The 51598-nt window shown below is 56.2% G+C and carries 34 protein-coding genes and 3 pseudogenes; 28 read left to right on the top strand and 9 right to left on the bottom strand.

Features of this window, described 5'->3' with window-relative positions; genetic code table 11:
- Positions 1-1148: pseudogene (locus tag CYQ09_RS01225) on the bottom strand (hypothetical protein); the annotation flags it as partial.
- A 297-nt stretch (positions 1149-1445) separates the two neighbouring features.
- On the opposite strand from CYQ09_RS01225, the gene CYQ09_RS01220 reads away from it, so the two are divergent.
- The 6 genes from CYQ09_RS01220 to CYQ09_RS01195 are packed head-to-tail and all read left to right on the top strand — an operon-like array spanning position 1446 to position 18997.
- Positions 1446-3488 carry a hypothetical protein gene (locus tag CYQ09_RS01220; protein ID WP_106743602.1) on the top strand — a complete coding sequence of 681 codons (2043 nt, stop codon included), beginning with the start codon at positions 1446-1448 and terminating at the stop codon, positions 3486-3488.
- 4 nt (positions 3489-3492) lie between these two features.
- A complete protein-coding gene (locus tag CYQ09_RS01215) occupies positions 3493-8616 on the top strand; it encodes a DUF6603 domain-containing protein (RefSeq protein WP_106743600.1) in 5124 nt (1707 codons plus the stop codon).
- A 49-nt stretch (positions 8617-8665) separates the two neighbouring features.
- Positions 8666-10390 (top strand): hypothetical protein, encoded by a 1725-nt coding sequence (locus tag CYQ09_RS01210; protein WP_106743599.1) that lies wholly within the window; start codon positions 8666-8668, stop codon positions 10388-10390.
- Complete coding sequence (locus CYQ09_RS01205) at positions 10383-11429, top strand: hypothetical protein (RefSeq protein WP_106743597.1); 1047 nt, start codon at positions 10383-10385, stop codon at positions 11427-11429. The genes CYQ09_RS01210 and CYQ09_RS01205 overlap by 8 nt, the downstream gene beginning before the upstream one ends.
- Positions 11426-16516: a hypothetical protein gene (locus CYQ09_RS01200; protein ID WP_106743595.1), complete on the top strand. Its 5091-nt coding sequence runs from the start codon at positions 11426-11428 to the stop codon at positions 16514-16516. Before CYQ09_RS01205 ends, CYQ09_RS01200 begins: the two co-directional genes overlap by 4 nt.
- A gap of 6 nt (positions 16517-16522) precedes the next feature.
- Positions 16523-18997 carry a hypothetical protein gene (locus CYQ09_RS01195; protein WP_106743594.1) on the top strand — a complete coding sequence of 825 codons (2475 nt, stop codon included), beginning with the start codon at positions 16523-16525 and terminating at the stop codon, positions 18995-18997.
- On the opposite strand, the gene CYQ09_RS01190 is transcribed toward CYQ09_RS01195, so the two are convergent.
- Positions 18994-19803 (bottom strand): phosphotransferase family protein, encoded by an 810-nt coding sequence (locus CYQ09_RS01190; RefSeq protein WP_162617525.1) that lies wholly within the window; start codon positions 19801-19803, stop codon positions 18994-18996. The genes CYQ09_RS01195 and CYQ09_RS01190 overlap by 4 nt on opposite strands.
- A gap of 153 nt (positions 19804-19956) precedes the next feature.
- On the opposite strand from CYQ09_RS01190, the gene CYQ09_RS18600 reads away from it, so the two are divergent.
- Entirely contained in the window at positions 19957-20193 is a 237-nt protein-coding gene (locus tag CYQ09_RS18600; protein ID WP_106743592.1) for a transposase, read from the top strand.
- Between the two features lie 471 nt (positions 20194-20664).
- Here the strand turns inward: CYQ09_RS18600 and CYQ09_RS01180 are convergent, their stop codons facing one another.
- On the bottom strand, positions 20665-21234 hold the full coding sequence (locus CYQ09_RS01180; protein WP_106743591.1) for a TetR/AcrR family transcriptional regulator: 570 nt from the start codon (positions 21232-21234) through the stop codon (positions 20665-20667).
- 163 nt (positions 21235-21397) lie between these two features.
- On the opposite strand from CYQ09_RS01180, the gene CYQ09_RS01175 reads away from it, so the two are divergent.
- From CYQ09_RS01175 to CYQ09_RS01165, 3 genes are read left to right on the top strand one after another with little or no spacing between them, the layout of a single operon-like run.
- Positions 21398-21583 (top strand): hypothetical protein, encoded by a 186-nt coding sequence (locus tag CYQ09_RS01175; protein WP_106743589.1) that lies wholly within the window; start codon positions 21398-21400, stop codon positions 21581-21583.
- Positions 21584-21592: 9 nt separating this feature from the next.
- Positions 21593-22549 (top strand): HlyD family secretion protein, encoded by a 957-nt coding sequence (locus CYQ09_RS01170; protein WP_162617524.1) that lies wholly within the window; start codon positions 21593-21595, stop codon positions 22547-22549.
- A 10-nt stretch (positions 22550-22559) separates the two neighbouring features.
- Positions 22560-23633, top strand: coding sequence for an FUSC family protein (locus CYQ09_RS01165; protein WP_162617523.1), 1074 nt, complete (start codon positions 22560-22562; stop codon positions 23631-23633).
- A 54-nt stretch (positions 23634-23687) separates the two neighbouring features.
- Here the strand turns inward: CYQ09_RS01165 and CYQ09_RS01160 are convergent, their stop codons facing one another.
- From CYQ09_RS01160 to CYQ09_RS01145, 4 genes are read right to left on the bottom strand one after another with little or no spacing between them, the layout of a single operon-like run.
- Positions 23688-24557 (bottom strand): hypothetical protein, encoded by an 870-nt coding sequence (locus CYQ09_RS01160; protein WP_106743585.1) that lies wholly within the window; start codon positions 24555-24557, stop codon positions 23688-23690.
- Positions 24554-25954, bottom strand: coding sequence for a putative toxin (locus tag CYQ09_RS01155; RefSeq protein WP_106743584.1), 1401 nt, complete (start codon positions 25952-25954; stop codon positions 24554-24556). The genes CYQ09_RS01160 and CYQ09_RS01155 overlap by 4 nt, the downstream gene beginning before the upstream one ends.
- A complete protein-coding gene (locus CYQ09_RS01150) occupies positions 25951-26535 on the bottom strand; it encodes a hypothetical protein (RefSeq protein WP_106743583.1) in 585 nt (194 codons plus the stop codon). The genes CYQ09_RS01155 and CYQ09_RS01150 overlap by 4 nt, the downstream gene beginning before the upstream one ends.
- The gene (locus tag CYQ09_RS01145; RefSeq protein ID WP_106743582.1) at positions 26535-27632 is read right to left on the bottom strand and encodes a DUF4123 domain-containing protein; all 1098 of its coding nucleotides are present in this window, start codon (positions 27630-27632) and stop codon (positions 26535-26537) included. The genes CYQ09_RS01150 and CYQ09_RS01145 overlap by 1 nt, the downstream gene beginning before the upstream one ends.
- 267 nt (positions 27633-27899) lie before the next feature.
- Here CYQ09_RS01145 and CYQ09_RS01140 point away from each other — a divergent pair, with 267 nt between their 5' ends.
- The 17 genes and pseudogenes from CYQ09_RS01140 to CYQ09_RS01055 form a co-directional block, all read left to right on the top strand.
- Positions 27900-28934 (top strand): LacI family DNA-binding transcriptional regulator, encoded by a 1035-nt coding sequence (locus CYQ09_RS01140; RefSeq protein WP_106743581.1) that lies wholly within the window; start codon positions 27900-27902, stop codon positions 28932-28934.
- A 368-nt stretch (positions 28935-29302) separates the two neighbouring features.
- Complete coding sequence (locus tag CYQ09_RS01135; protein ID WP_106743580.1) at positions 29303-30241, top strand: substrate-binding domain-containing protein; 939 nt, start codon at positions 29303-29305, stop codon at positions 30239-30241.
- Between the two features lie 108 nt (positions 30242-30349).
- Positions 30350-31420: an ABC transporter permease gene (locus tag CYQ09_RS01130; RefSeq protein WP_106743579.1), complete on the top strand. Its 1071-nt coding sequence runs from the start codon at positions 30350-30352 to the stop codon at positions 31418-31420.
- A 10-nt stretch (positions 31421-31430) separates the two neighbouring features.
- The gene (locus CYQ09_RS01125; RefSeq protein ID WP_106743578.1) at positions 31431-32219 is read left to right on the top strand and encodes an ATP-binding cassette domain-containing protein; all 789 of its coding nucleotides are present in this window, start codon (positions 31431-31433) and stop codon (positions 32217-32219) included.
- An 81-nt stretch (positions 32220-32300) separates the two neighbouring features.
- Positions 32301-33197, top strand: a complete 897-nt coding sequence (locus tag CYQ09_RS01120; RefSeq protein WP_106743577.1) for a sugar phosphate isomerase/epimerase family protein — start codon at positions 32301-32303, stop codon at positions 33195-33197.
- Between the two features lie 11 nt (positions 33198-33208).
- Positions 33209-34219: a Gfo/Idh/MocA family protein gene (locus CYQ09_RS01115; protein WP_106743576.1), complete on the top strand. Its 1011-nt coding sequence runs from the start codon at positions 33209-33211 to the stop codon at positions 34217-34219.
- A 9-nt stretch (positions 34220-34228) separates the two neighbouring features.
- Entirely contained in the window at positions 34229-35014 is a 786-nt protein-coding gene (locus CYQ09_RS01110) for a TIM barrel protein (RefSeq protein ID WP_106743604.1), read from the top strand.
- 76 nt (positions 35015-35090) lie between these two features.
- Positions 35091-37022, top strand: a complete 1932-nt coding sequence (locus CYQ09_RS01105) for a bifunctional 5-dehydro-2-deoxygluconokinase/5-dehydro-2-deoxyphosphogluconate aldolase (RefSeq protein ID WP_106743575.1) — start codon at positions 35091-35093, stop codon at positions 37020-37022.
- 10 nt (positions 37023-37032) lie between these two features.
- On the top strand, positions 37033-38889 hold the full coding sequence (gene iolD, locus CYQ09_RS01100) for a 3D-(3,5/4)-trihydroxycyclohexane-1,2-dione acylhydrolase (decyclizing) (protein ID WP_106743574.1): 1857 nt from the start codon (positions 37033-37035) through the stop codon (positions 38887-38889).
- A gap of 11 nt (positions 38890-38900) precedes the next feature.
- Positions 38901-39812, top strand: coding sequence for a myo-inosose-2 dehydratase (gene iolE / locus CYQ09_RS01095; protein ID WP_106743573.1), 912 nt, complete (start codon positions 38901-38903; stop codon positions 39810-39812).
- Positions 39813-39825: 13 nt separating this feature from the next.
- Positions 39826-40044 (top strand): hypothetical protein, encoded by a 219-nt coding sequence (locus CYQ09_RS01090; RefSeq protein ID WP_106743572.1) that lies wholly within the window; start codon positions 39826-39828, stop codon positions 40042-40044.
- Position 40045: 1 nt separating this feature from the next.
- Positions 40046-40840 (top strand): 5-deoxy-glucuronate isomerase, encoded by a 795-nt coding sequence (gene iolB, locus CYQ09_RS01085; RefSeq protein WP_106743571.1) that lies wholly within the window; start codon positions 40046-40048, stop codon positions 40838-40840.
- A 90-nt stretch (positions 40841-40930) separates the two neighbouring features.
- Positions 40931-41483, top strand: a pseudogene (locus CYQ09_RS01080) (IS3 family transposase); the annotation flags it as partial.
- Between the two features lie 484 nt (positions 41484-41967).
- Positions 41968-43410 (top strand): DUF4123 domain-containing protein, encoded by a 1443-nt coding sequence (locus CYQ09_RS01070; RefSeq protein WP_106743570.1) that lies wholly within the window; start codon positions 41968-41970, stop codon positions 43408-43410.
- A gap of 7 nt (positions 43411-43417) precedes the next feature.
- The gene (locus CYQ09_RS01065; RefSeq protein WP_106743569.1) at positions 43418-45097 is read left to right on the top strand and encodes a hypothetical protein; all 1680 of its coding nucleotides are present in this window, start codon (positions 43418-43420) and stop codon (positions 45095-45097) included.
- Between the two features lie 122 nt (positions 45098-45219).
- The gene (locus tag CYQ09_RS01060; protein ID WP_162617522.1) at positions 45220-45579 is read left to right on the top strand and encodes a hypothetical protein; all 360 of its coding nucleotides are present in this window, start codon (positions 45220-45222) and stop codon (positions 45577-45579) included.
- A gap of 97 nt (positions 45580-45676) precedes the next feature.
- Positions 45677-45919: pseudogene (locus CYQ09_RS01055) on the top strand (transposase); the annotation flags it as partial.
- 128 nt (positions 45920-46047) lie between these two features.
- Here CYQ09_RS01055 and CYQ09_RS18595 read toward each other — a convergent pair.
- Positions 46048-46458, bottom strand: coding sequence for a Tex-like N-terminal domain-containing protein (locus CYQ09_RS18595; protein WP_106743567.1), 411 nt, complete (start codon positions 46456-46458; stop codon positions 46048-46050).
- A 389-nt stretch (positions 46459-46847) separates the two neighbouring features.
- Between CYQ09_RS18595 and CYQ09_RS01040 the strand changes: the two genes are divergently transcribed.
- Entirely contained in the window at positions 46848-47075 is a 228-nt protein-coding gene (locus tag CYQ09_RS01040; RefSeq protein ID WP_106743565.1) for a GTP-binding protein, read from the top strand.
- A gap of 16 nt (positions 47076-47091) precedes the next feature.
- On the opposite strand, the gene CYQ09_RS01035 is transcribed toward CYQ09_RS01040, so the two are convergent.
- Positions 47092-51468: an RHS repeat-associated core domain-containing protein gene (locus CYQ09_RS01035; protein ID WP_204353889.1), complete on the bottom strand. Its 4377-nt coding sequence runs from the start codon at positions 51466-51468 to the stop codon at positions 47092-47094.
- Between the last annotated feature and the right edge of the window lie 130 nt (positions 51469-51598).

Raw genomic sequence — 51598 nt, 5'->3', positions numbered from 1 at the left:
GCGTCGTTGTATGCGATTTCGATGCTGCCTTGTCCGCTGTACGTATAAGGGCCGGGGGGCGCCGAGCCGCCCGGCCCCCCCGGCCCGCCAGGACCTCCGCGTCCGCCTTGACCCACTGGTCCTTGAGTTTTCGCTGTACAGCCTGTGGGCGCATCCCCGGGTTGGCCGCCCGGTCCGCCGGGCCCGCCAGGGCCTCCGGTACCGCCGGTCTGTCCGTTGCCGCCACCGTAATTGACTGTGACGACCCCTGTCACCGCTCCGAAGTTGAGTGGGAATGGCGGGTTGATACTCGTGCCTGCGCCGCCTTTTGCACCTACAATACCTGTGCCGCCCGGATTCCCTTTGGCGCCATCACCTGGCGCCTTATCGCAAACATAAGGGCAAGTTCCGGTTGTGGATTGGTGGCTTTTGCCATTGGCCGCCTTGGCGGGCTGGGTACCATTTGTCCCTGGATCGCCTGTTGCTGCAACAGGCAAATCCGGCGGCACGAAATTGATATTGGGATTAACATGCAGACCGGAAGATGTCAGCGTAAGCGCCCGGTCGTCCTGAGCCTGCACCACAGTGGATTGGGCGAAAAACATCATCTGGGTGTGGCTGGCAAAGCAACCGACCCCTTCGATTACAAGCTGCCCGATATTGACCAGCACCGGCATAGCTCCGGCAAAGCGCAAAAGCGCACCGTCGCGGATCACCACACGTGGTGTGACAAACAGGCTTGTGGCAGTGGGAAACAGAACCTGATCAGCGATTTCAAGCAAAGCGCCGCCGCGGCCTGCGCCGTCTGCTACCACATCGCAAAGCGCGCTGTGCAACAGCATGCGCTGATCCGAAGACAGCGCATGTAACCCCTGATCAGCCGCCGCTGCCAGTGCATCAATCTGCGCCGTGTCCGGAACGACGTAGGAAGATTTCGGAGTGTGACCCTTACCACGATAGGCCAGCGCTGCGATATCGGCAAAATGCGCCACGCTTTCCAAAGTGGTTTGCGGGAGTACAACATCGGATGTGTCATCCGATGTAAGCGTCTTTGTCTGGCCCTGCGCGATCTCAAACTCATCAGGAACGGTTGAGTCGCGTAATGACAAACCAACTTTTGAGTTGATTTCTTCAAATCGTGTAACAGCCTCTAAGTCTAAAAATTGCATCTGTCTCTCGAAACACCAAAGGCGTCAAAAAATACTAGCCATAATGGTTTTCAATTGTTAGCGTTCAATTATTAATTGTAAAGCGTTTGATGATTAAATTGTATTAATTTTATAAATAATGTAGTTAAAACAATTGGTTGAATTGTTTCCCTTGAGGGATTCGGCGCTGGATCTATGGTTGGCTACATCAGGGCAAAATCAGAGATACAGCTGCAACTCAAGGTGGAATGAATGGAGGCCTGATGATTGAAATAGGCTGTATCGGGAATAAAATTTTATCCACAGGATGTGGTGAACATGAACTATTCTGACATATCGGCTCGTTTGGCGGATTTAGCTGTTACGCCTCCGGATTTGCTAAGAGCGGCATTATATATCAGCTACCTGACCGAGGCGCAGACCGCGCTTGTCACTACATTTGCCCAACCCACCGATCAGGGCGGTTTAGGGGCAGAGGCGTATGGCTTCGCCAGCGCTGCGTTACAAGCGGAAGATGTTTTGTCGATGTTAGCTGGCCTGTTGGACCGGCTGGTGCAGCCTGCCGTTCAGGGCCAGATGGCGAAGGGCTCCGCTCCGGCGCCGGACGGGTATGATAGTTATTTCGCGGCCAACATCCTGCCGACATCCGCAACAGGGTCGATTACTTCGGCGCAGTATCAAACCAATCTGGACACGTTTTTCGCCGCACAGCCGATTGTGAAATCCGCGCTGGACCTTGCGTCGACGCAGGTAGTGGCCAACATAAAAACCGCATGCACCCGGTTCTATGTCGATCGGGCCGCATTGCAGGCATTGTACGCAGATCAGTTCGACAGCATGTTTCACCTGCTGGGGATCAAACAGATCGTGCCTATGGGCGATATATTTGGCCACACAGGCCAACAAAATCTTGAGGTTGAGCTGGTGGTATCTGGCGCTCCGTCGGCGGGGTCGATGTTTGACCCAAATCGCTTTGGCAACACAATCTGGGTGACCTATGAGCCACGGGACGTTGAGATCGATTGTTTGATCTGTGGTGTATCCGAGGCGGTCAACCGCGCGACCAAGACCAGCTTTCAGCAAAATTCGCTGGCCGAAATTTTCAACAAAGCGGTGGCGGCCAATACTGACAAGGCATTGGCTGCGCAGTTACAACCATTGCCCGTGCAACTGATTTTGCCGCGCAACCCGTCGTCTCAGACTACGCAGCCGGTGGCGACGTCCTATGGGTACCGTCAAAGCCTGACAGCGCCGCCATTGACCGCCCAGCAACGTCAGCAAACATCGAGCCTGACGGCCAACGTGTTGATCCAGCCGGATGCGAATGTGACCACGATCGGCAGCGCGTTTTACCTGACGATGGGCGCCATATGTGCGGTAAGCAGCACGTTTTCTATCACCGGATTGTCGAGCAGCGCTATCGTGGCCTCGGCCTTTGTTCCTCATACACCGGACACCAGCGCGGCGCTTATTGCGTCGGTCGCGGGGCTGGAAGATACAGGTCTATTTTCGGCGCTACCGGGGCAGGGGGGCGTGGACGGATCGTATCAACCCGCGCAGGTTACGACGCTGAATGCAAATGGGTCAGAGTTAGAGACCCAAACTGTCAATCTGCGGACACCCAACAGATTGTGGACAGCGGATGCCACCGGCAACGCCAGTGTGCTGGGCCTGCCGGAAATGGCCACGTTTTTGGTGCAGGGCTTTGCCGCGAGCATGACCTTGTGGGAGTCGATTTACACTGGGGCTGATAAAAGCTCTGTAGATGCCTTTGTAACCCGCACGGCCAATGTGGCGGTGGCGGTGCCTGCGATTTCGCCTGCGTTGCTGGCCACGATGTATCAGGAAATTTTCGAGGACTTGCCGCGCGCGGGGTCTTCTTTGACCCTAGCTAAGGCTTGCGACACCACGGTCAGCAGCCATTTATCGGCTGCAGCGACGGCTTACAAAACAGCTAGCGACACCAATGCTGACCCGGCCTTTATCGCGCTGTCGCCTTTGCTGGCAGGCAAAGCGCTACAGACATTGCAAGTGCCAGAGCTGTATCACCAGATCGGTGGACAGGATGTTTTGGGACCGGATGGAACAGTGATCCCGGTGCCTGCATCGATCACGCTGTACCTTGATCCCCAACATCCCGGCAGCACAACGGTTCTGGATGTCAAAGGGGCCGCGGGTTTTCCAAATCGCGCGACTTATTTCGCGGACACGCCCAGCAGCGACCGCGTGATCACCCCCCAGGTCAAAACTCTGGGCACCCCTGCGGGTACCACCCGCACCAATGCGTTGAAAACGGATCTGTCAAAGGCCTTGGGTCTTGGGTCGGATTTCGCGCCTGCTTCTGTCGTCACGCTAGGGTAAAGCCATGAGCACGTTTCAGACCATCATCACCGCATTCAAGAAGTTTCCGACCAGTGGCAGCGACATTACGCTGACCCCACAGACGTTCAACTTGGCGTTTGTGGACAACGTGTTCAACTTTTTGCTGCAATCAACTTCGGTCAAGTTCACCTCGACCACAGTCATCATCGGTCAGGACAGCGCCACGCTGCAAGGGACAGCGGATGTTTTTGACTATACCGGGATTGTGGTCACCCTAACGTTTAAGCTGGACGGGGCGTCAGTCACTGCGACGATTTCGTGTGATCTGGGCGCGGGGGCGGCGGTGCATTTGCCTTTGTTGACATGGATCACGCTGGAAGATGTGGCGTTCTGGGGGACGATTACGGAAACCAGAGCGGTGGCCAAATTCCATTTTGGGGCCTCTTTGAAACTAGACACCGGCACAGCGGTGCCAGTGACCCTAGATTATCAAGGCGGCGGCGTGTGGTCGATGACCGTGGCAAGCGGCACCAACGAAACCCTGACCAGTGCGCAGGTGGTCACGTTGTTAGGCGGCAGCGCGTTGAATGAACTGTTGCCGGCGAAATTGGAAACTGCGCTGACATCTTTTGCCATGACCGGTTTAGAGGCAACGTTCAACGCCAAAACCGATGATTTAAGCTATTTCAACACCGGTTTTTCAGTGTCTGACGCTTGGCCGATCGCGCCCGGTGTGACCTTAGAGCCTGGCCTGGGCTTGTCGTTTACGATGACCGAAAAGCAGCAGGCTGCAAAAGGTGTCAAAGCCGCTGCCGCGACATCCGAAAAACACACTGAAGCTCAGATCAAGGGCACTTTGAAACTGGGTGGGACAGAGTTGCCGCTTAGATTGGATGCAACGATTGATGACGCGGCCATTTGGCAATTTGGCCTGCAACCGGGAAAAACCGCGACAGTCAACACATTTGCCGATCTGTTGTCTTTAGCAGGCGATACGAGTTTTGCCTCTAGCTTGCCCGCGGCGATTGCGACCTTGCCCAGTATCGACATCGACCGGCTGAATGTGGTGTTCGATTCCACGGCGGATGTGATCAAAGAGGTCAGTTTCAAGGTTCAGACCGCCCATGCTTGGACAGTGTTGCCGAACTATTTTGTCGTTGAACAGGTCAAGCTGGATTTTGACATCACCGATGCCAATGTGCCTGCAGACCGCAAGGTGATCGGAGAGGTCTATGGTGCGTTCAACATAGCCACCGCGCCATTGTTTTGCCGGATCAAGAACACTGCCAAGGATCAGGATTGGGTGATCGAAGCCGGGTTGCTACCGGATCAAAAGCTGAACCTGACCTGGGTTGCCAGTCAGTTGTTTGATGGGGTGATCGAGGTGCCGGACACCGCGCCCCAAATCGTGTTTTCCAAGGCCAACCTTACAGTGAAACCTAAGGACAAGACGTTTGAGCTATCGGCGGCTTCGACGGACGAATGGGTGTTGATCGACAACCATCTGAGCATCAAGTCGCTGTCGTTTGACTTGTCTCGCACGCCCAAGACATCGACCGCTTTGGCGCAGTCGAGCGAGTTTGATTACAAAGGCAATTTCGAAGGCAAGCTGGAGATTGGCGGCGTCACCGTAACCTTGAGCGCCGCGCTGAATGCCAAGGCCGATTCCGGGGTGGATTTCAAAGGCACCACCGACACGCATCCGATCCACTTTGGCACGTGGATCAGTGATTTCGCCAATCTGTTCGGGCAAGTTGACCTGCCCGATTGGTTGACCGGCATCACACTAAGCAATCTGGCGGTGACGTATAATACAAAATCCAAGAATTATACGTTCACAGTCACGCTGAAGGACACAGCCGAGCCGGGGTTAGCTGTGGTGTTGACTATCGGGTTGACCCACGAGGCTGCCAATACTTGGACACAAGTTATCTCAGCCGTTTTGACATATAGTGAAGACGGGGTTGACCTGAAATTCTCACTTACTTTCACGAACAGCACCGTGAAAGGTGTCAGCACCAAAACGACGCGTGCGGTTTGGTCGGGGAAGAACCCTCCGGGCTTGTCTGATTTTCTGGTGCTGCTGGGTAAGAAGCTAGATGTGGCATCCCAATTCCCGCAGGCGCTGAATTGGGACGCCACACTGTCAAAAATGATCGTGGATGCGACAGAGGCAACCGGCAAACCGACCAAAGTACATGCTGCGGGTCAATTTGACCTAGATGTCGGCGGAAATACAGATTGGAGCCTGTATTTCGCCTACACCAACGACACCACCTTTGACGCTGAGAAAAAAGACAAAACGGCAGTTACGGTGGCTGTCTGCGACGATGAGGCGGTCGCTGCGGCGCCCAAAACGCCTCTGCCTTATGTCTTTGGGGTGGCTTTGGGCGGGCCGATGGACGTGAGCAATCTGCCATTGGTCGGGTCGATCCCGGGAATTGAGCAATACAACATCGATAAGCTAGGGTTTTATTACACCAACGCGACCTTCCCGACCAAAAGTTCAAAACTGACGTTTTCATTGCCCGATCTGGCCAAGATCGAAGAGAAAAAGTCCAATTTCACCAAAGCAAAACTAAATGGGCCAAAATTCAACCTTTTGGCACTGTTTGCCAAAGATGAGGACAAGAGTTCCACCGACAGCGCAGTGATCGAAGCGGCGGCATTGTCAGGGGAAAGCTTCGGCAGCGACGATAGCGATGGCAGCATGAGCTTGGGCGCACCGACAGCGGCGCCTGCGCAGGGCACGCAATCGTTTGCCGCCGACCAAACGACCACCAGTGCGCCGATTGCGTGGCTGGATTTGAACAAGACCATCGGCCCTGTGTCCTTGGAAAAGGTCGGGCTAAGCTATTCCACCCCGCCCAAAGGGGAGGGCGGCGAACTGGGCGTGTTTGGCGTCTATTTTAATGGTGGTTTTACCCTTGCAGGATTGGATTTGTATCTAGATGGGTTAGGCATCACCTTCCCGCTTCCGAAACCCGGCGGCACAGTGAAAGACCCGATTTCCCAGATACATTTCCATCTGAACGGGCTGTTTATGAGCCTCGAAAAACCCAACCTGACAATCGCCGGAGGGTTTTTGAATCTTCCCGGTGACAGCCTGGACATGCTGGGACAATTGTCGGTCACAGCCGGGCCTTATGGCTTGGACGCTTACGGGGCGTTTTCCGGCGACCTTTCTGACCCGTCACTGTTTCTGTTTGTGCATCTGACGGCGCCGATTGGCGGGCCGCCCAGCTTCTTTATCGATGGTGTGTCGGGTGGATTTGGTGTCAACCGCGATTTTGTTTTGCCGACGATCGACCAATTGGCGGATTATCCGTTGCTCCCGTCGGGTAACAGCATTCCGTCTATGACAGAGCTTAGCGGTATCAGTGCGGCGCAGAAGCTGGAGAAAATGCAGACGGCGCTGCAAAATCTGGCGACGTTCTTTCCGCAGCGTAAAGGCCAGTATTGGTTTGCGGCCGGTCTGGATGTGACCACCTATGAGATGATCAAGACAACGGCGATATTGTCGGTGTCGATTGGCAACGACCTGCAACTGGCGGTTATCGGCAGTTCGGGCATGACCTTACCTGTGGATGTGGGCGGCGATCCGTTGGCCTATATTCAGATCAATTTCCTTGTCTCCTATTCCTCGGCCAACGATCGCATTTCGATATTAGGGGAGATCACGCCGTCGTCGTTCATCCTAACCAAAGACATCCGATTGGGTGGCGGGTTTGCGTTCTATGTCTGGACGGGCGGGCCGCATGCGGGCGATTTTGTTCTGACCATCGGCGGCTACAGCCCGTTTTACCAAAAACCTGCCCTGTACCCTGATGTGCCGCGACTGTCGCTTAAGGCAAAGATCGACATACTCACAATTGAGGGCGAAGGCTATTTCGCGCTGGTGCCCACGGCTTTGATGGCCGGGATCGACATCAAAGCCACAGCCGATCTGGGCCCGATTACCGCGTGGTTCCACGCCAGTGCCGATTTCCTGATTGGGTGGAAACCGTTTACCTATCAGGCCCATGTCGGGATTGTGCTTGGTGCGACATTTGCGTTGGATATCGGGTTTGTCACGATCAAGATGACCATCCATGTCGGTGTGGGTCTGGACGTCTGGGGCCCGGATTTTGGCGGACGTGCGGTTGTTGATCTGTCGATCATTTCCTTTGCAATTGACTTTGGCAGTTCGAAACAGGACGCTCCGACCCTGAATTGGGAGGAATTTATCAACTTCCTGCCCAGCAAGACTGAGAGCCAGACACCTACCCCCGTGATGCGCGCTGCGCCGATCAAGGCCTTTGCCTTGATGGAACCGGTGGCATTGAAGAATGCTGCACCTTTGGCTTCGGCTTCTAACAAAACGCTGGTATCGGTCGAGGTGAATAAGGGCAAATTGCCCCGCGATCAGGCTGCGGCAACGGCTTCGGGCGTGGAATTTATCGTGGATGCCAATCATTTTGTGATCCGCACCCAGTGCAGCGCCCCGTCAAATGTCATTAGCTACAATGCCGCGGACCTGTCCACGGATGAAACCTATTACCTGCGGCCAGGCAATCTGCGACAGCAGTTCAGGGACAACCCCAAACTGGTTGATCACCACCCCTACATCATCGACCCGGCTCCTGCGGCGAATGACCCAAGCTGGTTTGACGTGGTCATCGGCAGCCCGCCACAAAAACTGGACAAGCTGACCAGTACGTTGATTACGACGTTAAAAGACGAACACGGCAACTATAAAGAGGTCATGATCCGGTTGATCAAATCGGGTGTTTCCCCCGCGCTATGGGGATCGGAAAGCAACCCGGTTCCGGACGGGTCCAACACAATGACCGGCACGGTGGTCGGGGTTGAGTTTCTACCCAACCTCTATTTCCCCAGCCATACGTCTTATATCCAGTATTACTATTTGGTGTTTACGACCAATAATGTGTTTTTGGAACAAGACACAGCTCCGGTACTGGATCAGACACCGTTTTCCAACCCAACGACGATCCTTGAAGACATGGCGGATGGCAGTGCCTTTGCCACGACCCAGGCTACGCGCAGCGCGGCGGTTGATGCATTAAATACCCTAGGGTTCGCCCAACTGAATTTGGAAAATTCCGCTAAACTGAGCACTCAGAACTACGTGCAACCGGCTGAGCTGGTTCACATGACCGCTGCCTGAATACAGGACCCCATACGCCCCGCACCAGAACCGAAAAGCGACCAGATAGATGACCACAAAACAGACCATTGTGACCACAAATGAATCGCCCCTGTTTCAGGTTAGTGCTTCGTTTGTTCAACACAGCTTGCCGGGGTTGAGCGCGGGCAAATATACTGTCACAGCCCAGCAAAAGATCGACGATGACAAGGGCGCGTCGGTGACCAACGGGGCGTTGCCTGTTGTGTCGCATTCCTTCGGGGTGGAGGGGGAAAAATACACCCTGCCCACAAGGTTCATCCACAGCATCTATCCCGCCGCAGGGGCACAGGGTGAATTTTCGACGGCGCTGCCTCAGATCGTTTTGAAAAATGCGGTCAAGCTGCCGTGGATCCGCACGCCCTATTATCATCAAGAGCCACAGATCCATACGCACGCCTATCCTGCGACCAATCCCACCGGTAAATATGATGACGACAAGGCGAGTTGGCTGTTTATCATGGTGCTGAGCGCGTCAGATTTCGATGGCACGATGCCGCGCCAGATGGTGCAAAAAGGCACGGTTGCAGATCTGATACCCGACACAATGACGGTGCGGTCTTTGGGTAAAGCCGCCCCCGGAAAGATGCCCGCGACGAAAGGTTATTCCTCGTTTTCCTATGTGTTTGAAAGTGGGGAGACCCAACCGGCGGGGACAGAACTTGACCCCGGTGTCGGCTATGACGGCACGGATCCCATCAGCTTTATCGATATTCCTGTCGGGCTGTTCGCGAAACTGGCCCCGACGATGCAAGATTTGCGGATGATGTCCCATGTTCGGTCGGTCAGGATGGATAACAAGGCACTGGCTGACAGTGATGTGATCGACCCGGAGGGCGAATATGCCGTAATGATGGCCAACCGGCTTCCACAGTCTTTGCCGACATCGGCACTGGACAATCCAACACCTGGTGAAAACCCCAAAGGTGCCAATGCCGCGATGGTGGTATCGTTGGAATATCTGGAATGCGCGTTGCGTGGCTATGCGGATGCGAGCTATTTTAAATCCACCATTCAGGCCAATCCCAAGGGTTTTGTGCGGCTTGTGGTGCTGACCCAGTGGGAATTTACCTCTTATCAGGACACCAGTTTTGAATTTGTGACCCTGCTTGAGCATTTGAATAAGCGAGTGCCGGACGAGGATGATCCAGAAAGCACGCCATTGGACGATCCCTTGATGCGGTTGCCCAATCCGCCCAGCTATTCGCAACCGACGCCGGCTGAAAATACGGTTCAAACCATGCTAAGCCTTGGGTATGTGCCGATGAACCATCTGACCCGCGTACCAGATGTGACCGCCAATGGGGCCGAGCCAATCCAGACCGTGTCGTGGTATCGCGGACCTTTGGCACCGTTTGTCGTGCCTGCGGACGCAGACGGGCCTTTGGGGGGCAGCGTTCAGAATAGCACTGTGGCGCATATGGTCTATTCGGGGGATGCTTTGCTGAAATTCGACCCCGATGTCGGGCTCTACGACACGTCTTATGCGGCGGCATGGCAATTGGGGCGGTTGATGGCGCTAAACGACCAGAGTTTTTCGACGGCCTATTACCAATGGCAGCGCAGTCGCGTCTACAGCCTGCGCGCAGCCTATGAAATGGATAGTGTGACGCAGCCTTTCGCGCCACAGCGCGAAGTCTCCTTTGCGATTCACGAACTGACCAGAACCCGCAGTGGCCCTCCGACCCATACGCTGCTTCAATCCGCCGTCAGCAGCCTTGTGGTGGCGGCTCAGAAAGGAGGCGACAATGAGTGAGCATTCCGCGCGTCTGGCCGAACTGGCGCAGGCTACAGCCGCCGATCCCATGCCCGACGATTTAGCGAACTGGCTGACACATCTGGAAAATTTGGTGGGTGTCCCATTCAATTACCTGCTGCCTGACAGTAAGATGTTACCGCCCGAAACGCTGCGCCAATTCCATATTGATCCCAATTGGATCAATGCTCTGATCGACGGCGCCATGAGTATTGGACGACATTTCGAAAGCCAGAACGCTTTGGGGCTGGCGCAGCAGGCTGAACATGCCAACCTGTTGTCCGCGCGGTCGCAGACGGCTGAGATGAAACAGATGCTCCGCCAGACCCAGTTATCGCAAATCCCCAAACGCGAACTTCCCGCGCGCGCCTATGCCAAAATGCAAAAGATGTGCAGTACCCAAGGCGTCGCAACGCCTGTTGCGTTGGCTCAGGCGCCGGTGATGACGGGGTTTTTGTTGCGCTCCAAAGTGGTCAGAGGCTGGCCCAGCATGGATGTGGCAGGCTATCCTTCGGGGGCGTCACCTTATGACAATAACCTCAACTCCAAGGTCAAAGTTGTGCCTTTGGACATCGTGCGGTTGGTACAATTATCCGATGACGTGTTGTTTGGCATCTTTAAGGGTGAGCTGTTCGAACTGGTGTTCCACCAGCCTGCCGAAGCGATTCATTGCGGGTTTGATCAGATTAATCCAACGGCGTCGCCGCCGAATGTTATCAAAGACTTGCGGTATCCCACTGCCGGGTGGCAACAAGAAAAATCGCCTTATAACTCGCTTAGCCAAAAGCAGATGGACAACGCGTTTCACGACCCGTCTGAGCGGGTTTTGAACATGGCCGCGATCAGCGAATGGATGGCCACGACTTTGAAAAAAGACGGCACGGCGCCGGGGTATTATCAGGCCGCAGGGGCGGGCAATACCCCCCCGCCCGAGCCATATATCGACCATCTCGTTTCGTCTGATTTTGGGATGGAGATGGTGCAGGGCGTCGGCCTTGTCTCTTTCATCAACAAACAAGCACCGGCGGCCAAGTCATGACCATCATTATTCCCATCCATGTCGAAGCCCTTAGGGTCACGTCCAACACCTCGCAAGAGGCGAAGACAGCGCTGTATAAGTTTGACGAACTGGGCAAAGTTGCCAGCTCTGCGGGCAGCGGGATGATCGCTGCGGAGAACTTTTCTTCGTCTGTGACTAATCTGGGCACCCAACCGGGCATCCATCTGCACTGGTCTTTGCCGCGGGCCTATACCAAGGGCACGCAAAATCGTGACACTGGCGCCATCAGCTTTCCGGTTCTGCCAAACCGGTGGCTGGTCATCCGTATGCTGAAAAACGCCAAACCGGGTGCGGGAAAACCTGCAACCGATACTCGGCTTTGGATGTTGGAAAGCGATGCGCACACTGTTGCGTCGGGGGCGGCACCGGTGGGCGGCTCGCTCGCGCCATGGATGGACAATTCCAGCGATATTCAAGGCCTTAAAGGCAACCTGCTGGGTCGCAAGCTGCACATCACCGACACCTGGAGCGAGCCCAACACCGGGATGCAGACCCTTGCGGCCCGCGCGGGCAGCCAAGATCCCGGGTATCTGGGATCGCAGTTCCAGGCGCCCTATGGATCAGGCGAGACGTTCACCGCTTATTTGCCGAGTTCAGGTAATATTCTAGGGCTGTACGATCCTTTGGATGATTACTTCACCAAACCCAATCAGCTGACCACAGATGCCGAATTCAGCGCGTCTTATTTCGTGGTGGGCTGGGTCAGCGACACGGCTTCGGACATTTGCAATATCACGCTGAAACAAGCGCTCGCAGATTACGGGCAATTGCCATCCCGCGACAAACCCAGCCTCGAGGCGTATATTGAACAGATCATGACGACCGAGCTGAAATGGTCGCTGAGCGATTACGGCGGACTGACTGCTTCGGCGATCCCGACAACACAGGCCGTGATGAGCGGGCTTGTGGCCGACATCACATGGAAGATGTCATCAGGATCGGTTCTGACCTATCCCACCGGCACTCCGACGCAGCAAGGCATCAAGGTGAGCATTGGGTCGAACACTGCGGATGCGTTGTCAGCCTATCTCAATGGCACAGTGCTAGATCCGTTCTTTAATCCCAACGCGCCAGAAGTGGATCAAAAAACGGAATGGCTTTTGAACGCGTTGCAATTTGACCAATTGCCCAAGCTGGATTCAGGGGCCGCCGGGGTGGGACAGTTACAAGAGTTCTTGCATTCCTCGGGGTTCTCAAGCGCACCCGGAGGTTATGTTTGGGCGGTGCAGCAGGATAGGGACAGCACTCAATCTCAAGGGCAGGGCAACAACAACGAAGTGCCGTTACCGCCCTATCTGGGAAAAGTTCTGGCCGATCTGAACACCGCGCAGCGTGCGTTTGATCAAACGCGCGACAAAATCGCCAGTCAGCGGCGGCAGTTATTCCTCGACTGGTCCTATCATGCAGGGCAACTTCAGAGCAACGTGTTCGGCGGATCGGGGCAAAGCCTGACCAATGATGTGACCGGGTCTTTTGTTGTGGATGGGATACTGCATTACTTTCCGATGCTTTATGCGGCGGGCAATTACACTGACCTGACCCAGCCAACATCGGCTTATGTGCCGACTGCGGACAGTTTCAACATAGCCTTACCTGCGGCGGCCCATAGCAGCCTGCCCAGCGACATCGCATCCTATTCCTTTCTTTCTGCCTTTAATCCAACCGCCGGAGGGTTTGCGTCGGAACTGGTGAATTTGGCGATCAATGCGGAAGCAACGGCCCAAGAATTGGTGCCTTTGGGTCTTTCGAGCCTGCGTGAAACGGTTGATTTGCTGGAACTGGCACAAATTGTGCCCGCTGCGGCGCCGTCGGCACAAAGCCAGATCAGCACGCTGATAGACAATGCGATTGAAACCCTGACGGACGCTAGCAAAGCGTTGAAAAAAGCGGCGGAGTTTGCCGCTGATCTGACCAATCAGACCACAGGCGTAGAGGCGCTGTCGGCAGAAGTCACGCGCGACGCGGCGTCGATCAAAGCGTTGGTGACGGCGTTCAAAGGGTACACAACCGTCACAACCGTACCGACCCCCTTACCATTGCCGCCCGCCACAGCTTTCAAAGACACACTGCAACCGTCTGACGCGCAGACGCTGGCGCAATTTGCCAGCGGGTCGGCGGGTTTTCCGGGCGTCAAAGAGTTGCTGGACACCTATGGCGGGGCCGGGGGAAAACCGGCGTTTGTTTCTGACACCAGCCTTGCCGGGTATTATCTGGCCTGCGCGCATATCTATGTGATCCAATCCAGTGATCCGTGGAACATCACTGGCGCCTATTACATGCAATATTGCTTGCAAACGCTCATGCAGGCAGAGGAAAACTCGACCCAAATCGCATCCGATCTGACCGCCGCAGCTGCGAAACTGACGGGGGTGGACGTTGCAGCGGCGCTGGCCGCGCTAGAGACAATCGCATCACAAACACTGGCCAGCGTGCAAGCGGACTTGTCGGCTACGCCTGCGAACATCAGCGGTGCTTTGGCTTCTTTGAATGCGATGTTGGGGCAGGGTGCCACGGACCTTCCAGCCATTGCCGCGACCTTGTTGGGGCAGGACTGGCGGGACATTGGCACCGACATGCAGTCCGCCACAAAGCAGGTGTTGGACAGGCTTCCCGGTGCGCAACAAGTTAGCATCTACAACACCGCTTTGTATGACCGCATCAAAAGCCAGTTCGAATTGGTTGCTACCCCGGCCAATTCGTTTTCCGCGCCAAACGAACCTGTCATCCTGATGGGTCAGGACGAGAGCGGAGAGACGATTTTGAAACCGTTCACCCGCAATGGCAAAGCCGATATCATCCCCTGTCGGATGCCGTCAGAAATCGTTAACGCCACCCATCCACCGGATTATCCTGCGCAGATCAATTCAATCGGAACCAAAATCAAGCCAACCCAACGGGGGTTAAGCGCGGTGTTCCAAAGCCTCGCTCAAGAGGCGGTTTTGCTGACCCCGGAATTAGGCTCTCCGGTCACAGAAAACGACCTTGCCGCAGCAGCAAAAAGCAATGAAACGATCAAATTCGATGCTAACAGTCACGTGGCGCTGAACCCCGCGCCCACAGGGCTGACCGGCAAATTGCCGTACTACGTGGCGTATAACTGGCGCACTGACAACGATCCGTTTTTGCCTTTGTTTATCTGGTGGAACGCGACTTACACGTTTTCTGACAAATTCGACCTTGCGGCAGAAAACCTGCCTGCAGACTTTATGAAGCAGTTCAAATTGGGGTCATATGAGGTGGAAAACCATCTTACGGCGGCGTCAAAGGGGAACTTTACCGGAGGCAGCAACGGCGCGTACAGCTTTGATCTGCGCGGTGTGATCGCCATGTCTTCGAATGCGACCTACAGCCTGTGCGAACAGATTTCGAAATATTGCATGACCTATCTGGATTACGATCCCAAGCTCCCGCCGGACAAGAGCGCCTCTGACTACGACACCAAGGCTTTGTTCCACGGCGCATATACCGCCTACAAAAGTAAACGTATTCTAAGTCAGGGTCTGTCTGGGTTTAACCCGGCTTTGGTGCAACGTGTGCAGGAAATGCAATTGCCGGTGAATATCCCCACCAAGTGGACGTCAGGCACGTTGTCTACGGCTGATTTTTGGCCGACACAGTTTCTGCACGCACAATCTGCGGATTGGCCCGCGAATTGGAACGATCTGGCACCCAACCCTTTAGCGTTACAAAGCAACGCCGAATTTGTCGATTTCAACCCTTTGCGGGCGGGCAAATTGTCGATGCAAGCAATCCAGCTTGTTGATGTGTTTGGGCGCTATGTCAGCTTGACAGCACCCGAACCCACTTATGTGGCCGAAAGCATGTCGGACACCTTGGCCCCCAATGACGTCTATTTGCCGCCGCGCATCGTTCAGCCCGCGCGGGTGAATTTTGACTGGATCGGGGCGCAAACGTCTTTGTCTGCCAGACCGTTTGCAGAACCGGGAAATGCCATTCCCGCCGTGTCGCCCGTTTGCGGTTGGCTCTGGCCGAACCATCTGGACAATTCCGTGTCGCTTTATGACCATAACGGCCAGCATTTGGGGTCTTTGGGATTGCAGGGTACTCCCAACCCCGCGGACGGACCTTTGGTGCACTGGTTCCCGGTGCCCGGGAAGACAACAAGCGTCACGATCAGCAATCGTCAGGCGATGATGGATTACCTTCAGGCAGCCGGCGCGAACTCGGTGTTCACCTCCGTTTTGACCCAGTTCCTGTTTGGCGATGCCACCAAAGCCACGGCTACCCAGTTCAACACGTTCCTTGCTGTCTTGGAAAAATCCCAAAGCTTTGTGATCACCAAGGCGCTGCAAAACTCTGCGGATCTGAGTTTGTTTGTCGGGCGACCTTTGGTGGTGACACAAGCCGAAATCGGGGTCGAACTCAAAGGCAACATCGACCGCGCGTCCGATTACAGCACCTATCCTAAATGGAACGAAAACGGGCCGCAGTTCACGCTGACCAGTTCAGAATACATTCCTTATCATTTGGACAACTTTAATGACGCGGGCTTGCCGGATGTCACACTGCCAACTCGGGTTGGTACCGCGATGGTGAAATTGCCGAACCAAGACCGCTTTCCCTATTTTGACGATGGGTTGTCGGGGTATTTTGTCGATGGGGATTTCACCAAATTCTACACCCCAGTTGAGTTGACATCATCGGCAGGCATTGTTTCGCTGTCTGAGGATGACGCCGATTTTCCAGTCAAAATCACGCCGAACGGCAGGCCGTCGGTGATGACCTTTATCATGGACCCGCGCGCGGCAGTGCATGCGACCACAGGCGTTTTGCCGGTGTCGTCGGTCAAAATCCCTGAAGAACAATTCAATCGTGTGTTACGTGATATCGAAATCACGTTCCTGACGGCTCCGGTTTTGACCCGCACACCAGTGCCGGAGTTACCTATCCCGCCTCAGCCCGGCTTTGAATGGGAATGGGTGACAACCCTGACCCCACAAGGCAGCCATATTTCAGGGGCCCAAAACATGACCAACCCGACCTTTCCAGATACGCCGCAAAGTCTGGTGGATGGCTGGTTATTGATGAAACGCGCAGACGGGTAGGGTCTCATGGCGAATTTCTCACTTAACCTGAAAAACCCGGCATTGACCAAAGGACAGCTGAACACGATTTATGTCGGGTCAACAACGCCCAACGCGATTGAGCTAGAGATCAAAAACCTGACCGCATTTGATGTGACGTTCAAGACGACGGAAACGATGACACTGAAGTTTCCGGGCAAGATGATCTCGATCACCAATGCAGCGAATATCACGGTTGATACGGCGTGGACCAAAACCAAGCTGGCCAATCCCAACGGGTCGGCTGACCCGTATTATACGTTTTCGCTTGTCCCCAAAGCTGACATCGTTGTGAAATCCAACGAGATGATGACGTTGACCTTGTCAACAATCGTTCCGACGACGGCGGTCAACGGGTCGATTGTCGTGTCACAATCCATCCCATTTGCCGATCTGCAAGCGCAGCATTTGCTGATTTGCACGGCGGTGCCAAGCACGGACAATCAAACATTGATGGGGCCGAACCGCGCGTTAGAGGTGGACGCGACCATCACTGGGGCCACCAACAGTCTGGCGTCGACCAACAAAATCGAACCCAGCGTCAAACCCGCGTCCGCCAATATCAAACCCGCAAGCGTTGTGTTGAACACAGTTCAGCTGTCATTCGCGTTCAAAGGTCAGAACAACCGCCCTGAAACGCACACCGGGTACGACCCACTTCAAGCGTTGATCAAATCCTTTGACACCAGCAAATCGCCGGAATTTACCATCCGGTTTCCTTATGCCAACGCGTTGTCCAATATCGATCCGAATTTTGCCCTGACAGATAATTCAACCAAATCCCAAGGTTACATTAGCCCGACCAGTGGGCGGAACATTGATATCTCTTTGAGTTCCAACCGCGAAGGGGTGTTATCCACGTCGAACTGGGAGGTAACAGTAGACGTCAGCGATGACGCCACAGCCCCTGTGTGGCGTGTCAAACCGACCGCCACCAATCAACATGTCTTTACCTCGATCAGCGCAGGCAACGCCGATCCATTTCTGAACATCTACCTGCGCAACATCTGCACAGCTTTGCCGATTGACCCGAGCAACCCACAATCTGTGGCGTTTATCCAAACCAAGAATTTCCCCGGTTTCAACGACCAGTTCCTGGAACTGACGGTTGATAAAGACCCGGTGCAAAAGACCAAAAGCTTTGCAGTCAGTGTTGCGCCTGATGCATCGGCAGTGGAGTTGGACTGGCAGACGCAAAACACCACCTCTGTCACGATTTCTTCGGTGCAGCACGTCGGACAAGCGCAGCTTGACCCATCAGGGCCTTTAAGCGTGCCGGTTTCAGTACAAACGCCGCTGTTGTGCCAATATGATTTGGCCAGCTACAACGCCAACAGGACGCCCCAAACCGATCCTGTAGCAAATGCCAAGGTCAACGCGGTCTGGACAACAAATCAGGTTGTAGCCGCGAGCGGGTATTCTTATCTCTCCACGGTCTGTTCCGCACCCGATGCGCAATCAGTCTTTGCCCCTGCTTTGGGTGCAGATGCGCAGGCGCAGCTGTATCAGTTTTCCACCGCAACCTTGGCCGAAACATCAAAGACCGCTTTTGCTGATGGGCTGATTCCGGTGAATGTCGCGGCCAATCCAACAAACACCATGGTCTATGTCGTGCGTCAGGACAGCACCGGGCTGGCGCAAGATATTGTCAAACTGGATGCGACCTTGCTTGCCACGCAATCATCATCCATTGCGGCGTCGGCTAACTTCACAAACATCCCCCATGCGGCCATGCAAGACGGAGGGGCCATCGCTACCACGCCCGACGGCAGCCATGTCGTGTACAGCAGCTACAAGAACAGCGGCACACCGGCGATCTATTACATCGACACATCACAGGATTGGTCGACCTATACCGCGCCGATGGTCAGCGTGCCCGCGTTGGATGACCGCGGGCTGGCAGTATCAGCGCAAAACATTTTTCACAGCGACAGCGGAGGTTTGGGCCACATCACTTTGACCCCGAGTTTGGGCACATCCTCGACAACGTTGGCGCTGACATCAGGGGGCACCTCATACCAAGCAGGACCGATGAGCTTGTCTCAGAACGGATCACTGTTGGCTGTGTGGTCGCGGCCTCAGGGAAAGGCGATCGGTGGGCGCATATTTTTTGTCAGAACCTCTGACATCACAGTCCAACCTGTGGGGATCAACACGCAGATATCCTATGTCCCGCCAATGCGGTCTCTGGCCATTTACAGGCCCAGCCTGTGTTTTTCAGCGGATGGGGCCTATCTCTTTGTGTCAGGGGTCAGCGTGCGGGGCGATGGGTTGATCTACGTCTATGACGTGGCCACAGGAACGCAGGTCGGGCAGCCCATATTGTATCAGGGATCAGGGTTTGGCCCGATTGTGGCGCAACCCGATGGATTGGCGGTTTTTGCCGTAACCTTCCCTTCGAACCAAGTGGGTGGGGTGTACCGACTAGACCCCGAGTTTCCGCCGTTTGTGAACCTGATCTAGAGCGACGAGGTCCGGCTGTTCACCAACTTCAGCAAGGCAGTGCGTTCATAGGCAATGTCATCCGCCAAACGGGCGGCTGCGATAGGGCGCTGCCACGCACGAATGCCGCGCCGGACCGAAGCATAGCTGTGGTCTTGGCTGTAGTGGCTGTAGAACGCGATCAACAGTTCAATATGCAGCCAACGCAACGCTCGGATCACCAGCCGCATTACGCCTCCGGTGCCATCGGGAAAGCTATCGACACGGTTGATTACACAGGTTTGGGCTAGATCCGCGAGAGGAGGCCCACTCCGCGCAGCGCCCCAATCAATCACCACGCAGGCTCCGTCTGACACCATGACATTGCTCGAATGATAGTCGAAGTGACACAACCTGTCGGGGCCGCTGAACTGGTTGATCTGATCCCGGATCTCTTGTTTTGTGTCGGAGGTCAGGCAAGAGAGGCTGTCGATCTCTTTGCACATCTCTGTTTTCAGATTTGGGGTCTGTGTGTCGGGGATGGTGTGCAAATTGGCCAGACAACGCGCCATTTCCCTGCTTGCCCAAAACAGCCGCCATGGTCGTTTTAGGACATACCACGACACGGCCACCCCTGACACATATTCAAAAACAACCCGGCCCTGTGCGATGTCACGATCGACGCTAAGCACCTTGGGCGTGGGCACGCCGTGATCATGGGCCAGCCTGGCAGCCAAGACTTCGCGCTCTAAAGCGGTGTCTGGCGCGTCAGGGACATAGTATTTCGCAATCTGGCCATCGCCCAGATCATAAACACGTCCTCTTTTGCCGGAGGCGATCTGTTTCATGCAAATTCTCGTGAGCCTTAATCTGTCGTATCGGAGCATAAAGCGCCCCGGTAAAGCAAGGGGAGTACACTATACTATTGATAGCGTTACTGGACCTGCCGCCGAATTGTTCCATTCCTTTGACTTGGTATTTTGCCACAAAGGAGAAACATCATGGCACAGAAACCAACCCCGGAATTCCGCGCAGAGGTTGTGCGGGTAGCGTTAACCAGCGGACTGCCGCGTAAGCAGGTGGCAGCAGATTTTGGCGTTGGCTTCTCGACGCTGAGCCGTTGGATCCAGAGGGACCGGCGCAATCTGAGAAGCCAACAGCCCAGTCCGATCTTGAACGCGAGGTCGCCGAACTGCGAAAAGAAAACCGCATTCTCAAGGAGGAGCGCTACATCTTAAAAAACCTTTCCGGGTTGGGCCCGCCTGTGCGCTGTAGAAATAGCCTGTGCTACGGTCGCGCCATGAAGGGGAGCGGCCGTTCGCTTATTGGTGGTCCGTCCGAGGGCGGAACCCCGTTAAAAAACGTGGTCCATGGGGTGATGCGAACTTGAGAGTGGTGACGCTGCTTTGGCGGTGATCCCGGTTAGGAAGATGACGGATTTGCATAGCCCACGCCCTTTCTGTTGCCAACAGGAGGATAAATATGGACGTCGATTGAAGTTAAACTGATCGGGAAAACCAGATAGGGGTCGGGCGCGAAAAGCCCGCGGCGTGTGAAAAGTCGCAAATATGAGGTCTGACACACGACCGCATTCAATCTTGTCCCATTCATTCAGAAAAACCTTGCAAAACCGGGAGTACGCACACACGACCCCTGTAAACGAACGCGGGCTTCCTAACCTCGCAGCCGCGCCACTTTGTGGCGCGGCATCACATTGCAACAAGCCCAGCCCCGCCAGGGGCCGGAACACGACATCCGGCGGTCATGCCGTCATGTAGCAGGGCAAGCGCCCTTTGCGCCGTTGATTTTCGACTTTCTGGAGGTTGCCTTCGCGCCGCGCCGCCGATCATCCGCAGGATCAACATGATATCTGACACCTGAATATTTTCGCTAACCTGCCCGGCGCGCTTGGCGGCGCGCAGATGCCCATCAGCAATATCCGTCAGACGCTTGCGCCCGGATTCAATCGCTGGCGTATCTTGCGTTGCTTCTTCCCAGATCGCTTGAACCGCCTCGCTTTGGGCGACGAACTCTGCGGCCGTTGTCAGGAAACTCCAGAATTCATTGGTTTCGCTTTCGATGCGCTGCATCGCCCGATCGGCCAGCGCAAATAACAGTGCCTGGCGATCAGGGAAATTGCGATACAACGTTGCACGGCCAAGCCCAGCCTTTAAGTGCACAAGCTCTAGCGGCGCGGATGCCCCCTGATGCGCGAACACCTGTTCAGCGGCGTCCAAAAGGGCATCACGGTTTCGTCGGGCATCAGTGCGCTGCTTCATGTTTTTTTTGCTCCTTTGTCGGGTCACCCCTAACGTAAGCGGATATCAGTGTCCATTTAGGTTGGCAATCCCTGTGCGCATTGGCTAGGCCTGCTAAAAAGCGACGCGAAATCAGACTGCCCTCGCCAAGATTAGTAATGATATCAATGAAAGCCGCCTAAAGATGGTCACAGTAGAAGCAAGCAATCTTGCAACCGATAAATCGTCGCAACACCACGTTGATACATCTGAAATCGCTGAAAAAATCGACGTACGCCCCATTCTGCGTGTGCTTGTCATTGTGCTGGTGCTGATCACGGGGATCGTGTCGTGGACGGTCGCCAAAGACCACTATGCGCCGGGCACGTAGCGCGGGATTGTGTCCGCCAGCGTGGTGCAAATTGCCCCACGGGTTTCAGGCCGGGTCATCGCGGTCGAAACCTATGACAACGCCATTCTCGCCACCGGGGACCCACTGTTTCAGATTGATCCACGCCCCTTTGAACTGGGTGTCGAGCGTGCGCGCGCATCGCTCGCGCAGGCGGCGCAGGGGATCGACGCCTCTATCGCCCAAATCGAAGCGGCGCAGGCGCAGGTCGCGCAGGCCCGCGCAAATGCCGAAGCTGCGCGGGAGGCTGCCACCCGCGCCGAGTCGCTTTTTGAACGCGGGATCGCATCCCGTGCCGCACAGGATCAAGCACAGGCGAATTCAGATGCAGCCGCAGCCGCGCTTGGTGCCGCTGAGGCGAACGCCGAAAGCGCGCGCCGTCAGCTTGGCGCCACAGGATCCGATAATCCACAGTTGCGCGCCGCCGAACTGGCGCTTGAAACAGCAGAATATGACCTGCTTAGCACCCTCGTGCGCGCGCCCGGCCCCGGTGTGGTGACGAACGTCCATCTGGGACTTGGTCAATATGTTGGCGCGGGCCCACCCACCATCACCTTTATCGATGGCGAAGCGATCTGGATCACAGCCGATCTGCGGGAAAACCAGCTGGTGAATGTACTGCCAGATGATCGGGTGACGCTGATGTTTGATGCCATTCCAGGCCAGATTTTCGCAGGTCACGTCGAAAGCCTTGGTTGGGGGATTAATCCCGGGCGATCTGAGGTCGGCGGCCTTCCCGTCAACACCCCCGCGACGCAATGGTTTGAACCCGCTCGTAAAATGCCGGTGCGTATCGTTGTTGAGGGTGGGATTGACGCCTGGCCCCGCTCCGCCCGGATTGGCGGTAAGGTTAGCGTGCTGATCCATCCCGATGGCGGCGATCATTGGGTTACGAAAACCTCGGCCTTCTTCCAGCGCATCAGCAGCTGGACGACGGCCCTATACTAAGGGCACAGGCATGTATGTTGCCCCCCGCCCCAAGGTCGCGGACGACCCGCATTTTGCCATTCGCCTAGGATTGGCTGTCGTTGCCGGGTTTGTGGCCATGGCCGTGCTACAACCGCAACTGGCCCCTATCTGCGTCGCTTTGCCCATCGGACTGATTGCCGGGCTGCGCAAGGCGTTCAACCCGGCGCGCGCCATTGGAGGGGCCGTCGCCTTTGGGATTGTGGTCTGGCTGATGGCTGGGATCGTGGCAATCACCCGGCCAGTGCCAATGCTGATGCTGCTGGGGATGTTCTTGTTCTATTTTCTTGGTTTTTTTGTCACCCGGCGGACAGGCAGCCCTTTTGGGATGCTGGTTCTGATCGCGGCGGCGCTTATGTCGATTGTTGGCATGAAAAATCCGGCGATGCTGAACATCTTTCGTGATGGCTTTCTGTTAGGGTGCGTGGTTGCGGCTGTGACCATCCCCACCCTTTATCTGTTGATCCCCGCCCGCACCAAAGACCTCCACGAAGACGCGCCTCGCCCTGCGGCTGGACACCACGGTGGGGGCGCGCTGATCCGATCTGTGGTTCTGACGGCGCTGTGTTTTTGGCTGTACGCCGTACTACCCGTGTCGGATTTGATCCTGGCCATTGCGGCGGTTTTCCCGCTGATCTTCCCAACCAAGCACGAAGCCTTTGCCGAAGCCGCAGAGCGAAGTTGGGCCACCATCCTTGGTGGCATCATTGCCTTGGTCGTATTGGCGATCTACGGGTTTTCGGCGCATTTCCTGGTGTTGTTATTGCTGATGTTTCTGACCGGCTGGGGATTTGGCATCGCTATGATGCACGGCCGCCTGTCTGCTTCGGTTTATCAATTCGGCTTGTCCGTTGCGGCGGTTCTGGTCGCAACGTCATTGACCACAAGCAACCCGGAATTGGCCGCCTTTCAACGTGTGTGCCTGACACTCGCGGGCACTTTGGTTGCGTCATTGGCGGTTGCAGTTCTGGACCGCCTGTTGCTGACCCCGATTGAACACGAGGACCGGCATAGCCCACACCCTGCAATCCAGCGGCGACGGTTCGAGCGCGAGTTTGATGTCTAGTTAGCACCGCGCCAATCCCCCATTAAAATGGGGGGATTACCCGCCCGCTTCGCTTCAGCTCTTCCACCATTCGTCCGGCAAAAGCCATGTATGCCAGCCATCAACCGACCGTTCTTCCGGAGGGCGCTCACGATACTCTCCCAGCTTGTAGCGGTGTTGATCTGCCTCAAGGCACATTTGTGTAATCGCGGGAAGCGTCTCTTGCCAGTCGTCCCGGCCCTCGTGGAATTGGATGCGGAACAACATGCCCGCGCTTTTGGTGGGGCCGACTTCTTCGACTTTTTGCGCAACGGCTCTGATACGGTCCATATCCAGCGCGTAATCGTCAATACATTCCTGCGACAAATACGTGATCCACCCCATCATTGGGAAGCTATGCTTGGCTTCTGCGTAGTTGAACGGCTGATCTGTAAATTGTTCTGGATCAAGTGCGAACATCTCGAATGGCGGATCTGTTTCAAGCGCTCTTGCGCGCGCTTTAACGATTTGTTCAAGGGCACGGTAGGGGATTGCGCAAGCGTAGTAGGTGTCAAAAGCCCTAATGAGATGATCGTGAACGCGCAACAGCGCGCCAATATCTTCCTCGTCTCTGCAATTATTAATGTTTGATCCCACACCCAAGTCATTAGTGAAAAAATTCGAATTTTCTCTAGTTTCTTCTATTCTAAAGTCTCCATGTGTGATCCAGATTTTCTTATGATTAAAAAAACCACCACTGGAAATTGTAGCTTTCTGATCAAAAACTGCCTTGGATTCAGCTAGATATATCCGTTTGGACTTTGGCCTAGGTTCAAGCTGAAACCAGTATTCTGGAACAAGACCCTCAGGCAAAGACATTACGGCTTCGAGTAGCCGATCAACTGTAGGGTTTTTTACGATTACCCGCATCCGCGTATACTCGTCAGGTATATGTTCGTTGATCATGGTTCATGTCTCAAAATTATTCTTCTCTGTGCTACCAAGTTTCGCAGAGGTCCAGATAAAACTGTTCGAGTTTGAACAGTCAACTCGAAGCTCACACCGCGATTTGTCGCGAGTCTCATCTCAGCTTGTATCTGCTGCGTATTGGCTTGGTAACGGACCAGCTTCACTTCCTGAACATTGCCAGTTTGACCAAACCCATCTGGCCGTACGTAGACGGTATTTCCACGCTCGTCTGAAGACCTGAAGGTACGAAAGTTCGGCGTTCCGCCATTTGCTTGAACAATCTGATCTCCGCGCCGTGCTGCCCCCTGCATATCTGCTCGCACGCCTGGTATGCGCAGTCTTGCCGATTGCATGGCCCGGTTGCGGATATCGCGATAGCGGGCGGGGTTTGCGGTGCGCAGTTGCAGGAACTGGGGGCGTGATAGCCCCTCTCGCCCTAAGACGGCGTCCAAGCCCTGCCTGTAAAGAGTTACAAACGGCCCGCCACGCCCGTTATGGACGATGATACGCCAAGTCCTGGCTATATTTGATCCGACGTTTGACTTTGGTCCACTAGATGGTTGCCCAAACGCCCCTGAGATATTTCCGTTGATCGCATCGTTGCGTGTCGGACCTTGGGCAAGTAAAACGTTCTCACCATGATCGACCTCACCACTGGGCTGAAACACTTCGTATTCAAATAGCACGCTGCGAATAGGCACGAGCTGCGGATCTGTCGTTTGATATCCGAAGTCTTCTTCGTCGACACCTTGCAAGCGTTCAAAAGGATTGACGCCTAACTCGCGTGCTACCTCTTTGAGAAGGGCAACCAAACTGCGATTTTGATATGCAAAGTAATCCCCAATCTCTGGGTTAGCGCCAAGTAAGCTATACTCAATGCCGTCAGGTCCTAGAAATGTAACCGATCCTATTCTGGAACCTGCCGGATCAAAGATGGATCGCAGTTCTTTCCATAACGTAAAACCTTCGACGCTTGGGCCAGGGGTGTACCAACGATCCTCGTCAACATCATCCACCATGCGTTCGGCATACAACCACGCTTCTGGTTTGACGTTCTGAATATAAGCAAGCACTAACCACTCGTTTTCATCGCGACATGGCACGTGCAACCCGTCTTCGGGTATTCCAATGTCGATCTGTAAAGCGCTGTAGATAGCAGCCATCTCTTGGATATTCCCATGAGACCGGGCAGTATCTAAGCGTTCACGCAAGCGTCTATGATATGGGCCATCTGGCTCGTCAATTTGCCGCTCGTAAGACAATTCGGTTACGAGAACGTAAGGACACTGCTGCGTTGCACAGTTGGCATCATCATATCGTGTGGCACTGCCTCTGTACTGGCCAACTGGGGGGTATTCATTTGACGGAACGCCGTCTTCGTTTCCATAACTCATTGGACATCTCTTTGTGAACGGTTGGAAACCATGTCCTGTTCGATGCCGACAAGTCGTTTTAGCAAATCCGGAACTGGAGATGTCTCACCAACCCGAAAGTTACCGATGGCAGGGTCGGAGCCATCAATCAGATATGGAAAGCCATCAGCTCCAAGAAATAGCGTTTTTCCCAACGGTGAGTCTGAGTCCAAAATCGAACCGGCTAGATCTTCAAAGGAATACCCGAGAGCGAGCCGTTTTCCGGCGAACCACTGCTTTGAAAAGGGAAACCTAAGCCCCTTGGCCGCTGGCGTGGCGTACATCCATGCTTCGGGATGGACCCCTTGAACAGCAGCAATCGCAATCGCATCATTTTTTTCAGTACACGGAACTCCGATTGGACGATCAACGGGTAAACCCAGATCAATTATCAGTGCCCAAAAAATACGATCCAGTGTTTCTAAATCTTGTGATGCAAGTGACACATCAACCAACATTTCCAAACGATTTGCATAGGCCTGATCCATCTCATCAAGCTGACGTTCGTAGGGCGCAGCCCATTCATAAACGGAGATGTCATCCAAGTTGGTGTTGTCAGTCACTATAGATCACCCTTCTTTAAACGATATAATATTGCATCCATCACACGGTGCGATGATTTCAGATGCTTATCCGAGGTTATTTTCATGACATCTGGCTTGTCCCAAAAGGTAATGCCTTGCTCAAAGGTCACATAAACGAACGACGCTACGTCTTTTTCTGTGACCATTTGGTAATCCGCTGCTTTGCGCAATGTCCGACCATAATATGTGGAAAAGTCACTTTTCGACATCCCGTATTGTGCCAGCGCACGATCCTCGAAATCTTGTCGCATTCGTTTGAAAAAAGTGGTCCGCATCGCCTTGGCAAGATCGGTAAAATCTTCCTCGGTCAGCTTAATTTGAATAGGCAATTTGAGGTTGCCACTCGTTGAAAGCGGATGACCCTTGACGGTTGTACAACATCTTGTTCTCACGGAAATAAAGTAAATTTCCGCAATCGGTGCGCTGTCGGTACCGCAAAAAAGCCCCTGGAAACGAGCTTGTTGTTCTACGTCTATCTCGGACAAAAATGCAGGTATTACAGATGCTTCCCAAAATCTGAAATAAAACCATTTCTCATCTATACTTTTGAGCTTTATAAATTTCCTGAAGTGCTTCCGCATGTCCTCCAGCGTACTGCGTGACCGTAGGTATATTCCCGGCTCGCTGTCCCAAAGGTGCCAAGGAGCCTCAGAGCGCGTGAATAGATTGCGGGTGAAAGCGTTGCCTTCTTCAAGCCGCACGATCCACGGGGCAACATTTTTCAATTCGTCTTCAGCGTCACCCTTGAACAGGCAGCAATGCTCTAGGCTAGAGGCTTCTAGCATTTCAACAAAGTTGGTGACTTTGGCGGCGTCAAGAATTGCATAGGTTTGCAAGGGCGGGACTTTATCTGGCTCACCACCCATCATTGCAAGCTCTGACGGACCCGGTTGACCAAAAAACAGTTCAGAAAGTGGTTCCGGTACTGTCTTGGGGTGATCTAGGCCGAACTGCGCATCCAGTGGTTCCACACTACCGATATGCTCAATCTGGAAGGTTGGCGTTTGCGCAGCCTTTGAGCATTGTTCGCGTGACCCGAAGGACCAGATATCATCAAGATCGTCATGCGGGGTCATGGTGGCGGACCTAGTGAGGTGGTTTGAAATTCAACGGTAAAATGTGCTTGCTTTATGTAACGTGGGGCTGATTCAGGCAAGGCTAATTACACGCATAGGCGTATTTACGCGCCTGCAGTTCTATTCGGCAGATTGGTGTCGCCGCCGATCCAAACGGAAACACCTGTTCGGATGTATCTGGAGGAATATTGTTGACGTTTGGGCTTTGTTCCAAAATGCTGATGTAAAATTATCATGAGATAGTTTTTCATCATTGTGGGGGTGTATATGGCTAATCGACCAACGATCAAGGATGTCGCGCGCGAGGCGGGTGTCGGGCCTGCGACCGTAGATAGGGTGCTCAACGGGCGCGGTGTTGTCCGTGAGGAAACCATGCGCAAGGTCGCTGAGGCTGCGCATCGGATAGGATATCACGCCTCGACCCTCATTGATCAGCGCTTAAGCACATCGGCGCCTGAAATGAGCTTTGGTGTGGTGCTACATAAGGGGCGCCAACAGTTCTATCAAAATTTCGCCAATGAACTCGAACGCGCGGTCGCGGAGCGTACTGATATTCGGGGGCGTGCAGTGATACGGTTCTCTGCCTCACAATCCCCTTCGGATTTTTTGGAAGAAATAGACGCATTGGCGCCAAAGGTCGATGCGCTCGCAAGTTCCGCCGTCAATCATCAAAGTATTACACAGGCGGTCCAGCGGCTGAAAGAGGACGGTCTTCCGACATTTGCGCTTTTAAATGATTTTGCGCAGGGCATTCGCGAGAACTATTTGGGTCTGAATAATATGCAGGTTGGGCGTCAGGCGGGGTGGATGGCCACCACTGCGGCGCAGAAGGCCGGGAAACTTGCAGTGTTCGTTGGTGGCAACCGTTGGCATGGGCATGAATTGCGGGAAACAGGGTTTCGCAGTTTTGTGCGGGACAGTACGCCTGATTTCACCGTTCTCGATACGCTGGTCAACCTTGAGACACGGCAATTGACCTATGAAGCCACGCTCGACCTGGTCGCGCGCCATCCCGATTTACGGGGTGTATACATTGCTGGCGGCGGGATGGAGGGGGCTATTGCGGCGCTTAGAGAAACAGTCAGGCCGCGTCAGGTGGCCTTGGTTGTGAATGAGTTAACCGAAGATAGTCGCGCCGCCCTAGTCGATGGCTACGTCACGATGGTGATCTCTACGCCCTTGCGGCAACTTTGCAGTGATCTGGTTGAAATGATGGTAAACGCTGTGAGAAACGGTGGCGCTGGGGTGCTTGGGCAGCATTTCTTACAGCCACACATCTATCTTCCTGAGTCATTTGCATGATGTTAATACATCAATGTGGCACGGCGTAAACATCATCAATGATGCAGTATCAGGGCAATCCATTGACGGTTTAGTGTTCAATATCGCATGCTCCCTTCACACGATGGACGGCGTCGCCGGCTCACCGTTTGGGAGGACGTACACAGAAATTTTGATCGTCAACGTGATCGGCTGAATGGGTCGGTAGCGTTCGTTTCGCGACATGGTCGTTGCGGATTCAGAGAGTGTGCGTCGCCCCATAAGTTTTTCTTTGAGCGGCACGAGGAGGTGTCGATTAGGGAGCGACGGCCCGCGTCATCGACGGAGGTCGGTCCGGATTGAAAATGTAAACCGACTGGTGTGCCGGAGGCCAGTTATGGGAGGAAACTATGAAGAATACCTTATTGGCGGCTGGTGTCGCATCCTTGATGGCAACCACATCAATGGCCCAGAGTGTCGGTGTGTCCATGGCACTGTTCGACGACAACTTTCTGACAGTTCTGCGCAACGGCATGATCGAGATGGCCGAAGGTATGGATGGCGTGGACATTCAAGTTGAAGATGCCCAGAATGACGTGGCAAAGCAGCTTGACCAGATTAACAACTTTGTGGCCTCGGGCGTTGATGCGATCATCGTCAACCCTGTCGACACCTCTGCGACCCAAGCCATGACCGCGGCTGCCGAAGCCGCTGGCGTACCGCTTGTCTATGTTAACCGTCAGCCGATCAACGTCGACATGCTCCCTGACAACCAAGCGTTCGTGGCATCCAACGAAATTGAATCCGGTACGCTTGAGGCATTCGAGATTTGTAAGAACCTGCGCGCAGCGGGCAAAGGTGGCGGCGCACGCGCTTACGTCATGATGGGCGAGCTGTCCAACCAAGCCGCGGTTCAGCGCACCAAAGACATCGAAGACGTTCTTTCCATGGACATGTGCAGCTTCATCGAAGTGGTTGATCAGCAGACTGCCAACTGGTCGCGTGATGAGGCCCAAGATCTTATGACAAACTGGCTGTCCTCGGGCGAGCCGTTTGATGCGCTGATCGCCAACAATGACGAGATGGCCATCGGTGCGTTGCAGGCGATGAAAGCGGCAGGGATTGACATGGATAGCGTCGAAGTCGGCGGCGTCGACGCGACTGCGGATGCGCTTGCATCTATGGCAGCAGGCGAATTGGATGTGACCGTTTTCCAAAACGCAGCGGGGCAGGGCGCTGGCGCGCTTGACGCTGCACTCAGACTGGCCGCTGGCGAGGATGTCGATCAGAAGGTCTATGTGCCTTTCGAATTGGTCACACATGCGAACCTCGGCGATTACACCAAGTAAACCGAACACAGCTTTGTGTAAAAAACGACGCCGTGAAGCGGAGCGCGAGCCCCGCTTCACATGTGGCACCTGCGCTCTTGCGGGTGAGCCGACAACTGGGAGCAAAACATGTCGAAACTATCGCACGGCATCGGGGGGTTGACCTTTGACGATAAAAAGAAAGCGCGGGCGCCTGAATGGAACATCTTGTTTGCGCTGGCTTTGATCATTGCCATTTTCGAAGGATTGGGAGCGCTTTTGATGGGTCAGAGCCTGTTGTTTGACAGCGCCGACCGCTTTGACGGGATTTTCAATGTCGCCCGTCTCAAGATCATCATCCTTCAAGTGTCGATTATCGGCATCATCGCTTTGGGCGCGACCCAAGTCATCATTCTGGGCGGGATCGACCTATCACCTGGATCGATTGTGGGTGCGACTGCTATGGTCGCCATGTCATTCGCGCAGGTCGCTGAAATCAGCGGCATGGCCAACCCAAAACTGATGTTCGACGGGGTGTCTGATCTGCCGGTGATTGTGCCTATCCTTGTGGGTATTACCTGTGGTGTGTTGGCTGGCGGCATCAACGGCGTGTTGATCGCCTACACCAAAATTCCGCCCTTTATCGCCACCCTCGGCATGATGGTTTTTGCTCGTGGCGTTGCGAAATGGTGGTCCAAAGGGCAGCCGATTTCCTTTCCTACCGACAGCTATGCGGCTCTTGGTTCCGGCATGACGCCTGTCTACATCTTTATTGCTTTGGCCGTGCTGTTTCACTTCATCCTGAATTACACCGTCTACGGCAAACACACCTACGCCATTGGCTCTAACGAACAGGCCAGCCGCATGTCGGGCATCAAAGTCGAACAGCACAAGGTTCTCGTCTACACCATTGCGGGCGTTCTCGCGGCCCTTGCGGCTATTGTGTTGTCGTCCAAAAACCTTACCGCGCAGGCGGGTATGGGCGTCATGTATGAGCTCGACGCCATCGCGATGACCGTTATTGGCGGTGTGTCCCTCGCAGGTGGACGTGGTTCGATCCTGGGGACCGTCTTAGGTGCGCTGATCTTCGGTGTGATCATCTCGGGCTTCACGTTCTTGCGTCTCGACGCTTACTACCAAGAAATGGTCAAGGGTGTGATCATCGTCGGGGCGGTTGTGCTCGACCAGTACCGCCAAAAACGCAACTCAGCACGGATGTAAGGAGAACAACATGTTGGATTACAGCACTTCCGATGTCGTCCTTGAGACGCGCGATCTAACCAAGCACTACGGCGGCGTTCATGCCCTCGAAGGCGCAAACTTCAAAATTCACCAAGGTGAGCATGTCGCAATTATGGGCGACAACGGGGCGGGTAAATCGACCTTTGTGCGCCAGATCACAGCCGTCGAGCAACGCACACGCGGCGACATCATTCTGCACGGAGAACCGACCCACTTCGACGGGCCGATCAAGGCGCGTGAGGCTGGAATCGAGACTGTTTTCCAGAACCTTGCACTGGCCGACGACCTTGACGTTCCGTCGAACCTGTTTCTGGGCCGCGAGAAGGTGAAGTTCAAGCTTGGGCCGTTTTCGATACTCGATAACAAAGCGATGCGCGATGCGACGATGGCGGGCCTTGAGAAGACAGGGGTTAAGATTCCTAATATTCTCAACTCGATCCAGAACATGTCGGGCGGTCAGCGCCAATGTGTGGCCATTGCACGCACCGCAGCGTTCCACTCAAAGCTCACCATCATGGACGAGCCGACTGCGGCGCTCGGGGTTCAGGAAACCGCACAGGTCGAGAACATTATTCGCACGCTCAAAGAGCAAAACGAGCCTGTGATCCTGATCAGCCACAACATGCGTCAGGTGTTTGACCTGATGGATCGGATCGTCGTGTTCCGCCGTGGCCGCATCTGCGCCAACATCAAGGTGGACGAGACGCTAAAGCCCGAAGATGTCGTGGCCTATATCACGGGCGCAAAAACCGGTGCCGAGTACCCCGAAGCCGGGTGATTTAGCTGGTCCCCCCTGCCTCGTCCGCCGATGTGCGGATGAGGCCCCTACTTTCTTTCGTTTGACATACGGAGCCACACTATGAAGCACACACTTGATCCGCATATGATCCGTCATCTGTCTTTGGAGGACACTGTCCGCAAAGTCGCTGAGCTTGGCTACGACTATGTGGAAATGTCCCCGCGTCCAGATTTCTTTTCATGGTGGACACGCCCCAAACTTTATCCTGAGAAAATCCAGAGCTTTAAAAAAGCGTTGAAAGACAATAACGTCGGCCTCGCGACGATCCAGCCGATGTACCGCTGGGCCAGCCCGTACCAAGATGAGTGGGACGTGGCGATCGAGAACTGGAAACGCGCAATCGAGCTGGCCGTCGAGCTGGAATGCCCGATGTTCGTGTCCGAGTTTGGACGCGGTGGCTCACCCAATCGTTCGCTCAACGACACCTCTGGTCTTCACCGTCCCGAGGTCTGCGAGGGTCAGTTCTTTCGCGCCATGGACGTGCTGGTGCCGCTTCTCGAACGCGAAGGTATTAAGCTTTCGCTTGAGGCACATCCCGAGGACTGGGTGGAGGAAATCCACCCCGCAATCGACATTATCAAGACGATCCATTCGCCGATGGTGCGTGCGTCGTTTATCGCGCCTCACACCTTCTTTTACGGGCCTGATATGGAGGCAAATCTGCGGGCGACCGAGGGTTTGTTGGAACACGTGCGGCTTGCCGACACCTATGATCATAACAAGTCTTCGGAGCTGCGCTATATCGTCAACCCACCCGAATCAAAGGTCCGTGTGCACCAGCACCTCGACTTTGGGCAGGGAGAGATCGACTGGGACGTGTTTTTTTCCACCCTCGCTGATCTGAAATTCGACGGCGTTCTCTCTAACTGCGTTTTCGCGTGGGAAGACCGCGCCGAGGACAGTGCGCGTTTCATGCTCTCTGAGACGAAGCGCTACATCGACACATACTTCAAATAAGGACGACCACCATGACGCTCAAAATCGGTGTTATCGGCACAGGCATGATCGGTCGTGACCACACGCGCCGCATCCAACAAGTACTCGCTGGCGCGAAAGTCGTCGCGCTTTCCGACTACTCCATCGACGCCGCGAAAGCAGTGCAAGCCGACCTCGCGCCCGACGCAACCGTCTATGAAACAGGCGAAGAGTTAATTTCTGCCAACACGGTTGATGCTGTGCTGGTGTGTTCTACTGGATCAACCCACGAACAATACGTGCTTGCTGCGATTGAGGCCGGAAAGCCGGTGTTCTGCGAAAAGCCGCTGGCCACCACGGCTGAAGGTGCAAAGCGGATCGTCGACGCCGAAGTCGCAGCTGGCAAACGGCTGGTACAAGTGGGCTTCATGCGTCGCTACGACAGCGGCTATGTTGCGCTCAAAGAAGCGGTCGTTTCTAAAACGGGCACGCCTATTATGGTCCACGCCGCCCACCGCAACCCGACTGTGCCCGAGCAATACGTCACGCCGATGGCGATCCACGATACGTTTGTGCATGAAATCGACGTGTTCCGCTGGTTGCTGGATGATGATTATGTGTCCGCCCGCGTGACTTTCCCACGCACTTGCGAGGCCAGCCACGCCAAGCTGCGCGATCCCCAGATCGTCACTTTGACGACTGCAAAAGGCGTGGTGATCAACACCGAAATCTATGTGAACTGTAAATATGGTTACGACATCCAGTGTCAGGTCGTAGGCGAAGAGGGCATTGCCCATCTACCCGATCCGCAAGCGATCACTCTGCGTCTCGCGGCGTCCAAGCAAAGCGAAATTCTCACCGATTGGAAAGATCGTTTTGTCGATTCCTATGACGTTGAGCTTCAGGACTTTATCAAAGCGGCGTCCGATGGCACCGCAGCGGGTCCGACATCTTGGGATGGCTATATGGCGGCGGTCACCTGTGATGCCTGCGTCGAAGCCCAAGACGCCGATGGCGATGCCGTCACCATCACCAACCCTGCGCGCCCCGCGCTTTATTCGTAAGGTATGACCATGCGTTTTGCTCTGAACCATATCGCGGCGCCGAAACAGTCGCTGTCGGACTTTTTCGAGATGTCGAAAGCGCTCGGCATCACTGAGGTCGAAATCCGCAATGATCTCCCTGATGTTGTTGGCACCATGGCACCATCCGAGGTCAAAGCTACGGCGGAGGCGGCAGGTGTCACCATCGTGTCTATTAACGCGCTTTACCCGTTCAACGTTTGGTCGGATGACTTGCCCGCGCGAGCCGAAGCGATGGCCGACTATGCCCAAGCTGCGGGTGCAAAGGCGCTCGTTATGTGCCCGCTCAATGATGGGACGCCGGTGGCGTTCGATGATCTTGTGGCCGCGCTCAAGGCGATGAAGCCGATCCTAGATGTCCGCGAGCTGACAGGTTTGGTTGAGCCGCTCGGCTTCCCGATTTCATCGCTGCGCAAGAAATCCACCGCGATCGAAGCGATCAAGGCGGCGGACGGAGAGGGCACCTATAAGTTGATGCACGATACCTTCCACCACCACCTTGCGTCAGAGACGGAGGTCTTTCCCGACTGGACCGGGCTTGTGCACATCTCAGGCGTAACCGACCCGCACGTGGGGGTCGACGACATGCTCGATGATCACCGCGTGTTGGTGGGTGCAGACGACCGTCTTGAAAACATCGCTCAGATCAAAACTCTGCGCGCGTTGGGCTATGACGGCCCGTTCAGCTTTGAGCCCTTCGCGGCCGAAGTGCACGACGTTCCTGATAGCTATGCCGCGGTGTCGGCCTCCATCGACTACGTCAATCGCTCCGTTTGATCGTATAAAAAACCGGGGGCAGGGCTGTGATCCCGCCTCTCAGACCCTCAGACAACGATAGACCACAGGCAGACCCATGACCAAAGATCTTGACGTAATTACGATAGGGCGCTCCGGCGTTGATTTGTATGGTTCCCAGATTGGGGGTCGATTGGAGGACATGGGGTCTTTCGACAAGTATATCGGTGGCAGCCCTACGAACATTGCCTGCGGGACATCGCGCCTTGGACTGAAATCCGGTCTTATCAGTCGCGTGGGCGACGAACACATGGGCCGTTTTATCCGTGAACAGTTGATCCGCGAAGGCGTATGCACCGATGGTGTCGCGACCGATCCCGAACGGCTGACCGCGCTGGTGATCCTTGGCATTCGCGACGAGGACCAGTTTCCGCTAATCTTTTACCGTGAGAACTGCGCCGATATGGCGCTGTGTGAAGACGACATCGACCCCGCGTTCATTGCGCGGACGCGTGCGGTTGTCGCGACGGGCACGCACCTGTCGAACCCGCGCACTGAAGCCGCGACGCTAAAGGCGCTTGAGCTTGCGCGCACGCACGGTGCGCGCACAGCGCTCGATATCGACTACCGTCCGAACCTTTGGGGTGTTTTGGGTCATGGCGAAGGCGAAAGCCGCTTTGCCGAAAGTGCGGAAGTGACCGCCAAGCTGCTGTCTACGCTACACTATTTTGACCTGATCGTCGGCACAGAGGAAGAATTCCATATCGCGGGCGGAACCACCGATACGTTGGCTGCACTACGCAAAGTGCGCGAGCATTCGACGGCGACACTGGTGTGCAAACGCGGTGCTTTGGGCGCGGTTGCCTTTGAGGGCGCAATCCCCGAGAGCCTTGATGACGGGCAAACCGGGGAAGGGTTCCCCATCGAAGTGTTCAACGTGTTGGGCGCGGGCGATGGCTTTTTCTCGGGTTTGCTTAAGGGCTGGTTGGATTGCGCCGATGTAGACAATATCGATTGGCCGATAGCGCTCAAATACGCCAATGCCTGTGGTGCCTTTGCTGTATCGCGCCACGGCTGCACACCTGCTTACCCATCGCTGACTGAACTCGAATTTTTCCTCGAGCGCGGCGTGGTGCAAAAAGACTTGCGTAACGATCCAGCCTTAGAGCAAATCCACTGGGCGACCACACGCTACACGCGCACCACGGGCGATTGGTCTACTGTGCGCACATTTGCTTTTGACCACCGTTTGCAGCTCGAAGAGATGGAGGGCTACACGCTCGAACGTGGAGGAGCGTTCAAGGAGTTGTGCCTGAAAGCCGCGATTGACGTGCAAGGCGGACGGGACGGCTATGGCATTTTATGCGACAACCGCATCGGGCGCACAGCGCTGCATGCGGCGTCGGGGTCGGGACTGTGGATCGGGCGTCCAACCGAATTACCCGGATCACGTCCCATCGCGTTCGAGCCCGAGTTGGGCGATGATTTGGGGCAGTTCAAAGAATGGGCGCGCGAGAATGTGGTGAAGCTTTTGGTTTTCTGCCACCCTGACGATGATGCCCAAACCCGTGCTTTCCAAGAGGCCCGCGTCAAGCGGCTTTACACGGCCGCGCGCTCCAATGGCCTCGAGTTCCTGCTCGAAGTGATCCCATCCAAGGTCGGTCCTGTAGCTCCCGGTACAACCGCGACCTTGATCCGGCAATTCTATGAGGCGGGTGTTTACCCCGACTGGTGGAAGCTGGAACCGATGGCGGATGCAGAGGGCTGGACCGCCACTGTATCTGCCATCGAAGAATACGATCGCCATACACGCGGCATTGTGCTTCTTGGGCTTGATGCCCCCGAGGCGGAACTGGCCGCGTCCTTTGAAGTGGCGGCGAGATACCCGCTGGTCAGAGGCTTCGCTGTCGGCCGCACGATCTTCGGGGATGCCGCCCGTGCGTGGTTCGCAGGAGAAATGAGCGACGAGGCGGCTGTGGCACAGATGTCTGAGCGTTATGCGCGTCTATGTTCCGTTTGGGACAATTCCCGTTCGACCGCTACCGAGTAAGGAGAGAGACATGTCAAACACAATCCGGCTGACTGCCGCGCAAGCGATGATCAAATGGCTTTCGGTGCAGATGACCGATGCGGGTGAGCGCTACATCGACGGTATGTGGGCGATTTTCGGCCACGGCAATGTGGCAGGGATCGGCGAGGCGCTGCATGCCTATCAGGACGTTTTTCCGACTTGGCGCGGTCAGAACGAGCAGACCATGGCGCATGCCGCGATTGCCTATGCCAAGGGCAAAAAACGCACCCGAGCCATGGCTGTGACATCCTCTATCGGGCCGGGGTCCACGAATGTCGTGACGGCTGCCGCGCTGGCGCATGTAAACCGTCTGCCGATGCTGGTTGTGGCGGGCGATGTCTTTGCTAACCGCCGCCCCGACCCCGTCTTGCAACAGGTAGAAGACTTTGATGATGGCACCGTGTCCGCGTCCGATTGCTTCCGTCCCGTGTCGCGGTATTTCGATAGGATCACGCGGCCGGAGCATATCCTGACGGCGTTGCCACGTGCGCTTCGCGTGATGACTGATCCCGCCAATTGCGGCCCCGCGACCCTGTCGTTTTGCCAAGATGTACAGGCCGAGGCCTATGATTACCCTGTGTCGTTCTTTGAACCGCGCGTCTGGCGCATTCGTCGCCCCGCACCTGATGCGGGCGAGTTGGCGCGTGTGGCCGAGATGATCAAAGCAGCCGCCCGCCCCGTGATTATTTCCGGTGGTGGCACGATCTATTCCGAGGCCGAGGACACGCTCGCGGCCTTTGCGCTTAAACACAACATCCCTGTAGCGGAAACGCAGGCGGGTAAATCGGGCCTATCGCAAGACCACCCGATGAATTTCGGCGCGTCGGGTGTGGACGGCTCGGGGGCGGCCAATGCGGCGACTGAGGCGGCGGATTTGGTGATTGGCGTCGGTACACGGTTGCAGGATTTCACCACTGGTTCGCGCACCTTGATCCGAGACGGCGCCAAGCTCGTGTCAATCAACATCCACGGCTATGATGCGGCGAAACATGGGGCGGAAAGCCTTGTCGGCGATGCCAAGGTCGTGCTCGACCAGTTAGGCGTGTTGATTGGCAACTATAAAGCAGGGTCTGCGGATGCGGCGGCCCGCGAGGATTGGCTGCGTGCTGTCGATGCCTATTGCGCACGTCCCGACGATCAGCTGGCCAAGCCCACTGACGGGCAAGTGATCGGTGCCGTGCAACGCGGAACCACCGACACCGCGATTGCGATGTGTGCGGCGGGCACCATGCCTGGTGCGCTCAAGCTATTGTGGCAACCGTCACAGGGCGGCTACCACATGGAATACGGTTATTCGTGTATGGGCTACGAGGTTGCGGGGGCCATGGGGCTCAAGTTGGCCGAACCCCAACGCGAGGTGATCTGCTTTGTCGGCGACGGGTCCTATATGATGGCCAACTCCGAGCTGGCCACAGCTGTCATGCGGCGCATTCCCTTTACCGTGGTGCTGACGGACAACCGTGGCTATGGCTGCATCAACCGCCTGCAAACCATGGGCTGCGGCGGTGAGCCGTTCAATAACATGTACGTGGATTGCAACGTCGAGGACCAGCCCGAGATCAACTATGTGGCCCATGCCGCGTCAATGGGTGCCTATGCCGTCAAAGCCGCTGGAACGGATCAGTTGGAAGCGGAACTCAAGGCTGCCCGTTCTCGCAATATCCCTACAGTGATTGTCATTGAAACTATCGCTAAGGACTTCCCTGGAACGGGGCTGGAGACTACGGCAGGCGCGCATGGCTACTTTTGGGATGTAGCTGTCCCGCAGGTGTCAGAGCGCCAAGAACAACGCGACCGCTATGCGGAGTATATCACTCAAATTTCAGGCCAGAGCCTCGTCAACTAAGGAGCGCGCTCATGATCAAATTCGGCACCAACCCCATTGCATGGGCTAATGATGACGACCAAACGCTGGGCCAAGATATCCCCACCGAGCGTATCCTAGAAGAGGCGGGCCGCCAGATCGGGTTCGACGGGATCGAGAACGGCCACCGCTGGCCGCAAGACGACCCCGAAGCGCTGCGTGTGCTTCTAGCCGATTACGGCATGGCGTTCATATCTGGGTGGCATTCTCTCAACGTACTAACCAATTCCATCGAGGACGAAAAAGCCGCAATCCAGCCGCATCTCGACAAGCTTAAGCACAATGCTTGCACAGTTTGCATTGCCTGCGAGACGTCGAACACCATTCAGGGCGATCAAAAGCCTCTTTCAGAGCGTCCTGTATTGGATGCCGCAGGCATGAAAGATTTCGCCGAACGGGTTGAAGCCATCGCTGCACATTGTGCCGCGCAGGGCATTGATTTGGTCTATCACCACCACATGGGCACGGTCGTGCAATCCCCCGAGGACATCGACGCCTTTATGGCGGCTACGGCCGATGCGGGTGGGGCGACCAAGTTGTTATTCGATGCGGGCCACTGCTATTTCGGTGGCGGTGATCCCGAAGCGGTGCTGCGTAAACACGTGGGCCGCGTGCGCCACTTCCACGCCAAAAACGTGCGTCCTGCCGTGCGTAAGCAAGTCGAAGGCGAAGGCTGGTCGTTCATGGATGGCGTGCGCGGATCGGTCTTTACCGTTCCGGGAGATCAAGAAGGAGCGGTGGACTTTGCCCCGCTTTTGCAAATTCTCGCCGAGAGCGACTATGACGGATGGATCGTGATCGAAGCCGAACAGGACCCCAATCAGCGTAACCCGCTGTTGTATCAAACCCTTGGTCTGCATACCCTCAAGCGGATTGCCCGCGAAACGGGCCTAATGCCCGCCTAAGGAGACCACCGCGATGCTGAATGCCAATGACCCCTTCTACCGCCCTGTGTGGCGCCGCGCCGTGATCGTTGCGGTCTGTCTGGGCTGGGGGATGGTGGAATTGCTGACCGGTAGTCCGGGGTTCGCGATCATTTTCCTCGCTCTTGGCGCTTTGGCTGCCTACCGCCTTTTTTTGACCTATTCGCCCGACGCACAGACGTCATCACTCTCTGACGATCCAAAGGACGACTGATATGCCCGACCTACTCAAACGCCCCTTCGGCACACACGGTAAAGTTCATCACATCACACCTGAGAGCGCAGGTTGGCGTTACGTCGGCTTTGAACTGCTCAAACTGCGAGCGGGCGAGACATGGGCCGAGGCCACGGGCGAGACCGAAGTGATCCTCGTGATGGTCGAAGGCAAAGCCAAGATCCAAGCCGCGGGCAAGGATTGGGGCGAGTTGGGTGAGCGGATGAACGTGTTCGAAAAGACCCCGCCGCATTGTCTGTACGTTCCCAACGATACCGATTGGGCGCTTGAGACCACCACAGATGCGACCATCGCAATCTGCAAGGCACCAGGAAAATCGGGTCACGAGGCGCGCCAGATCGGCCCTGATCGGATTGAGTTGACGCAGCGCGGCGAGGGCAGCAACACACGCTTCATCAACAATATCGCTATGGAAAACGAAGACTATTGCGACAGTTTGCTTGTGACCGAAGTCTTCACCCCCGCGGGTAACTGGTCGTCCTATCCCAGTCACCGCCATGACGAAGATGACTTCCCGCGCATTACATACCTTGAAGAGACTTATTACCACCGTCTAAATCCCGCCGACGGTTTCGGCATCCAGCGCGTGTACACCGATGATCTAACACTGAACGAAACCATGGCAGTGCATGACGGCGATGTGGTCTGCGTGCCGCGCGGCCACCACCCCTGTGGCGCACCGCACGGGTTCGAGATGTACTACCTCAACGTCATGGCCGGCCCGCGCCGCGCATGGCGGTTTGTGGCCGCACCGCCCGTCGAACATTTGATGTGATGATCCTAAAACTCAAACCTCCGCCAACAACTTGACGATATCAGGCGAGGTGAATTGTAGCCATATTTGTGAAGCCATTGGGGTAATCGACTGTGTCAAATTATGGACGTTAGCCCGCGTGGCTATCGTTCCTTTTGCTCCCGGCCGTTAAGCACCAGCCAGCGTAAAGACTTGATTGTGTTGGCACATATCAGGGAACAGTTTGCCTAGTTATGGCCGCCCCAGAATGACAGAAGAACTGAAGGAGATCGGCGTCGACGTAGGACACCGTCGTGTTGGTCGTATCATGCGTGAGAGCAGTATTTGCGTTAAACGGTCAAAGAAATACAAGGTGACCACAGACAGCAACCACAAGTTCAATATTGCTCCAAACCTGTTGGATCGCGACTTCAACGCTGATAAGCCAAACCAGAAATGGGCAGGCGACATCAGCTACATCTGGACCCGCGAAGGTTGGTTGTATTTGGCTGTGATCTTGGACCTCCACTCACGCCGTGTCATTGGCTGGGCTGTCTCCAATCGCATGAAGCGTGATCTGGTAATCCGAGCCTTGGAAATGGCGATCAATCTACGCAAACCGCCTAAAGGCTGTATCCATCACACGGATCGCGGGTCGCAATATTGCTCACATGACTACCAGAAGACCGTAAGCGGTGTTTTGACCCGACCTTCCGTATTGCTGTGTGATCTGCGATTCCGCTCCTTGTAGATTTGATAGGAGTTTCTCTATGGAGATATCGGATGAGTTTCTCACAGATAGACCAAGCGTCCCATCAAGTCTCAGTCAAATCCCCAACGGGGGCTGCGCTCAAATACATCGCCAAATACTGGGACGGGTAGATCCTGTTCTTGGCCGATCCGTGCAACAACGCCATAGACATTGGCGACTTCATTGCACTCGACAACCGCCCACGCGCCGCACCCTTGCTGGCGAAGATTATAGAGGTGGGCGAAACTGCAGATTCTACGGGCGATCTAGAGCGCACGGCAAATGTCTCGCCCGTTTCGAACCCCAAAGCGTAAATATGCCTATACGGGAAATACGCCTTGTTTGGCATGGCCTCAAGTTTCATAACGAAGGCACATTTTAGTTCTACTTCACGTTACCTTATATAGGCCCGTCGCTTATGACTGCGCATGATGATTTTGATGATATCTGGACCCAGCGGACGAGTACCACGGAACAGCACCCAGAGCCGCTTTTGCAGGTAGAAACCATCGACGGCGTTGAACCGTTGGATGACCAGTTCGGGGTCGACCAACCCGCGACCGTACCGGATGCGCTTTACGAGCCGCTCTTTGGCCAGCCGGACACGACAGGTGTCACACTTGCAACTGCAGGCAATGATCTTGATAAAGTCCCGCCTCTGCAAACCTACGCAATCCTTGATGCCGCCAAGGTGGTGAGCCTACCTGAAATGTTGGAGGCTTCGGGGTTGGAACACCGCTGCCTATTTAAGGGCGCGGCATACGATGAAATGAAGAATGTGGCCCCTTGGATCGTGCGGCTGGAAGAGGGCAACAGCTTTACCCGCAATCTGTTCACGCGCTCCGACGTGCCTTGGCACATGTGGGACAGCGAACTGGGGATATATCTGCGCTCAACCCGCACGCTTGACGATATCTGGAAGCATTTTCGCAAATTCACGAGGGTGCAGGACGAGGATGAGAAGTGGTTCTACTTTCGGTTCTGGGAGCCGAACGCGTTCGTCGAGCTTGTTACACACCCAGACTCGGCGCGCCTGCTGACCCCGCCAAACGGCTGTGTTTTCCATTCTTTCTATGCATCGACAAAGGACGTGACCTACGCCATCACGCCGCCGGAACCGATGCTTGATAAGGCCAAGCCGTTCAAACTGACAACAGGCCACCGGGTTTCGTTTGATGCGTCTGTTGAAAGCAGGTTTGCGCGTGATTTTGCGGTGTCTTTGGTCAGGACCGCGCCAGTTCGCAGCAGTGTTTTAGGCGTCGAGGGTCATGATGCATTGGCGCAAATGGTGACCCGCATAATTGAGTATCTCAAGCCGTTGGGATTCACCAAACGCAGCGATCTTGGGCGCATGGCGAGTTGCGCGCTTTTCTATGGGACGCATTTTCTGCACGACCCGCGCATCGCAGGGTTAAGCCAGTATCATCTGACGGATACAAAATTAGCGTCGGGGCTGCGCGCCAAACGCTTTGAAGAGGCTTTGCATAAAGCCGTCCCGTTGGACACAATGACGGGTGCCGCCGGTATTACAAAACTGCTGTCGCACTTACGCTTTGCCTTTGAACGCAAGGGGATCACGCAAGACCATCTGATCGAAGTGTACACGCCTGAGTTCGGGTTTCATGACGCCGATACGGTGCAACGGTTTATTCAAACTTGTCAGGCGCGACAGCAGGCCAAGGCGCTTGACGATTTTGAACGTCAGATGGCGCATTACACCCTATCGGCCTTATACACGCCATATTTTCTTGATGACCCTTTGCAAGAGAGACTAATTGATATTTTTGGCGACACCAGCAAATTTGAAGAGCATTTATTGTCTGAAATTGAACATCGTATTGCAGTGTTAAAAGAGAATTAAAGAATACATGGCTGGTCGTAGTAGTGAATATGCAGCAACCCAAGATGCGGCTGCGTCCCAAAGCGGTGACGCCGTCGGTGGCGGTTGCGCCGAATGCCATACTGGCAACTGGATACACGTACGGTATGAGTATACCGAAGGCGATCCTGTCGGTGATGCCGTTTTTGTTGTGCAGGCCCCAAATGATGGGGAGCCGGGCGGAACCGTTTTGGCGGAAGGTGTCATTACCATCGGGCCTGATGCAGAGCATGACTTTGTTCATGTCGATCTAGGTGCCCATTCTGGCGCTGTCGAAGTTTTCGTTTTTGACGATCCAACTGAACCCGTACCATTTGAAGAGCCGCAACCCGTTGCAGATGAACGCAACTGGTTACAAAGTGCGGCAGACGCGGTGATGAGCGGAGCCGAATGGACGTGGGACGTCGCACAGGGCGATTTCAACGAAAACATGTCCACTGGCCAAATTATCACGAACGCGATTGTGACGGCTGTGCCAGTTGTCGATCAAGTTGCGGATGCGCGTGATTTGATTGCGAACGGGAAGGCGCTGATTTGGGATCGCCGCTATACCGAGATCGGCGTCTGGGTAGGTGTTTTTGCCTGTCTGATTGGGCTGATCCCGTCGTTAGGATCGCTTGCCAAAGGGGTGATAAAACTAGTTTGGCGCAATGCGGGTGAGGTTGGCAAGATCCTGATCTACATTAACAAAGCCCTGCATCGCACTGGTATGCGGGTCAATGGTTACCGGTTCTTGAAAAATCTGGCGGATGATCTTGCCGGACATGTTGGTTTTGTGACGCAAAAGTTCGACGAATTTCTCGACACGTGTTTGAATCGGATTCCACGCTGGACCGGCGATACGCTGCGGGCGACGATTGAACGTGTGCGCGGCATGGCAAAGGATATGTTCCCGCGTGTGGCGCAAGAAATACGCGAACGCATTCTGCGTGGTCTTGCTGGTTTCGCGTCGCGTGCTTGGCGGGTGATGCCCGGACAAGGCATTATCATCAGGCGCGCGATGCAGGCGACGCGACAGACCTATTCGGTATGGCAAGACACGATGCGCCGGATCGGTTTCGACAAAGCTGCACGCGAGGCCGGTGCCGAACCGATTGACGCGGCAACCAGTCAATTTCTGAGAAACCAAGACAGGCTTGCCGCGCAATGGGCTGAAGAACTGCTCGCCGATCCGAATTTACCGCGATATTTGCGTGACCAAGCAGAAGCATCCCCTGATTTCTTTCGCAGGCAGATGGCCACGTTTGGCAGCAAACCGCACTATGAGAGCTTTACCCCGAACCAAAGTCTGTACCGTGTGATTGATAAAGCAGATGGTCATACAGGCAGTTTTTGGAGCAAATCAATGCCACCGGATGACGAGGCCTTGTGGCGCGCACGCGATGCTGTGAAAAACGACTGGAATGAAGCTGGCGCTTTCATTCGCGCAGAGGTGCCTCCACCACCCGCAGGTTTTGTTGGAGAAATTGCGCCCCAAGCCCTCGAGAACCATCCGGGACAGATGTTGCGTGGCGGGGGTGAACAGGTCTGGCTTCCTGGTCCGCGCACGGGTGCGGTGTCGCGTGATCAAGTCAAAGACTACTGGCATACGGCGTGGAATGACCGCGCACCATCCAACCCGTCACGTGCGTCAATCCGTGCAGGCAACCCAAACGAGTGTGACCGATGAGACCGAGAATACAGTTTTTTGAATCCGCAATTGACGCATTCATGGCGTATGGTACGCTGCTACGTGCGGGCGCAGTGGCCCTGCAAAACAGGGACTTTTCGCCGGATTTGAGGATGTCTCTGATGCGCGACGATCAGGACGTTTTGCCCAACGATATTGTCGCGCGTCTGCTCGACGGTGCTGACCACGTTGATAAAGCGCCAGTGAATATCCGCAACGCGTTGTCAAAACCTGACGTTGCTGGTGCACAGCAACTTATCCGGTCACATGCCAAGTCGCTTGACCGTATTCTGGAAAATGCGCTGGATATGCAAAGCCCGCCAGACGCGCAAATTCTGCCCCCTTACCGCTATTTTTCTCCGATCATTGCAAAAATGGATCAAGTATTTCCGTTTGAGCTAAACGATCCGATAGAAACACCTCAGGTTTTGGCATTCCAGCATTATCTCGAGACTGTCGAAAATCCTTGGCGGCAACGATAAGATTTAGGTTATCAGGATCTTAAGCGATAATCCCCCCCTAAAATTAGTGGTGTTCAAAAGTGGAATTTTCTCGGCAAGATATCTGATGAGATTTACGATGAAGAACGGACGATTTAGCGACGCACAGATCATGGCAGTGTTGAAGCAGGCTGAAGGTGGTACGCCCGTTTCTGAGCTGTGCCGCGAGCATGGCATGAGCAGCGCCAGCTTCTACAAGTGGCGCACAAAGTTTGGCGGGATGGATGCGTCTTCGATCGCTGAGATGAAGGACATGGCCGAACAGAACTGTCGCCTCAAGAAGATGTATGCCGAGATGAACATGCAGAACGACCTGCTTAAGGGGTCATCGCAAGGTTTGTTCGCTGAGTAACGCCAAGGGAGAACAAATAGGGATCTAACTGGGTTGAGCACAAAATAGGGCGTAAAGTTGTGGACCTGTCCCGTTTTAGTGCCGCCCCAAGTGCTCGTTTAGGCCACTTTTCGTTCGAAGGCGACCGGACTTTTCCAGCCCAGTGCTGAGTGCCGGCGCCGTGGATTGTAGAAGCCGTTGATGTATTGGAAGATGGCTAGTTCGGCGTCTCTGCGCGTTTGCCACGACCTTCGCCAGATCAGCTCTGCTTTGATGGTTTTGAAGAACGTTTCAACGGCGGCGTTGTCGTAACAATTGCCCTTTTCCAAATCGCGCAGGTAGTCCAAACGCTCGGCTAAACGGCGCAGTTGTGCGTCATCCAACCCGCCCGTCGCTTCCTTGCGGTAGCGGGCGACGAAAGGCACAGTGTCGCCGCCATCAAGCATCGCAACTGTCGCTATGACCTGCTCAGCGCGCGCGCCAATGTCGGTCGCGATGTTATGGGCAATGCGGTCAGCGACAGGGGTCATGGTGGGTTCCTCTAGATGTTCGGAAGGCCGTGATAGCGCCGCCGCAAGTCACAGCCAAGGCCTCTCTTGGACGAATTGTGAAACACGTTGAGGACGGCCCTGAGCTGCCTTTCAGTCCCTGGCCGATCGCCGCGGTGCAGCTTCACCAGACCGGCCATTCGTGCATCGCGCAGCATTTTTCGTGGCTGAAGGTCGGCAGTGCGGGACTTTTGTGCCGTTCGATCAGTGGCGGCGAAGGTCTGCTCCCCTGCGCTTTGCAGACCTCTAAGATTGATTGCACACAGAACGCACAGCATGTGCCGCTAACGTCTTGGCTGGGTGATAGGATTGGTCCGATCCTCCATGGGTCTTTGAGGATTTTGTGCTTGCAAGTCTTGGATTAGACAGGATTGTCATCGAAGAAGGCGCCCGACTTTGAACCGGCAATCACCAAGTCCGACGTGTTGGTCATCAACAAGACGGACCTGGCGCCGCATGTCGGCGCGTCATTGGACGTCATGCGCGCGGATTCGGCGCGAATGCGTGCGGACCTGCCAGTGGTCTTTGCCTCGCTCAAGCAACGAGAAGGGGCGGACGCCGTCTTCGCCGCACTGAAAGAGGCGGCGGGGATGACGTGACGCACCGCAAGCGCGGTCAGAACGACTCGAGCCAGTCGGCGATCTTCCAGCCCAGCGTCTGGGTGTAGGCCGGTTTTGACGGATCCGCCCAAAGGCTTGTCAGTGCCTGATCGAGTTCCACCATTTCCTCGGAGATCAGGTTCGTCGGCGACAGATCTGTGCCGAGATACTCGCGAGAGGCCCAACCGATGCCTTCGTCGACGGCGCGTGTGACGCCGTAGCTGATCGAGAAGGTCGCGCCGAGCGGACCCGCGTAGCCGATCAGGTCTGCCCCGAGATCGGCGCCGGTCAGAATGCGGTCCTCGGTCGTGCGTGCGGTGGCGAAGCTGTAGACGCTGAGGCCCGTACCAAGTGGGCCGAGTGCCTCAAGCGCCACTCGTCCGCCAGCCTTCAGCCCGCCAAGCGCCCGCGCGCCGCGACCCGGATTGGGGGCGTCGGGCACGCTTGGGGCGTCGATATTGAATGTCGCATCAAATGCGTCGTCCACGTTGGCGGCCATGCGGTCCAGATCGGCTTGATCCACGCCATCGAAAAACTCGGCGGCGTCTGCGGCGCCGTTGCCGTGGAAATTCGCCATCTGGTGGAAGATTGCCTGGTCGACGGATGCGGCAGGTACCGGTGAATTGGTCGCGATCCTGGCGCGCTGTGCGTTCTCGCGCGCGTCGATGAAGGTTTCGGCGATGTCATGGCCTTGTCCTGCGCGCGAGCGGGCCTGCATGTCGCTGGTCACCGGGTTGTCCGCCCCCGGGCCGCCTCGATTGCCATGGGTCTTGTTCAGCGCCGCCTCGCGGTCGTTCCAGTAGGCGATGTCGTTCTGGTAACTGTTACCCGCGCCTCGGTTCGTATATTGCGTCGTGCCGTCCGGGCGGCGACCGACTTCGGCCAGTTGTCCGCGCGCCGCGCCGTGTTCGCGCTCGGTCAGGATTTCGGCGCGTCTGGGGTTGTCCTGATCGAGGTAGTCCGCGCGACGGCCTGTCTCGGCCGAGGACATCTGGTTGTAGACGCCAACATGGCCATATTGTCCGTTGGTCGGACCGAACGGATCAATCTGGCCGGCCGTCACTCCGTCAGGGAGGTCTCGCGCCTGTATTGGTGAGTCGAAGGCGTCGGCGTAGGCCGGGCTGCGCGCCGAGAGGTCGGCGTGAAGCTCGTCGAGGCGCGACTGTGGCAGGCCCTCCATGCCGTAGTCGCGCGGCACCATGCCGTTCTGGAACTCGGGTTGCGACAGGAGCGCCCGACGCGCGTCGCCGCTGTCGCCCCAGAGATGGGCTTCGGGCGGCAGGTCGGGCGATACCGGATTCGGCGGCGCGGCTGGCGTCGGTGTGCCGGGAATTTGCCGCATCGCATGCCCGGCCGCCGAGGCCGTATGGCTGGGCAAAACTCCGTCGCCTTCGTTCGAGGGTGCGCTTTCAGCTTCGGTTCTCGCGGGCGCGTTGGTTGTGTTGTTCGGGGTCGTCGTCGTTGCGCCGGTGCCGTTTGTCTGGGTTGGAGCCGTGTTAGCGGGCGTCGTGTTCGTTGGCGTGGTGTTGCCGGTTCCTCTCGGTGTTGTGCCGCCAGGAGGCGTTCCGGCGGAATTCGCCGGGTCGTTTCCGCCGATGGGCACGGGATCGGGCACGTTGTCGAGGGAGAAGGGCGAGTCCGAGAAAGGCGCGAACAGGCCCGGGTTCTCGGCGGCGAGTTCGTCGAACATACGTGTCACAGTGGCCGCGCCCGGATTGATCGTCGTGACCGCGATGGCACGTCCGGACTGCACCGCCTCCAGTGCCTGAGAGGGGTCGTTGAAGCCATAGAGGTTGCTGGACGAGGTGTCGAAAATGTAGACCCGCGCGCCTTGTTCCGAAGCGTGAAGCCAGCCCGACCGCGCGACGGCCTGCTGATCCGGTGTCAGGCTATTGAAGTCCACGGCGTGGCTCATCAGGTCCTGCCATTCGCGCTGCTGACGTTCGGCGTCGGTTTCCAGGCCGAGATCATCACGGTAGGTCAAAGGGTTGTCGTGGGCGTAGGCGTATTGGTTCGGACCATCGCCGATGCCCAGCGGGTCCGGGCTGATCCAGCGGCAAAGCCAAGGCGCGAAGTAGCGGAACGGGAAGGCGACGAAGCCGGTGACGTCGTCGCGTTCGCGCGCGGCAAAGCGGTGCTGGCGGGGCAGCAGGTCGCGCACATTGTCGCCCGCGACAAAGACGGTTTCGCCGAAGGGCGCATGTTCTTCGTAGGATACCACTTGACCAGCGCCGTCGAGGACCAGTTGAATGTGCCCTCCCGCGACCTGGACCGAATATCGGATAGCCGTGGTGCCATCGGCATCGACCTCGCGGTTCTGGGTATCGCGGACCCAGTGGTGGACGATGCCCAGCACCCGGTTGCCGTGGAGTGCGTCGGACGTATGGCGCTCGAACAATTCGACCGCGCCACGTCTGCGCCGCGTGATCCGGCAGCCGCCGAGATAGCGGGTCTCAATGATCAGCCGCTCACCGCCGACGTCGCGTTCCTCGACCTTGCGGGCGCGTTGGCCGCTGGAATCGTAGACGTAGTATTCCGCGTCGTCGATGCCGCCGGGCCGAGCGATGACAGTAGCCGATGCGAGCTGGTCGAAGGACGACCACGTCATGCTTTCGAGGTGATCGAGGTGGTTCAGCCGCCCCGCGGCGTCGTAGACGCCCGCCGGGTTCGGTCGGGGTGCGCCGCCCGGTCCGTCGCGGGTTATGCTGCGATTGCTGTCGTCGGCGACCCACATCGTCCGCGTGAAGTTCCCCGCCGCCGAGATGTGGCGCATTTCTTCGAGGTTGTTCGCTGCGTCCCAGCGATAAGTGCGCCGATACTGCCTTAGCATCTGGCCATCGTTCAGCGAAATCCGGTTCGCCCCGCCGACCAGTCCCGGCATCCGCCCCTGCGTGCCCCGCATCGACAGCGCCATATGTGTCCAGCCTGTCGCCTCGGTCAGACGATAGAGCGCGTCGTAGACAAAGCGCTCTGCCTCTTGCCCCGGTGGCGCTGCGGGCAGGTTGTTCAGGATGTGTGACCGCGTGCGATTGCGGCGGAACGTCAGATTGCCGACTGGGTCGTAGGCATAGTCCAGCTCAGCGAGCGTCGCCGCACCACGGCGCGTGACCTGACGCGACAGGCGGCCAGTATCGGCCTCGTAGCCCAGAGTCGATACCGTGCCATTTCCGAAACGCTCTTCGATACGGTCGGCGCGGGCGTCGTCGGTCGCGCCCTGGAAAAACGTCTCGTCCACTGCGCCGTTCGCGGCCAAAACGCGAATCGACGCGATCGCGCTACCGACGTCGTAGACGGTCCGGTGCTCGCTGCCGTCGGCGCGTTGCTCGACCAGCTTGCGGCCAAGCGCGTCGTAGGTGACGGCGGTGTGGAAGGTCTCGGCCTCCAGCTGGGGCGCGGCGGCCCAGTCGATTTCGGTGCGATAGGTTTGCGCGAAGCGGCGGGCGGTTTCCAGCGTGCGACCGGTGTGATCGTAGCGCAATGTTTCGCGCAGTCCCGCCTGGTCTCGGGTCTCGACGAGCCTTCCGACGGTGTTCCGGCTTGCGGCGGCCGCGCTTGCGGGCTCGTAGCGGTGACGCTCGAGCGTGCGGAGGCCGCCGCCGCCCGGACCTTCGGCCCGAACCTCGGTCAGGCGCCCGGCGGCGTCGCGGGTATTGACGATGTGGGTTCCGCTGGCATGCCAGACGTGGGTGATCTGCTGGAGCGTATCTGTGAGCGTCAAGGTCGTTCCGGCGTCGGCGGTCGTTTCCACGATAGGGACGCCCTGCATGTCTCGCACGTAGTTCGCGTTTTCGACTTGCGCTGCGGGCGGGCGGCCCGCGTTTGCAGCGAACTGACGGGCATCGGTCAGCGACTGTGTTCTGCCCATTGCGTCGTAGGCCAGGTGCATCCGTGCCCGCGGCGCGCCCGCAACCGTGAGCGTGTCGGTCAGGAATTGGCGGCCCTTTGCGTCGAGGTGCGCCGTGATCGGCGTGTCATTGTGGGCGCGTGCGGTGTTTATGGCGTCGACGGTGGCCGGGTTTGCGATTTCGCCTGCGGGCAGGCGCTCGGTAAAGGCTCGGGAGCGCTCGATGGTATCATTCTCGTCAAAAGTCACTAATGTCCAAGGCGTCCGGCGTGCCTCGGTCATGAACCCGGCGGGCGTTTCCGAGCCGTTGAGGCGGCCCATCGGATCGTAGTGCATCGTCGTGGCGCGACCAACGGCGTCGAACAGTGCCAGCGGTTCGAACCCAGCACCGACAGTGTGAAGCTGAGCGTAGCTGCGCAGTGTCAAGCCCTTGTCGTTGGGCACCTCACGCCCGACGACGCGCCAGCGGTCGGCGGTGTTGGCGACCTCTTCGACGACGCCTGCGGGCGTGCGGCGGAAAGCGGCACCTGGCGCGACGCGGCGCTTCATCTGGGCGGTCTGGCCGGTGCCGGCAATGTGGTTGACGACAATTTCGATCGGCGCGTTGGGGTCGCCGCCCGCATGACGGGAACGGGTGAACCGCGCCGTCGCGGCGGGTGGCGCGGTGGCCGGGGCTCCA

Source organism: Yoonia maritima, assembly GCF_002933395.1.
GTDB lineage: Bacteria > Pseudomonadota > Alphaproteobacteria > Rhodobacterales > Rhodobacteraceae > Yoonia > Yoonia maritima_A.
The sequence above is the reverse complement of the archived record's forward strand: the minus strand, read 5'-3'. Positions and strand labels throughout refer to the sequence as shown.

What these genes read in the sequence shown, in the direction of transcription:
- CYQ09_RS01090 (WP_106743572.1), top strand. Translation starts at nt 39,826, where the DNA reads ATGCTGAATGCCAATGACCCCTTCTACCGCCCTGTGTGGCGCCGCGCC.
- CYQ09_RS01195 (WP_106743594.1), top strand. Translation starts at nt 16,523, where the DNA reads ATGGCGAATTTCTCACTTAACCTGAAAAACCCGGCATTGACCAAAGGA.
- CYQ09_RS18600 (WP_106743592.1), top strand. Translation starts at nt 19,957, where the DNA reads ATGGCACAGAAACCAACCCCGGAATTCCGCGCAGAGGTTGTGCGGGTA.
- CYQ09_RS01125 (WP_106743578.1), top strand. Translation starts at nt 31,431, where the DNA reads ATGTTGGATTACAGCACTTCCGATGTCGTCCTTGAGACGCGCGATCTA.
- CYQ09_RS01130 (WP_106743579.1), top strand. Translation starts at nt 30,350, where the DNA reads ATGTCGAAACTATCGCACGGCATCGGGGGGTTGACCTTTGACGATAAA.
- CYQ09_RS01210 (WP_106743599.1), top strand. Translation starts at nt 8,666, where the DNA reads ATGACCACAAAACAGACCATTGTGACCACAAATGAATCGCCCCTGTTT.
- iolB (WP_106743571.1), top strand. Translation starts at nt 40,046, where the DNA reads ATGCCCGACCTACTCAAACGCCCCTTCGGCACACACGGTAAAGTTCAT.
- CYQ09_RS01060 (WP_162617522.1), top strand. Translation starts at nt 45,220, where the DNA reads ATGCGCGACGATCAGGACGTTTTGCCCAACGATATTGTCGCGCGTCTG.
- CYQ09_RS01070 (WP_106743570.1), top strand. Translation starts at nt 41,968, where the DNA reads ATGACTGCGCATGATGATTTTGATGATATCTGGACCCAGCGGACGAGT.
- CYQ09_RS01135 (WP_106743580.1), top strand. Translation starts at nt 29,303, where the DNA reads ATGAAGAATACCTTATTGGCGGCTGGTGTCGCATCCTTGATGGCAACC.
- CYQ09_RS01065 (WP_106743569.1), top strand. Translation starts at nt 43,418, where the DNA reads ATGGCTGGTCGTAGTAGTGAATATGCAGCAACCCAAGATGCGGCTGCG.
- iolD (WP_106743574.1), top strand. Translation starts at nt 37,033, where the DNA reads ATGTCAAACACAATCCGGCTGACTGCCGCGCAAGCGATGATCAAATGG.
- CYQ09_RS01145 (WP_106743582.1), bottom strand. Translation starts at nt 27,632, where the DNA reads ATGACCCCGCATGACGATCTTGATGATATCTGGTCCTTCGGGTCACGC.
- CYQ09_RS01205 (WP_106743597.1), top strand. Translation starts at nt 10,383, where the DNA reads ATGAGTGAGCATTCCGCGCGTCTGGCCGAACTGGCGCAGGCTACAGCC.
- CYQ09_RS01215 (WP_106743600.1), top strand. Translation starts at nt 3,493, where the DNA reads ATGAGCACGTTTCAGACCATCATCACCGCATTCAAGAAGTTTCCGACC.
- CYQ09_RS01115 (WP_106743576.1), top strand. Translation starts at nt 33,209, where the DNA reads ATGACGCTCAAAATCGGTGTTATCGGCACAGGCATGATCGGTCGTGAC.
- CYQ09_RS01140 (WP_106743581.1), top strand. Translation starts at nt 27,900, where the DNA reads ATGGCTAATCGACCAACGATCAAGGATGTCGCGCGCGAGGCGGGTGTC.
- CYQ09_RS01105 (WP_106743575.1), top strand. Translation starts at nt 35,091, where the DNA reads ATGACCAAAGATCTTGACGTAATTACGATAGGGCGCTCCGGCGTTGAT.
- CYQ09_RS01175 (WP_106743589.1), top strand. Translation starts at nt 21,398, where the DNA reads ATGGTCACAGTAGAAGCAAGCAATCTTGCAACCGATAAATCGTCGCAA.
- CYQ09_RS01160 (WP_106743585.1), bottom strand. Translation starts at nt 24,557, where the DNA reads ATGATCAACGAACATATACCTGACGAGTATACGCGGATGCGGGTAATC.
- CYQ09_RS01200 (WP_106743595.1), top strand. Translation starts at nt 11,426, where the DNA reads ATGACCATCATTATTCCCATCCATGTCGAAGCCCTTAGGGTCACGTCC.
- CYQ09_RS01220 (WP_106743602.1), top strand. Translation starts at nt 1,446, where the DNA reads ATGAACTATTCTGACATATCGGCTCGTTTGGCGGATTTAGCTGTTACG.
- CYQ09_RS01035 (WP_204353889.1), bottom strand. Translation starts at nt 51,468, where the DNA reads ATGAAGCGCCGCGTCGCGCCAGGTGCCGCTTTCCGCCGCACGCCCGCA.
- CYQ09_RS01110 (WP_106743604.1), top strand. Translation starts at nt 34,229, where the DNA reads ATGCGTTTTGCTCTGAACCATATCGCGGCGCCGAAACAGTCGCTGTCG.
- CYQ09_RS01180 (WP_106743591.1), bottom strand. Translation starts at nt 21,234, where the DNA reads ATGAAGCAGCGCACTGATGCCCGACGAAACCGTGATGCCCTTTTGGAC.
- CYQ09_RS01155 (WP_106743584.1), bottom strand. Translation starts at nt 25,954, where the DNA reads ATGAGTTATGGAAACGAAGACGGCGTTCCGTCAAATGAATACCCCCCA.
- CYQ09_RS01190 (WP_162617525.1), bottom strand. Translation starts at nt 19,803, where the DNA reads ATGAAACAGATCGCCTCCGGCAAAAGAGGACGTGTTTATGATCTGGGC.
- CYQ09_RS01120 (WP_106743577.1), top strand. Translation starts at nt 32,301, where the DNA reads ATGAAGCACACACTTGATCCGCATATGATCCGTCATCTGTCTTTGGAG.
- iolE (WP_106743573.1), top strand. Translation starts at nt 38,901, where the DNA reads ATGATCAAATTCGGCACCAACCCCATTGCATGGGCTAATGATGACGAC.
- CYQ09_RS18595 (WP_106743567.1), bottom strand. Translation starts at nt 46,458, where the DNA reads ATGACCCCTGTCGCTGACCGCATTGCCCATAACATCGCGACCGACATT.
- CYQ09_RS01165 (WP_162617523.1), top strand. Translation starts at nt 22,560, where the DNA reads ATGTATGTTGCCCCCCGCCCCAAGGTCGCGGACGACCCGCATTTTGCC.